At 67.9% G+C, this 57,045-nt stretch carries 54 protein-coding genes (1 of these 54 only partly in view); 24 read left to right on the top strand and 30 right to left on the bottom strand.

The window, feature by feature from the left end:
* From AAF604_08670 to AAF604_08655, 4 genes are all read right to left on the bottom strand, one after another.
* Positions 1-1,745, bottom strand: the 5' portion of a protein-coding gene (locus AAF604_08670) for a valine--tRNA ligase (protein MEM7049719.1). 895 nt of this gene lie to the left of the window's left edge; only the first 1,745 of its 2,640 coding nucleotides appear in the window; the start codon lies at positions 1,743-1,745; its stop codon lies beyond the left edge, outside the window.
* A 170-nt stretch (positions 1,746-1,915) separates the two neighbouring features.
* The gene (locus tag AAF604_08665; protein MEM7049718.1) at positions 1,916-2,971 is read right to left on the bottom strand and encodes a response regulator; all 1,056 of its coding nucleotides are present in this window, start codon (positions 2,969-2,971) and stop codon (positions 1,916-1,918) included.
* A 58-nt stretch (positions 2,972-3,029) separates the two neighbouring features.
* Positions 3,030-3,422: a cobalamin B12-binding domain-containing protein gene (locus AAF604_08660; protein MEM7049717.1), complete on the bottom strand. Its 393-nt coding sequence runs from the start codon at positions 3,420-3,422 to the stop codon at positions 3,030-3,032.
* A 96-nt stretch (positions 3,423-3,518) separates the two neighbouring features.
* The gene (locus tag AAF604_08655) at positions 3,519-5,270 is read right to left on the bottom strand and encodes a methylmalonyl-CoA mutase family protein (protein MEM7049716.1); all 1,752 of its coding nucleotides are present in this window, start codon (positions 5,268-5,270) and stop codon (positions 3,519-3,521) included.
* A 161-nt stretch (positions 5,271-5,431) separates the two neighbouring features.
* Between AAF604_08655 and AAF604_08650 the strand changes: the two genes are divergently transcribed.
* Positions 5,432-6,334: a DMT family transporter gene (locus tag AAF604_08650; protein ID MEM7049715.1), complete on the top strand. Its 903-nt coding sequence runs from the start codon at positions 5,432-5,434 to the stop codon at positions 6,332-6,334.
* 10 nt (positions 6,335-6,344) lie between these two features.
* Positions 6,345-7,289 (top strand): DMT family transporter, encoded by a 945-nt coding sequence (locus AAF604_08645; GenBank protein ID MEM7049714.1) that lies wholly within the window; start codon positions 6,345-6,347, stop codon positions 7,287-7,289.
* On the opposite strand, the gene pruA is transcribed toward AAF604_08645, so the two are convergent.
* Together pruA and AAF604_08635 are read right to left on the bottom strand one after the other, a co-directional pair.
* The gene (gene pruA, locus AAF604_08640; protein MEM7049713.1) at positions 7,273-8,904 is read right to left on the bottom strand and encodes an L-glutamate gamma-semialdehyde dehydrogenase; all 1,632 of its coding nucleotides are present in this window, start codon (positions 8,902-8,904) and stop codon (positions 7,273-7,275) included. The genes AAF604_08645 and pruA overlap by 17 nt on opposite strands.
* A gap of 138 nt (positions 8,905-9,042) precedes the next feature.
* Positions 9,043-9,444 (bottom strand): DUF423 domain-containing protein, encoded by a 402-nt coding sequence (locus tag AAF604_08635; GenBank protein MEM7049712.1) that lies wholly within the window; start codon positions 9,442-9,444, stop codon positions 9,043-9,045.
* Between the two features lie 88 nt (positions 9,445-9,532).
* On the opposite strand from AAF604_08635, the gene AAF604_08630 reads away from it, so the two are divergent.
* The 3 genes from AAF604_08630 to AAF604_08620 are packed head-to-tail and all read left to right on the top strand — an operon-like array spanning position 9,533 to position 11,733.
* Positions 9,533-10,138 (top strand): CDP-alcohol phosphatidyltransferase family protein, encoded by a 606-nt coding sequence (locus AAF604_08630; protein MEM7049711.1) that lies wholly within the window; start codon positions 9,533-9,535, stop codon positions 10,136-10,138.
* Positions 10,135-11,073 (top strand): phosphatidate cytidylyltransferase, encoded by a 939-nt coding sequence (locus AAF604_08625; GenBank protein MEM7049710.1) that lies wholly within the window; start codon positions 10,135-10,137, stop codon positions 11,071-11,073. Before AAF604_08630 ends, AAF604_08625 begins: the two co-directional genes overlap by 4 nt.
* A 24-nt stretch (positions 11,074-11,097) precedes the next feature.
* Positions 11,098-11,733 carry a lysophospholipid acyltransferase family protein gene (locus AAF604_08620; protein ID MEM7049709.1) on the top strand — a complete coding sequence of 212 codons (636 nt, stop codon included), beginning with the start codon at positions 11,098-11,100 and terminating at the stop codon, positions 11,731-11,733.
* 19 nt (positions 11,734-11,752) lie between these two features.
* Here the strand turns inward: AAF604_08620 and AAF604_08615 are convergent, their stop codons facing one another.
* The 4 genes from AAF604_08615 to AAF604_08600 form a co-directional block, all read right to left on the bottom strand.
* Positions 11,753-13,081: a hypothetical protein gene (locus AAF604_08615; protein MEM7049708.1), complete on the bottom strand. Its 1,329-nt coding sequence runs from the start codon at positions 13,079-13,081 to the stop codon at positions 11,753-11,755.
* Positions 13,082-13,278: 197 nt separating this feature from the next.
* The gene (locus AAF604_08610; GenBank protein ID MEM7049707.1) at positions 13,279-13,569 is read right to left on the bottom strand and encodes a hypothetical protein; all 291 of its coding nucleotides are present in this window, start codon (positions 13,567-13,569) and stop codon (positions 13,279-13,281) included.
* A 309-nt stretch (positions 13,570-13,878) separates the two neighbouring features.
* On the bottom strand, positions 13,879-14,151 hold the full coding sequence (locus tag AAF604_08605) for a hypothetical protein (GenBank protein ID MEM7049706.1): 273 nt from the start codon (positions 14,149-14,151) through the stop codon (positions 13,879-13,881).
* A 5-nt stretch (positions 14,152-14,156) separates the two neighbouring features.
* Positions 14,157-14,588, bottom strand: coding sequence for a BrxA/BrxB family bacilliredoxin (locus tag AAF604_08600; GenBank protein MEM7049705.1), 432 nt, complete (start codon positions 14,586-14,588; stop codon positions 14,157-14,159).
* Between the two features lie 251 nt (positions 14,589-14,839).
* On the opposite strand from AAF604_08600, the gene AAF604_08595 reads away from it, so the two are divergent.
* From AAF604_08595 to AAF604_08585, 3 genes are all read left to right on the top strand, one after another.
* Complete coding sequence (locus AAF604_08595; GenBank protein ID MEM7049704.1) at positions 14,840-15,079, top strand: hypothetical protein; 240 nt, start codon at positions 14,840-14,842, stop codon at positions 15,077-15,079.
* Between the two features lie 113 nt (positions 15,080-15,192).
* A complete protein-coding gene (locus tag AAF604_08590; GenBank protein MEM7049703.1) occupies positions 15,193-15,402 on the top strand; it encodes a hypothetical protein in 210 nt (69 codons plus the stop codon).
* A complete protein-coding gene (locus tag AAF604_08585; protein ID MEM7049702.1) occupies positions 15,399-16,736 on the top strand; it encodes a hypothetical protein in 1,338 nt (445 codons plus the stop codon). Before AAF604_08590 ends, AAF604_08585 begins: the two co-directional genes overlap by 4 nt.
* Positions 16,737-16,751: 15 nt before the next feature.
* Here AAF604_08585 and AAF604_08580 read toward each other — a convergent pair whose 3' ends face one another.
* On the bottom strand, positions 16,752-18,095 hold the full coding sequence (locus tag AAF604_08580; protein ID MEM7049701.1) for a PQQ-binding-like beta-propeller repeat protein: 1,344 nt from the start codon (positions 18,093-18,095) through the stop codon (positions 16,752-16,754).
* 158 nt (positions 18,096-18,253) lie between these two features.
* Here AAF604_08580 and AAF604_08575 point away from each other — a divergent pair, with 158 nt between their 5' ends.
* On the top strand, positions 18,254-18,823 hold the full coding sequence (locus AAF604_08575) for a DUF4126 domain-containing protein (protein MEM7049700.1): 570 nt from the start codon (positions 18,254-18,256) through the stop codon (positions 18,821-18,823).
* 103 nt (positions 18,824-18,926) lie between these two features.
* Here the strand turns inward: AAF604_08575 and trxA are convergent, their stop codons facing one another.
* From trxA to rimO, 3 genes are all read right to left on the bottom strand, one after another.
* A complete protein-coding gene (gene trxA, locus AAF604_08570) occupies positions 18,927-19,262 on the bottom strand; it encodes a thioredoxin (protein MEM7049699.1) in 336 nt (111 codons plus the stop codon).
* 123 nt (positions 19,263-19,385) lie between these two features.
* Complete coding sequence (locus AAF604_08565; protein MEM7049698.1) at positions 19,386-20,357, bottom strand: bifunctional riboflavin kinase/FAD synthetase; 972 nt, start codon at positions 20,355-20,357, stop codon at positions 19,386-19,388.
* Between the two features lie 34 nt (positions 20,358-20,391).
* Positions 20,392-21,777: a 30S ribosomal protein S12 methylthiotransferase RimO gene (gene rimO, locus AAF604_08560; GenBank protein MEM7049697.1), complete on the bottom strand. Its 1,386-nt coding sequence runs from the start codon at positions 21,775-21,777 to the stop codon at positions 20,392-20,394.
* An 88-nt stretch (positions 21,778-21,865) separates the two neighbouring features.
* Here rimO and AAF604_08555 point away from each other — a divergent pair, with 88 nt between their 5' ends.
* The 10 genes from AAF604_08555 to AAF604_08510 all read left to right on the top strand — a co-directional run bounded on the left by AAF604_08555 (position 21,866) and on the right by AAF604_08510 (position 32,869).
* The gene (locus AAF604_08555) at positions 21,866-22,105 is read left to right on the top strand and encodes a hypothetical protein (protein MEM7049696.1); all 240 of its coding nucleotides are present in this window, start codon (positions 21,866-21,868) and stop codon (positions 22,103-22,105) included.
* A gap of 174 nt (positions 22,106-22,279) precedes the next feature.
* Positions 22,280-23,359, top strand: coding sequence for a polyprenyl synthetase family protein (locus AAF604_08550; protein MEM7049695.1), 1,080 nt, complete (start codon positions 22,280-22,282; stop codon positions 23,357-23,359).
* A complete protein-coding gene (fni, locus tag AAF604_08545) occupies positions 23,356-24,390 on the top strand; it encodes a type 2 isopentenyl-diphosphate Delta-isomerase (GenBank protein MEM7049694.1) in 1,035 nt (344 codons plus the stop codon). The genes AAF604_08550 and fni overlap by 4 nt, the downstream gene beginning before the upstream one ends.
* Positions 24,391-24,413: 23 nt before the next feature.
* Positions 24,414-25,655, top strand: coding sequence for a hydroxymethylglutaryl-CoA reductase (NADPH) (gene hmgA, locus AAF604_08540; protein ID MEM7049693.1), 1,242 nt, complete (start codon positions 24,414-24,416; stop codon positions 25,653-25,655).
* Between the two features lie 23 nt (positions 25,656-25,678).
* Positions 25,679-26,791, top strand: coding sequence for a hypothetical protein (locus AAF604_08535; GenBank protein MEM7049692.1), 1,113 nt, complete (start codon positions 25,679-25,681; stop codon positions 26,789-26,791).
* Complete coding sequence (gene mvaD, locus AAF604_08530) at positions 26,788-27,804, top strand: diphosphomevalonate decarboxylase (protein ID MEM7049691.1); 1,017 nt, start codon at positions 26,788-26,790, stop codon at positions 27,802-27,804. The genes AAF604_08535 and mvaD overlap by 4 nt, the downstream gene beginning before the upstream one ends.
* Positions 27,801-28,649, top strand: a complete 849-nt coding sequence (locus AAF604_08525) for an isopentenyl phosphate kinase (protein MEM7049690.1) — start codon at positions 27,801-27,803, stop codon at positions 28,647-28,649. Before mvaD ends, AAF604_08525 begins: the two co-directional genes overlap by 4 nt.
* A gap of 37 nt (positions 28,650-28,686) precedes the next feature.
* Positions 28,687-29,616 carry a squalene/phytoene synthase family protein gene (locus AAF604_08520; GenBank protein MEM7049689.1) on the top strand — a complete coding sequence of 310 codons (930 nt, stop codon included), beginning with the start codon at positions 28,687-28,689 and terminating at the stop codon, positions 29,614-29,616.
* Between the two features lie 123 nt (positions 29,617-29,739).
* Positions 29,740-31,587, top strand: a complete 1,848-nt coding sequence (locus AAF604_08515; GenBank protein ID MEM7049688.1) for a M1 family metallopeptidase — start codon at positions 29,740-29,742, stop codon at positions 31,585-31,587.
* Between the two features lie 73 nt (positions 31,588-31,660).
* Positions 31,661-32,869 (top strand): serine hydrolase domain-containing protein, encoded by a 1,209-nt coding sequence (locus AAF604_08510; GenBank protein MEM7049687.1) that lies wholly within the window; start codon positions 31,661-31,663, stop codon positions 32,867-32,869.
* Here the strand turns inward: AAF604_08510 and AAF604_08505 are convergent.
* Positions 32,856-33,314 carry a hypothetical protein gene (locus AAF604_08505; GenBank protein MEM7049686.1) on the bottom strand — a complete coding sequence of 153 codons (459 nt, stop codon included), beginning with the start codon at positions 33,312-33,314 and terminating at the stop codon, positions 32,856-32,858. The two genes, AAF604_08510 and AAF604_08505, sit on opposite strands and share 14 nt — an antisense overlap.
* A gap of 252 nt (positions 33,315-33,566) precedes the next feature.
* On the opposite strand from AAF604_08505, the gene AAF604_08500 reads away from it, so the two are divergent.
* Both AAF604_08500 and AAF604_08495 read left to right on the top strand, forming a co-directional pair.
* Positions 33,567-34,844, top strand: a complete 1,278-nt coding sequence (locus AAF604_08500; protein ID MEM7049685.1) for a DUF418 domain-containing protein — start codon at positions 33,567-33,569, stop codon at positions 34,842-34,844.
* Positions 34,845-34,927: 83 nt separating this feature from the next.
* A complete protein-coding gene (locus tag AAF604_08495; GenBank protein MEM7049684.1) occupies positions 34,928-37,216 on the top strand; it encodes a glutamine--tRNA ligase/YqeY domain fusion protein in 2,289 nt (762 codons plus the stop codon).
* Positions 37,217-37,255: 39 nt separating this feature from the next.
* Here AAF604_08495 and AAF604_08490 read toward each other — a convergent pair whose 3' ends face one another.
* Complete coding sequence (locus AAF604_08490) at positions 37,256-38,620, bottom strand: FAD-dependent monooxygenase (protein MEM7049683.1); 1,365 nt, start codon at positions 38,618-38,620, stop codon at positions 37,256-37,258.
* Positions 38,621-38,847: 227 nt separating this feature from the next.
* Between AAF604_08490 and AAF604_08485 the strand changes: the two genes are divergently transcribed.
* Complete coding sequence (locus AAF604_08485) at positions 38,848-39,030, top strand: hypothetical protein (GenBank protein MEM7049682.1); 183 nt, start codon at positions 38,848-38,850, stop codon at positions 39,028-39,030.
* Between the two features lie 488 nt (positions 39,031-39,518).
* On the opposite strand, the gene era is transcribed toward AAF604_08485, so the two are convergent.
* From era to AAF604_08415, 14 genes are all read right to left on the bottom strand, one after another.
* The gene (gene era / locus AAF604_08480) at positions 39,519-40,430 is read right to left on the bottom strand and encodes a GTPase Era (GenBank protein MEM7049681.1); all 912 of its coding nucleotides are present in this window, start codon (positions 40,428-40,430) and stop codon (positions 39,519-39,521) included.
* Entirely contained in the window at positions 40,423-41,673 is a 1,251-nt protein-coding gene (locus AAF604_08475) for a hemolysin family protein (protein ID MEM7049680.1), read from the bottom strand. The genes era and AAF604_08475 overlap by 8 nt, the downstream gene beginning before the upstream one ends.
* A gap of 5 nt (positions 41,674-41,678) precedes the next feature.
* Complete coding sequence (gene ybeY, locus AAF604_08470; protein ID MEM7049679.1) at positions 41,679-42,122, bottom strand: rRNA maturation RNase YbeY; 444 nt, start codon at positions 42,120-42,122, stop codon at positions 41,679-41,681.
* Positions 42,119-44,482: an HDIG domain-containing metalloprotein gene (locus tag AAF604_08465; protein ID MEM7049678.1), complete on the bottom strand. Its 2,364-nt coding sequence runs from the start codon at positions 44,480-44,482 to the stop codon at positions 42,119-42,121. The genes ybeY and AAF604_08465 overlap by 4 nt, the downstream gene beginning before the upstream one ends.
* A gap of 86 nt (positions 44,483-44,568) precedes the next feature.
* On the bottom strand, positions 44,569-45,558 hold the full coding sequence (locus AAF604_08460) for a PhoH family protein (GenBank protein ID MEM7049677.1): 990 nt from the start codon (positions 45,556-45,558) through the stop codon (positions 44,569-44,571).
* Positions 45,559-45,669: 111 nt separating this feature from the next.
* Positions 45,670-46,521, bottom strand: coding sequence for a 3-hydroxybutyryl-CoA dehydrogenase (locus AAF604_08455; GenBank protein MEM7049676.1), 852 nt, complete (start codon positions 46,519-46,521; stop codon positions 45,670-45,672).
* 57 nt (positions 46,522-46,578) lie between these two features.
* Complete coding sequence (gene tsaE, locus AAF604_08450) at positions 46,579-46,992, bottom strand: tRNA (adenosine(37)-N6)-threonylcarbamoyltransferase complex ATPase subunit type 1 TsaE (GenBank protein MEM7049675.1); 414 nt, start codon at positions 46,990-46,992, stop codon at positions 46,579-46,581.
* A complete protein-coding gene (locus tag AAF604_08445) occupies positions 46,992-48,530 on the bottom strand; it encodes an NAD(P)H-hydrate dehydratase (GenBank protein MEM7049674.1) in 1,539 nt (512 codons plus the stop codon). Before AAF604_08445 ends, tsaE begins: the two co-directional genes overlap by 1 nt.
* Complete coding sequence (locus AAF604_08440) at positions 48,527-49,228, bottom strand: TIGR04282 family arsenosugar biosynthesis glycosyltransferase (protein MEM7049673.1); 702 nt, start codon at positions 49,226-49,228, stop codon at positions 48,527-48,529. The genes AAF604_08445 and AAF604_08440 overlap by 4 nt, the downstream gene beginning before the upstream one ends.
* A 271-nt stretch (positions 49,229-49,499) precedes the next feature.
* Positions 49,500-50,900, bottom strand: coding sequence for an amidase family protein (locus AAF604_08435; GenBank protein ID MEM7049672.1), 1,401 nt, complete (start codon positions 50,898-50,900; stop codon positions 49,500-49,502).
* 17 nt (positions 50,901-50,917) lie between these two features.
* Positions 50,918-51,703 (bottom strand): cyclase family protein, encoded by a 786-nt coding sequence (locus AAF604_08430; GenBank protein ID MEM7049671.1) that lies wholly within the window; start codon positions 51,701-51,703, stop codon positions 50,918-50,920.
* Between the two features lie 73 nt (positions 51,704-51,776).
* Complete coding sequence (locus AAF604_08425; protein MEM7049670.1) at positions 51,777-52,667, bottom strand: xanthine dehydrogenase family protein subunit M; 891 nt, start codon at positions 52,665-52,667, stop codon at positions 51,777-51,779.
* A complete protein-coding gene (locus tag AAF604_08420) occupies positions 52,664-55,003 on the bottom strand; it encodes a xanthine dehydrogenase family protein molybdopterin-binding subunit (protein MEM7049669.1) in 2,340 nt (779 codons plus the stop codon). The genes AAF604_08425 and AAF604_08420 overlap by 4 nt, the downstream gene beginning before the upstream one ends.
* A complete protein-coding gene (locus AAF604_08415; GenBank protein MEM7049668.1) occupies positions 55,000-55,491 on the bottom strand; it encodes a (2Fe-2S)-binding protein in 492 nt (163 codons plus the stop codon). Before AAF604_08415 ends, AAF604_08420 begins: the two co-directional genes overlap by 4 nt.
* A 170-nt stretch (positions 55,492-55,661) precedes the next feature.
* Here AAF604_08415 and AAF604_08410 point away from each other — a divergent pair, with 170 nt between their 5' ends.
* A complete protein-coding gene (locus AAF604_08410; GenBank protein MEM7049667.1) occupies positions 55,662-56,477 on the top strand; it encodes an SAM-dependent chlorinase/fluorinase in 816 nt (271 codons plus the stop codon).
* Positions 56,478-56,635: 158 nt separating this feature from the next.
* Positions 56,636-56,821 (top strand): DUF4177 domain-containing protein, encoded by a 186-nt coding sequence (locus tag AAF604_08405; GenBank protein MEM7049666.1) that lies wholly within the window; start codon positions 56,636-56,638, stop codon positions 56,819-56,821.
* The last annotated feature ends 224 nt before the right edge of the window (positions 56,822-57,045 follow it).

Genomic DNA, 57,045 nt, shown 5'->3' with positions numbered 1-57,045 from the left:
TTGTTGCCGAAGGCGCGGTAACCGGCCATGCGCTCGAGGTCGAGGGGAATGTCGTTGCCGGGCGTGTCGAGAATCGCCAGGGTGAAGCGTAGGGCGTCGGCGCCGTAGTCCTCGACCAGCTCGGCGGGATCGAGGACGTTGCCCTTGGTCTTCGACATCTTGACGCCCTCGGCATCGCGCACCAATCCGGTGAGGTGCACCTGGCGGAAGGGCACTTGGTCGGTGAAGTGCAGACCGAACATCGCCATGCGGGCGACCCAGAAGAACAGGATGTCGAAGCCGGTGACCAGCACATCGGTGGGATAGAAGGTCTCGAGATCGGCCGTCTCCTCGGGCCAGCCGAGGGTCGACATCGGCCACAGGCCGGACGAAAACCAGGTATCCAAGACATCCGGATCCTGCTCCAGCTCGCTGGTTCCGGCCTGCTCCTCGGCTTCTTCCCGGCTGCGCGCCACGAAGCAGCGGCCCTCGCCGTCGTACCAGGCCGGCACCCGATGGCCCCACCACAGCTGACGCGAGATGCACCACGGCCGGATGTTCTCGAGCCAGTGGCTCCAGGTCTTGCCCCAGGTCGCCGGCACCAGCTCGATGTCGCCGCCGTCGACCGCCACCAGGGCGCGCGCCGCCATCGACGACACGTCACAAAACCACTGCGTCGAGATCAGCGGCTCGATGGGCTCACCGCTGCGCTGACTGTGGCCGACGTTGTGGAGGTGCTTTTCGACCTTGACCAGCAGGCCTTCGGCCTCGAGAGCCGCCACCACCCGGGCGCGCGCCTCGAAGCGGTCGAGGCCGGCGAAGTCCTCGCCGGCCGCCGCGGTCATCCGGCCGCGCCGGTCGATGACCTGAATCTGCTCGAGGCCGTGGCGCTGCCCCATTTCGAAATCGTTGGGATCGTGGGCCGGCGTCACCTTCACCAAGCCGGTGCCGAAGTCGCGGTCGACCAGCTCGTCTTCGATGAAGGGAATGATCCGGCCGACCAGCGGCAGGTCGACGCTCTGCCCGCGGAGGTGGGCATAGCGTTCGTCCTCCGGATGCATCGCAACGCCGCTGTCGCCGAGCATGGTCTCGGGACGGGTCGTCGCCACCACGATGCGCTCGTCGCCACCGGCCACCGGGTAGGCGATGTGGTAGAGCTTGCCCTCGACGGTCTTCATTTCGACCTCGAGGTCCGAGATCGCCGTATCGAGCACCGGCGACCAGTTGACCATGTACTCGCCGCGGGTGATCAGGCCCTCCTCGTAGAGGCGCACGAAGGCCTCGCCGACCGCCTGCGACAGCCCCTCGTCGAGGGTGAAACGCTCCCGGCTCCAGTCGCAGCTCGCCCCCAGGATCTCGAGCTGCCGCCGGATGTTGTCGTGATACTCGGCCTTCCATTCCCACATGCGCTCGAGGAAGGCCTCGCGGCCGAGCTCCTCACGCTTCACGCCTTCCTCGGCGAGCTGGCGCTCGACCATCAGTTGGGTGGCGATGCCGGCGTGGTCGGTCCCCGGCAGCCACAGGGCGTTGCGACCCTTCATCCGCATCCAACGGGTCAACAGGTCCTGCAGCGTCGACTGCAGGGCATGTCCCATATGCAGCTTGCCGGTCACATTGGGGGGCGGAATCATGATGCAGTAGCCGGGCCGCTCGGACGGCACCGGCACCTCGAAGACTCCTTGCTCGGCCCAATAGCGCTGCCAGCGCCGCTCGTAGCTGGCGGGATCGAATCGCTTGTCCATCGGTTGCGGGCTCGCCGTGGTCACGGGACAGTCATCCTTTCAGGCTTCGATACGGAGGGAGGCTTGCAATGGAGTGCTCCGGGCACAGATCACGGAGCGGAGTCCGGCAGGCGGTCGCGAACGGATCGCCGCGGGCCCGGGTACCGAGGACGGCACCCCACCCGCGGTCGTACCGAGCGGCGGGAACCGTCAGCTCAGTCGAGCTGGCCTTCGAGCTCGCGCAGGCGGTCCTTGATCACGACCTCGGCGAGATCGGGAATGACCTCCCAGGCGACCTCACGGGCCATGCGGTCGCCGACCAGCTCGGCCACCCGCCGCGCGATCCGGTCGACATCGGCATCGGAAAGACTGCCGGCATCACCGGCCGTGGCCGCGACCTCCGGCTCCTCGACGGCGGGTGCCGCGAAGACCGTTTCGGCGGCGACATCTGCGGCCTCTTCGGCCGGTTCCTCGACGACCGCCGACTCGACCGGGGTGACCTCGATGGCCGGCTCCTCGGCGGCAGGCTCCCCGGCGGCTGGCTCGTCAGCGACCGGCTCCTCGATGGCCGCCGGCGGCTCGGCGCTCGCCTCGGCCTCGACCTCGGTCGCTTCGTTCACCGGCGGCTGCACCTGGGTCTCGCCGCTCGCCGCCCAGGGGTCCTCCTCCCCGCCGAGGGAGAAGGGCTGTGCCTCCGAACCGAAGCCCCAATCCGCTGCCGGCGTCGCCGCCTCGCTGGGCAGGGCGAAGACATCCTCGCTCTGATCGTCGACGGCGACCTCTTCCTGGGCCTGAGGATCCGGCGCCGGCTCTTCGACCTGGCCCGTCGCCTCGGCGGTCACCGCCTCGACCGGCGGAGCGGCGTCCTCTTCGGTCACCGCCTCTTCCGTCGTTTCGACGGCCTCGCCGCCACCGGCGAGCATTTCGCCGACGACGTGCAGCAGCTCCTGCGAATCGAAGGGCTTCTTGAGATGGGAATCGGCTCCGGCCTCCTGGGCTTCGCTGTCGTCGAAGGCCTCGAAGGTACCGACCAGCAGCAACACCGGAACCTCGGGAAGCTTCGCTTTCGACTGCCGGCAGACCTCCAGACCATTGGCACCCGGCATGTGGACATCGGCGATCACGATGTCCGGCGTCATCTCGTCGAGACGACTCAGGGCCTCGTCCCCGTTGCTGACGGCCGTCACCTCGTAGTCTTCGTCCATGAAGGTCAGCTCGATGACCTTCTGGATCGTGACACTGTCGTCGGCCAGCAAAATCTTCTTGCTCATCACACCCTCCGTCCCGGCGCCATCCTGGGCTCGAGGCCGTCCCCGCGGGGAGGCGAGCCTAGAGCCGGGCTCTCAAATATTCGACGATCTTGCCGGTCGGCGTCCCCGGTAGAAAGATCTCGTCGATGCCCGCCTCCTTGAGGCCGGCGATGTCCTTGTCGGGGATAATCCCGCCCGCAAAAACCAGCATGTCGTCGGCACCTTCACCGCGCAGCAGCCGCACCACCTCCGGCAGCAGAGCATTGTGGGCACCGGAGAGAATCGACAGCCCGACGCCGTCGACGTCCTCTTGCAGGGCGGCGGTGGCGATCTGCTCCGGAGTCTGCCGCAAGCCGCTGTAGATCACCTCGTAGCCGGCGTCGCGCAAGGCCCGCGCCACCACCTTGGCTCCCCGGTCATGGCCATCGAGGCCCGGCTTGGCGATCAGGATACGGTGCTTTCGCTCACTCATGGCCGGGGATTGTAGCAGAGGTCGGCGGACGTAAATACCCTATTTCCCAAGCGAAAGCGGGAATTCGCAAGGTCCTGCCAGGGGCTGGCGCGGGCCTCAGAAAACGGCCGGTTCCTCGTAGGTGCCGAAGACGTCCCGTAGGGCGTCGCTGATCTCTCCGACAGAGCAATAGGCGCGCACGCAGTCGAGCAGCAGCGGCATGGTGTTGGCGCTGCCGGCGGCCCCCGCCTTGAGGGCGTCGAGGGTGCGCTCGACGGCCCCCCGGTCACGTCCCTGGCGCACGCCGTCGAGACTCGCCACCTGGGTCGTCGCCAGGTCGTCGCCGATGTAGAGAATGTCGATCGGATCTTCGTCCTCGACCTCGAAGGAGTTGACCCCGACCACCAGCTTTTCGGCCTTCTCAACCGCCATCTGGAAGCGGAAGGAGGCCTCCATCAGCTCCTTCTGGGGGAAACCCGCCTCGATCGCTTCGACCATGCCACCGAAGCCGTCGATCTCGCGGAAGTAGTCGAAGGCACCGTCGACCATGCGCCGGGTCATCTCTTCGACGAAGAAGCTGCCGCCGAGGGGATCGACGGAGTTGATCACCCCCGACTCGTGGGCCAGGATCTGCTGCGTGCGAAGCGCCGTGCGGGCATTCTCCTCGGTCGGCAGGGCGAGGGTCTCGTCGAGGGAGTTGGTGTGCAGCGACTGGGTGCCGCCGAGCACCGCCGCCAGCGCCTGGACGGTGGTTCGCACGACGTTGTTGACCGGCTGCTGGGCGGTCAGCGAGCAACCCGCCGTCTGGGTGTGGAAGCGCAGCATCAGGGAGCGCGGATTCTGAGCGCCATAGCGCTCCTTCATCACCGTCGCCCAGATCTGTCGCGCCGCCCGGAACTTGGCAATCTCTTCGAAGAAATCGTTGTGGCTGTTGAAGAAGAAGGACAGGCGCGGCGCGAAGGCGTCGACGTCGAGGCCGGCATCGATGCCGTATTGCACGTACTCCATGCCATCGCGCAGGGTGAAGGCGAGCTCCTGGAGGGCCGTCGAGCCGGCCTCCCGGATGTGATAGCCGGAAACCGAAACGGTGTTCCAGCGCGGCACCTTCTCGGCCGCGAAGGCGAACTGATCGGTGATCAGGCGCATCGACGGACGCGGCGGAAAGATGTACTCCTTCTGCGCGATGTACTCCTTGAGGATGTCGTTCTGCAGCGTGCCGGTGACCTTCTTGGCGATGTCCACGCCCTGCTTCTCGGCCACCGCCAAGTACATCGCAAACAGGATCGGCGCCGTCGAGTTGATGGTCATCGAAGTGGAGACACGATCGAGGGGAATACCCTCGAAGAGCACCTCCATGTCGGCCAAGGTGTCGATCGCGACGCCGCACTTGCCGACCTCGCCGAGGGACATCTCGTGATCCGAGTCGTAGCCGTAGAGGGTCGGCAGATCGAAGGCCACGGAGAGGCCGTCCTGGCCGTTGGCGAGCAGGTACTTGAAGCGCTCATTGGTGTCGGCGGCGGTGCCGAAGCCGGCGAACTGGCGCATCGTCCAGAGCTTGCCGCGGTAGCCGGTGGGATGAATCCCGCGGGTGTACGGAAACTCTCCGGGCACCGTGTTGACCTGCTCGGGTCCGAGGTCGCCGACATCCGAGGCGGTCACCAGGTGCGGCACCTCCATGCTCGACACGGTAGTGAAGTCTTCCTTCCAGAAGGGGCGCTTGGCCTCGCTGGCGGCCTTCTGCTGGCGCCAGCGCTCGGCCGCCTGGCGCGAGGCCTCGAGGGCGCGCGAACGATAGATACCCGGATTTTCCCGCTTACCACCGTCGCCGGGCTTCACCGCACTCGACTGCTCGACATCCTTGACCGCCATCGCAGGCTCCTTTCGCACCCCTTCGCTCGGCCGACGGCACTCCCCTCAGGAGGCCCGCTCCGCCCGCCGAAGGCGAGGTTTTTCTCTTTTCCAGTATAGCCGAAGGGCGCCGGCCGAAAGCTTCGCAGGGCCGTCGAAAACGCGCTACAGTGCGCGGCGCCATGGTCGCTCCCCCGCCTCGCCTTCGCCTGCTCGCCGTCGTCGGCGTGGTCGGCATCTCCTTCTCCGCCATCTTCGTGCGGTTGGCCGACGAGTCCTTCTCCACCACCGCCTTCTTCCGCGTCGCCTACGCCCTGCCGGTCCTCGGCCTGCTCGCCTGGCGACGCCGTCGCGACGACCAGCGCAGCCGCCGCGAGCGCGCCCTCGCCCTCCTCGCCGGCGTTTTCCTCGGCATCGACTTCGCCTTTTGGCACCGCGCCATCGCCCAGATCGGCGCCGGCCTCGCCACCGTCCTCGGCAACACCCAGGTCGTCTTCGTCGCCCTCGCCGCCTGGTGGCTGCTCGGCGAACGACCGGCCCGCCGCGCTCTCATCGCCCTGCCTCTGGTGCTCGGCGGCGTCGTCCTGATCTCGGGCCTCGGGGATCGCCGCGCTTACGGCTCGGACCCCTGGTCCGGGGTCGTCTACGGCATTCTCACGGGCGTCACCTATGCCGCCTTCCTGCTGCTTTTCCGACGCTCGAACCGCCGCGCCGCACCGGCCGTCGGACCGCTCTTCGAAGCCACCTTCGCCGCCGCCGTCACCAGCCTGCTGATCGGCTTCGCCGACGGCGGCCTCGAGCTCGTGCCGAGCTGGCCGAGCCACGGCTGGCTGGTGACCTTCGCGCTGGTCTCGCAGTGCGTCGGCTGGCTCCTGATCTCGCGCGCCCTGCCGCGCCTGCCGGCCCTCGAGACCTCGATTCTCCTGCTCCTCCAACCGCTCTTGACGGTCCTCTGGGGGCGTTTGCTCTTCGCCGAGCAGCTCGCCGCCGTGCAGTGGCTGGGGGTGGCGACGGTGATTGCCGGCATCGGCTGGATTTCCCTCGGCGGCGCGGTCGAGAAACCCGCCCTGAAGGTGAAGTCGTGAAGGCGGACTCGTGAAGACCCTGCCGGGTTGGGCCGCGATCGTCATCGCCCTCGGCCTGTTCGCCATCTGGAGCAATACCTTCATCGCCATCGGCTACCTGCTCGGCGCCGAGCTGTCGGCGGCGCGCTTCGACGCCGTCGGTTTGACCGTCGCCCGCGCCCTGCCGTCGGGCCTGGTGTGCTCGCTCTACTGCTTCGGGTTTCGGCCCCGCGAATCGATCGCTCTGCTGCGCCGTCACGGCTTTCGGCTAGCCCTTTGCGGCCTGTTGGTGGTGCCGATCTACAACCTCTGCCTGTTTCTCGGCCAGGAGCATGGCGTCGCCGCCCCCATCGCCTCGATCACCACCGCCCTGGCGCCGCTCTTCATCCTGGTCTTGTCGGTGATCTTCCTCGGCGAGAGCAAGACGCCGCAGAAGCTCGCCGGCCTGGCCCTCTCCTTGCTCGGCATGGCGACCATCGCCGCCGCCCACCCGACCGGCGGCAACTACGGTCTGATGGTCGCCGTCACCGCTCTGGCACCGCTGTCCTGGTCGATCTACTCAGTGATCTGCAAACCGCTGACCCGAGAGGTCTCACCGCTGTTGCTGACCTACCTGCCGATCAGCCTCGGCACCCTCCCCCTGCTGGCCATCGCGCCGTTCAAGGGGCTGCCCGAGATGGTCGCCCTCGACAGCACCGGCTGGGCCGCCGTCCTCTACCTGTCGCTGCTCGCCACGGTTCTGGGATTCGCCCTCTGGACCTACCTGCTGCGCTCCCTGCCGGCCTCCACGGTGGGCCTGACGGTGTTTCTCAATCCGCCGATGACGCTGCTCTCGAAGGCCGCCCTGGCGAGCCTTCTGCCGGCCGTCTTCACCTTCCGCATCCTGCCCCTGGAATGGCTGGGAGGAGGCCTCGCCCTCGCCGGCCTGGCGGTGGCGACGGTCCTCCCCCGGCGCCCTTCTACTCCTCCGCCATAAAGGGATAGCGGAAGTCAGTCGCCGGTACGAAGGTCTCCTTGATGGTGCGCTGCGAGACCCAGCGCAGCAGGTTGAGCATCGAGCCCGCCTTGTCGTTGGTGCCCGAAGCGCGGCCGCCGCCGAAGGGCTGCTGGCCGACCACTGCACCGGTCGGCTTGTCGTTGATGTAGAAGTTGCCGGCGGCGTGACGCAGGGCCGCCGCCAGCCGCTGGATGACCCGCCGATCGCGCGCGAAGATGGCACCGGTGAGGGCGTAGGGGCTGCCCTGATCGCAGTCGCGCAGGGCCTGCTCGATGTCGTCGTCCTCGTAAACGTAGATCGTCAACACCGGGCCGAAGATCTCCTCGCACATCAGCTTGAAGGAGGGATCCCGAGCGACCACCACCGTCGGCTCGATGAAGTAGCCCTGCGAGTCGTCGCCGTTGCCACCGAGGATGACGTCGGCCTCCGGCGCATCCTTGGCGTAGTCGATATAGCCCATGATGTCGCGGTAGGCGGAAGCGTCGATGACCGCCCCCATGAAGTTGCGGAAGTCGAGCGGCGAGCCGACCGAGATCTGACCGACGAGGTCCGCCAGCCGAGCCTCCAGGCGCGGCCACAGGGAGCGCGGAACGAAGGCCCGGGAAGCCGCCGAGCACTTCTGCCCCTGAAACTCGAAGGCGCCGCGGACGAGCGCCACGGCGAGGCTCTCGACGTCCGCCGAGGGATGGGCGAAGACGAAGTCCTTGCCGCCGGTCTCGCCGACCAGACGAGGGTACGAGCGGTAGCTGGCGACGTTGTCGCCGATGGTCTTCCACATCGACTGGAAGACCGCCGTCGAGCCGGTGAAGTGAACTCCCGACATCTCCGGCCGAGCCATCACCGGATCGCCGACGGCGCGCCCGCGACCGGGCAGGAAGTTGATCACGCCAGGCGGCAGACCGGCCTCCTCGAGGAGGCGCATGATGTAGTAGTTCGAGACCACCGCGGTGGTCGCCGGCTTCCACAGCACGGCGTTGCCCATCAGCGCCGGCGCCGTCGGCAAGTTGCCGCCGATAGCGGTGAAGTTGAAGGGCGTCACGGCGAACACGAAGCCCTCCAGGGGTCGATGCTCGAGGCGGTTCCACATGCCCGGCGAGGAGGCCGGCTGCTCGGTGTAGATCTGGCGCATGAAGGCGGCGTTGAAGCGCCAGAAATCGATCAGCTCGCAGGCCGAGTCGATCTCCGCCTGGTGGGCGGTCTTCGACTGATTGAGCATGGTGGCGCCGTTGAGGGTGTCGCGCCAAGGACCGGCGAGCAGATCGGCCGCCTTGAGGAGGACCGCGGCGCGCCCTTCCCAGGGCATTTCGGACCATTCCCGCCAGGCTTCACCGGCCGCTTCGACGGCCTGCGCCACGTGCTCCGGCGCCGCCTGGTGAACGGTCGCCAGGACGTGACCGTGATCATGCGGACAGACCGCCTCGACGGTATCGCCGCTGCGCACCTCTTGGCCGCCGATGATCAGCGGAATCTCGATTTTCTCGCCCCGCATCTCGCCGACCCGGGCCTTCAAGGAAGCCCGTTCCGGAGAGCCCGGGGCGTAGCTTCGGACCGGCTCGTTGCGCGGCGGCGGCGTCTGAAAGATGGCGTTCGACATGGCGGAGACCTCCCTCGAGGAAAATCAGGTACCGAAGCCCGGCAGATGCCGGAGAAGGCTGCGATGATGGTTGTCCGAGAGCTTCGGACGGAAACGCGCCCATGGTAGCCAAAGGCCCCCGCCGGGGCAATGGCGAAATCAGCTCGCCGGCGGACTGATCCGAGACCGGCCCCGCCAGCCGGCCCAGGCGAGGCCGAGAAAGCCGATGATCAGCCCCGTCCCGCCGATCGGCGTGATGGCGCCCAGCCAGCGCGGTCCGCCCAGGGCGAGGGCTGCGACGGTGCCCGCGAAGATCAGGCCGCCGCCGGCGAGACAGGCGCTCCCCCACGCCGTCGCCAGACCGAGGCGCGCCATCACGCCGCCGGCCAAAGTCCCGAGGGCGCTCACCATCAGGTAATGGAAGGCCGTGTTCCAGAGCTCCAGGGCCGCCGGCTCCAGGCGCTCCTCGAGGCCATGGGCCCCGAAAGCGCCACCGGCCACCGCCAAAGCCGCCATCAAACCCCCGGCCGTCAGACTCTTGCTCCCTGCCACCTGGCTCATCGCTCGATCTCCTCCGTCGCGCCGCCGAAAACCCACTCCTTCGTCGGCGGCATAGTATCGTCGGCGAATCGGGAAAGGGGTGCATTCGATGGCGAGCGTGTACGATCTGAAGCCAGCCTTTCAGCGGCTCCTGCGGCCTTTGGTGCGGGGGCTCGCCAGGCTCGGCGTCAGCCCCAACCAGATCACCGTCGGCGCTCTTCTCTTGTCGCTCCTCTGGGGTATCGCCATCACCCTGCGCCCGACCTCGAAGGGCCTGTTGCTGGCGCTGCCGGCCCTCCTCCTGCTGCGCATGGCGCTCAACGCCGCCGACGGCATGCTGGCCCGTGAGCACGACTTGCGCAGCCCCCTCGGCGCCCTCCTCAACGAGCTCGGCGACGTCCTCTCGGACAGCACCCTCTACCTTCCCCTCGCCCTGGTCCCCGGCTTCGAGCCGCGACTGGCGGTGCTCACGGCGCTGGCGGCCGCGATCACCGAGGTCGCCGGATTGGCGGCCCTCGCCGTCGGCGCCGAACGGCGCTACGACGGCCCGATGGGCAAGAGCGACCGAGCCCTCGTTTTCGGCCTCGTCGGCCTGCTTCTCGGCCTCGGCCTGGCGCCACACCCCTGGCTCCTCTGGGTGCAGGGTGCTGTCCTCGCCCTGCTGGCGATCACCATCCTGCGCCGCGTGCAGGGCGCCTTGCGAGCGGCGCCATGACCCTCGACCTACCTCGCGCCGTGCTGATCAGCCTGGGCGGGATCTTCGCCCTGCTGGTCGTCGCCTCGCTGATCGTCGTCGTGCTCGGCCGGCTGAAGCCCAATCTGGCCTTGAACGAGGTGCGCCTACGAATCAAGAGCTGGTGGATCATGGCGGTGGTCTTCGCCCTCGCCCTGGTGGCCAATCGCACCGTCACCCTGGTGTTCTTCGCCTTCGTCTCCTTTCTCGCCCTGAAGGAGTTCCTTTCCCTGGTGCCCACCCGCCGGGCGGACCGCCGGGTGCTGTTCTGGGCCTACCTGTCGATCCCCTTTCAGTTCTTCTGGATCGCGCGCGCCTGGTACGGCATGTTCATCATCTTCGTGCCGGTCTACATGTTCCTGCTGATCCCGACTCGCATGGTGCTGATCGGCGAGACCCGTGGCTTCCTGCGGGCCGCCGGCATCCTCCACTGGGGCATGATGACCACCGTCTTCAGCCTCAGCCACATCGCCTATTTGCTGGTGCTGCCGGCCCGCGGCAATCCCGCCGGCGGCGGCCCCGGCCTGCTGCTCTTTCTGGTCTTCCTGACCCAGTTCAACGATGTCGCCCAGTTCCTTTGGGGCCGCCTCTTCGGACGCCGGCCGGCGCTGCCCTCGGTGAGCCCCGGCAAGACCTTGGAAGGGCTCCTCGGCGGCGTTGCGACGACCGTTCTCGTGGCCTACCTGGCGGCTCCCTACCTCACTCCCCTGGTGCCGCGCGATGCCCTCGCCGCGGGCTTGATCATCGGTCTCGGCGGCTTCCTCGGCGACGTCGTCATCTCGGCCCTCAAGCGCGACCTTCGGCTCAAGGACTCGGGCTCCCTGATTCCCGGCCACGGCGGCATCCTCGATCGCATCGACAGCTTGACCTACACCGCCCCGCTGTTCTTCCACTTCGTCTACTACCTCTACTACTAGGCCGCGCCCTCGGACCCAACTCCCGTGCTCAAGCACCTCTTCGTCGCTCTCGTCCTGCGCCCGGTGGTGCTGATCGTCCTCGGCCTCAACGTCCGCCATCGCGAGCGCCTGCCGACCTCCGGCCCGGCGATCCTGGCGGCGAATCACAACAGCCATCTCGACACCGCCGTGCTCCTGTCGCTGCTCCCTCAGCGCCTCGCCGGCCGCATCCGGCCGGTCGCCGCCGCCGACTATTTCCTGAGCAATCCCTTGCTGGCGTGGTTTTCCCGTCACCTCCTCGGGATCCTGCCGATCGAGCGCCGAGGAAGCCGCAGCGGCGATCCCCTCGCCGCTCTCGAGGACGCCCTCGATCGCAACGAGCTACTGATCCTGTTTCCGGAAGGCACCCGCGGCGAGCCGGAGCGCATGGCAGAGTTCAAGAGTGGGCTGGGCAGGCTCGCCGAGCGCCGCCCCGAGGTGCCGGTGATCCCGATCTTCCTCCACGGCCTGGGCAAAGCCCTGCCCAAAGGCAGCCTGCTGCCGGTGCCCTTCTTCTGCGACGTGTTCGTGGGGCCCGCCCTACAGGGCCGGGACCACCAGAACCCGCGCCAATTCCTGGAGAGCTACGGCACCGCCATCGCAGACCTCGAGAAGGCCTGCCCCGCCGCCGAGTGGGAGTAACGGCAGTCCGCCGACCGGCTCAGGTGCGGATCGAGAGCGAGGGGTCGGTCTTGGCCAGCCGCAGGAAGCGGGCGACGCCGCGAATGACCTCTTCCGAGACTTTTTCCTGGTGGGCCGCCTGGTGGAAGAAGGCGAGAGCCGTCGCCGCTTCCTTGAAGACGCCAGCCGGCACCAGGGCAGCCAGCGACTGTCGCGCCAGGTCGCGGACCTCCGAAAAGCGCCCCTGGCGATTGAGAACCAGGGCCAGATCGAGGGCGACGAGGGCGGCATCGAAGAGCTTCTCTTCCTGCTGGTAGGCCTCGAAGGCCTCCTTGAGACGGGATTCCGCCATCTCGACCTCGCCGAAGCCGGAGGCGATGACGCCTTCCAGCCAGCAGGCGCGGATGACGGTGTAGCTGTCCGCGAACCGCGAGAAGCCTTCGCGGCACTGCTCGAAGAGGTTGCGCGCCTCGGCGAACTCGCCGAGATCGGCGAAGCAAATCGCCAGGTTGGCGCGCGAATAGAGGACGGCGCGAGGATCGGCCCCTTCGTCGGAGCGGGCCAGCGACTCGAGAAGCGGCGCCAGCGCGTCCTCCGGACAGGCGCGATCGAGGTGCAGATTGCCGATCGAGGTCAGAACGCGTGCCACCTTGAGCTCGTCGCCGGCCTCCTCGAAGAGCTGCACCGCCTGTTCGAAGCCCGCCAGGGCGACATCGAGGTTCCCGCGATCCTTGTCGAGAATCGCCCGCAGGTAGAGGAAGTTGCCCTCCTCGATCGGATCCGCCGCCTGGCTCAGCAGCTCGCCGGCCTGCGCGAAGCAACCTTCCGCTTGCTGAAATTCGCCACGCAGGCGGTGACAGTTGCCGAGCACACTCAGCCCGCGTCCTCGGGTCTCGGCGAGGAGCACCTCCCCGTAGTGCCGGGACTCGAGGGTGCCGAGCACCTGGAGGCCGGCCTCAGCGAGAGCCAAGGCCCGCCGCAGCTCACCGTAGCCCTCTTCCAGGCCCTCCTGGATCAAGCGCTGGGCGAAACCCAGGTTCTGATACTTGGCCTGATTGCGAATCAGCATCGGCCAGCAGTCGCAGGAGTAGGCGAGGAGATCGTCGAGCAGCGGCGAGCTTCCCTGCACCTCCTGGAAAGCGACATGCAGCCGCGACTTGAGGTCGCCGCCGACGGGCGCCGCCGGTTTCTCGACGGCGCGCCCGTAGGGCAGAACTTTGGCGAGCACGGACCGCTCTCCGCCGCCCGCGCCAAGGGCCTCGACGGCCGCCTTGCGACACTGCTCACACTCCAAGAGATGGAGTGCCGCGGCGCGATTCTGGAGAGCGGTCTCGGCCGCCAGGAAGCGACGGATCTCAGCGGCTGTCAAGTGGTTATTCATCGGCTTCGGGGAGTACCCTCATGGGACCTCGAAATAGTCAAAATCACTATATTTCAAGGGGATCCGAAGGCGTCCGGTGAAGTACCCCATGGTGTGCCTCGCGAGCTCCCTAATACGGTAGTTTCATCAGCGTCTGAAAAGGGGACAACGGAAATCGCCGAAATCACCTTTCGATACGCCGATGATCACTCCTCTTCGGCGCTTCCGAACTCGAAGTTCGAGGTCGGCTCCTCGCCCTCACCGCTGTGTGCCGCGGCGGAAATACCGAAGGGATCGAAGCCACCCCCCTCGTTCCCGCCCCACATGCTCTCGACCTTCTCGGCCCACTCGACGAGCTGCTGGTACCACTGTTGGAAGAATGTCGTCTCGCCTTCGGCCGAATCCCACGGGCCAGCCCACAGGGTGCCTGCCGGCAGCATCATCAGAGCCACCGACAGAAGGATCGCGACGCGGCGAATTCTCGAAAAACGGGTCATTGTCTCGCCTCCTAGTTTTCCAAGGGACCGGGGTCTCCCACCGCGGGAGCCGAGAATCCCTCCTCCACTAGTTCTGTGAGTCGGCCACCCCGTCAGGGGGACAGTCAACCCTCCAGAGCGCCCTGATCCAGCGAATTATCGAAATATTAACACGTAAATAAGCGCGATCAAAGGAACCCCTTTCGACTCACCCGGGAGTGAGCCGAAAAAGACTGTCAATACTTATCTTTTCGGTACTTCGCGGAGGCCGTCGAGGGGCCGATTCGAGGCGGCAGACGGCGCGAAAAGGGCGCGCAGGCCCCGAAAAGGTCAGAATTCGCCGAGACGCGCGATCGCTTCGACCTTCTGCCGCGGCAACACCAGGCGGTCGTGCTTCTTCCAAACCCCGAAGCGTGCTGCCCGGGAGAGGTACTCCGCTTTCGTAGGCCCGCCCTCTTCGGGTCGATGGACATCGACATCGCGCAGGATCACCTGCTCCTCGGTGATGTCGTCACAACGGCCGACGAAGGTCTCTCCGCCGGCCGTCTCGACCACCACCGTGATGCCGTGGAGGGCGTGCTTGTTCTGATGGAAGGTACCCATCGCGCTCAGGCGGTCGCCGGCGAAGCGTTCTCCTGCAACGCCGCCACCAGATCCTGGGCCACTTCCTGCGCCGATCGCCCTTCGATGCGATGCCGTGGGAGAAAGAACACCAGCTCACCATCGTGGAAGATCGCCATGCACGGGCTGCTCGGAGGAATCTCCGGAAAATACGCCCGCGCCCGCGCCGTCGCTTCGACATCCTGGCCGGCGAATACCGAGCCGACACGGGCCGGCGCCGGTCCCGCTTCCAGCGCCAGGCGAACCCCCGGACGCGCCATGCCGGCGGCACAACCGCAGACGGAATTGACCACCAGCAGGCTGGAGCCGGTCTTCTGGCTCATGAATTGATCGACCTCCTCGGCGCTGCGCAGCTCGGCGACGCCGATCGCCGTGAGCTCCTCGCGCATCGGCTTGACCAGCAGTGGGCTGTAGGGCATTGCTTCACTCCTCCTCGGAAAGATAGGTCTCGGACTCTGCGGGAATACGCAACCGGGCAACGCCCGTGGGGATTCCAATTCTATGCCAAGGAAGCGCTCAGGCCACCCCGCTCCGAAGGAGCTGGGGGTTAGTTTGAAAATTTCTTATTTCGATAATTTTTTGTCCCGAATATCATTCCTGGAATCACCTCTTGATTAGCGAACCGTAGCCCAGCCAGGGCAACATCCGCCAATCCACCAACGGAGGCACCATGCGTCGACAGAAAACCCACCCTCGCCCCCTCATCGCCTGGACCTTGATCCTCGGCCTCGCCCTCTCCGGCGCCGCCTTTGGCGCCCAAGAAGCGGAGCGTGAGAGCCTTTGGAATAGGATCTTCAGCGTCATCGAGCGCGTCGTCGGCAGCGAGGCTCCGCCGCCGGAGGAAGGCAACGAAGCCGGCTCCGACATGGACCCCAACGGCCTGCGAGCGATCGAAGACGAGGAATTCTGAGGCCCTCGGCGCCGGCGTGATCGTCACCGAATTCGCGATGACGCCGGCGCCCTCGCGTGTCGAAATGAGGTATACTCTCCAGAAATTAATTATTTGAACCGAGTATCGAGCGCATGCCGGAATATCTGGAAGAGATCTTCGACCGCCTTTCCCCGGCCCTCGAGCTCTTGTTCCTGCGTCACGAAGTCCCACCGCAGCAGGCCGGCCGCATCGTCGAAGACGTGCTCGCGATCTACGCTCGCAAGCATCGCGACATCGAGAGCCCCGAGGCCTGGATCCTCGAAATGGTCACCCAGAAAGTGCTGCGGGAGAGCCGGCCGTGAAGCTCCATCCCAACCGCACGACCCTAGGCTCCCTGCTCGACCGGATCGAGAGCAAGCTACAGCGCCAGTGCCTGAAACACCTGCTCGACTGCGAGCGCTGTCGCGGCGAAATGAAGCGGCTGATCGACCAGGAGGATGGTCCCCTGGCACGGGTGATCGCCTGGCCGACGGCCAGCTATCAGGGCATCCTGGACCGGGTGGTGGAAAGGGCCCAGCAAGCGGGCTTGAGCCTGAGCCGCGAAGAGGCCGAAGCGCCGGTGCTGCTCGCCGAGTTGCTGCTGCAACCGGCTGCCGAACGCCGGCGCTCCATCGAGCAGGACCCGCGGCTGCGCAGCTGGCCGCTGGCCGAGCTGCTCCTCGACCGCTCCCGCGCTCGCAGCTTCGACGACCCGGTGCGGGCCGAAATTCTCGCCCGCTTGGGGCTGCAGGTGATCGAGGTCCTCGAGGGTGACTCGCAGGAGCTCGCCCTCAAGGAGGACTTGCGCGCCCGCGGTCTGGCCTATCTCGCCAACAGCCTGCGCATGCGCTCGGACCTGGAGGCCGCCGAAGCTCTCCTCGTCCAGGCCGACGAGGCCCTGCGCTTCGGCACCGGTGACCCCCTCGAGAAGGCCCGCATCCTGGAGTTGACGGCCACCTTGCGCAAGGACCAGCGCCGCTTCGACGAAGCCACCCATCTGCTACAGCGGGCCATTCGCCGTTACCGGTCGGCGGACGAGACCCACCGCGCCGGCCGCGCCCTGATCTCGAAAGCCTCCCTCCATCGCGCCATCGGCGCCCCCGAAAAGGCCACCGAGGTGCTGCGCGAAGCGGTCGAGTACCTCGATGCCGCCCGTGAGCCGCGCCTGCGGCTGTGCGCCCGCCACAACCTCGCCGACTATCTCAGCGACCTCGAGAAGCACCTCGAGGCGCGAGCCGTGCTGCGCGAGGCGAGGCCCCTCTACGAACAATTCCCGGACGCCTGGACTCAGCGCCGGCGCCTGTGGGTCGAAGGCAAGATCCTCCGCGGCCTGGGCCAGCTCGACGAAGCCGAAGGACGGCTGCTCGAGGCTCGACGCGGCTTTCTCGACCAGGAGATCGTCTACGACGCCGCCTTGGTGTCCCTCGACCTCGCCTCGATCTATGCCCAGCAGGGGCGGGAGGCCGACCTTCGACGGCTCGCCCGCGAGATGCTCCCGATCTTCCAGGACCGCCAAATCCACCGCGAGGCGAGGATCGCCCTGAGCTACTTCCGCCAGGCGGCGGAAGTCGACCTGGTCTCACCGCAGCTAGTGCGTCGCGTCCACCTCTACCTGCGCCAGTCGCGCGACAACCCGGAGTTGCGTTTCGAACAGTAGGTGGCCAGCCGTGGTTCAGCGACTGGCTTGATTCGCGGGCTGAGGCGGATCGTCGCCGCCCGGTTCCGACGCCGCGGCGATGCAGTACAGAAAGCCCTCGGAGCGCAAGAACAGCTCCCCACCGCTGGCCGCCGGGGTTGCGCTGAAGGCCGTCTCATCGCCCTCGAAGGCAGCATTGTGGCCGGCCAAACGAAGCTCTTTGCCGGGCTCGATGACATAGCTCTCACCGCTTCGCGTGAGTTGGATGATCTTGCCCGCGACCACGATCGGCGAGGAGTAGTCGACATTCGGAAAGCGCCCCGTCGGAGCGCCGATGCGCGGCAGTCGAGCGCGAAAGATGGGCTCGCCGGTCGCCAGGTCATGGGCCATGAAAATGCCGTTCGAGGCCCAATAGATGGCATCGTCGACGATCACCGGCGTGGTGATTCCGGCGCGCAACTTGCGCTGCCAGAGAACATGGGTGCCGGAGACATCGCCGCTGCCCCCAAGGCGAACCGCCATGCCGTGACCGGCCCGACTCCCCATCAGGAAGGCGACGTCATCGCGAATCACGATGCTCGGCACCGCGGAATCGTCGAGCGGCGTGCGGGCGGACCAGAGAACTTTCCCGGTCTGCGGCTCGAGGGCAATGACCTTGAAGGGAAAGTGCAGCAGCACCTGGGTTCCTTCGCTCCCGCGGTAGACCGCCGGCGTCGCCCAGGAGTTGGTGAAGGCCGGGTTCTCCAGCGCCCAGAGCTGACGCCCGGTGCGCTTGTCGAGGCCGAGAACGTGGTGCCCCAGGATTCCGGCATTGACCACCAGCACGTCGCCGACCAGGATCGGGCTGGCGGCACTGCCCCAGCGGGCGGGATCGGACTTCGTCCCGACCTCCTGGCGCCACAGCTCTTTGCCCTCCCAATCGAAGGCGTAGAGTCCCGACCTGCCGAGCAGGGCATAGACCCGCTCGCCATCGGTCACCGGGGTACTGCTGGCATATCCGTGCTGGGTCAAGAAGCCCTCGTAGGGATCTTCCCCACCGGGTGTCTTCACCGAAGCCCGCCAAACCTCCTCGCCGGTGGCGCGGTCGAAGGCGAGCAGGTGGCGGACCAGGTCGGCCACCTCCCCCGGCTTCCGCCGATCCATGCCGTAGCCGGTGTAGGCGGTCACGAAGACCCGCTCCCCATGCACGATCGGCGACGACAGGCCTTTGCCGACCAAGGCCGTTCGCCACTTCAAATTGTTCTCGAGGGACCACTCCGAGGGCACCGCCGGACCGGACACCGATCCGGAGCCGTCGGGGCCGCGAAAGCGGCTCCAGTCGGCGGCGACCTGTGAGGCAGAGAGAACGAGCAGAACAGCGCAGAGAGTGGATCGACCCATGGATTTCCTCATCGGTTCTGAAAGGGAGTGCACGCGGTGGCACCTGATTCGGTCACCAGCGATTTCGCCAACGGCCAGCCGCTGGATGCAGTCGACCCACCCGAGTCGCGGAATATTTCGTATCCTGAGGACGTACAAGGAGAAGAGGAGGAACCGCCATGGAGATCGTTCTGAGCATTCTGATCGGCACCGGATTGAGCGCCGCCGCCGGCTTTCGCATCTTCGTCCCTTTCCTGATCGTCGGATTGGCGCAGCGCACGGGGCACCTGAATCTCGCCGAGGGCTTCGACTGGATGGGGTCGACGCCGGCCCTGATCGCCTTCGGAGTCGCCACCGTGCTCGAGGTCCTGGCCTACTACGTGCCCTGGCTGGACAATGCCCTCGATCTGCTGGCCAGCCCCAGCGCGGTGGTGGCCGGCGTCGTGCTGACGGCCTCGGTGGTCACCGACCTCGATCCATTCCTGCAGTGGACGCTGGCCGCGGTGGCCGGCGGCAGCGCGGCGACCGTGGTCCAGGGTTTGACCACCAGCACTCGCCAGCTCTCCACCCTCACCACGGCGGGCTTCGGGAACCCTCTGGTCTCGACCAGCGAGGTCGCCGCCTCGGCCGGCCTCTCGGTCCTCGCCCTGGCCGTCCCGGTGGTCGCCTTCCTGGTGGTCCTGGGGCTGATGCTGTTCGTCGGTCGGCGCTTCCTCTTCGCCCGCCCGCCGAAGGGCCAGACCGCCTGACGGCGACCGCCGCTCCCGCCTCGAAACGCCAAACGGCCGAGCCCTCGCCCACCGCGGGCTCGGGTCTCGGCCGCTGAAGTCGACGGACCTCGTCCGTCGTCGGTCAGGCGCTCAGGTTGCGATCGAGGAAGGACTCGAAGGCCGACTTGGGCATCGCGCCCATCATGCGATCGGCGATCTGGCCATCCTTGAAGAGGATGAAGGTCGGAATGCTCTGCACCTGGAACTGCACCGCCAGCTCCTGATTCTGGTCGATGTTGAGCTTGGCGATGCGAACCTTGCCGTCCATCTCGTCGGCGAGGGCGTCGAGGTGCGGCGCCACCATGCGACAAGGACCACACCACTCGGCCCAGAAGTCCACCAGCACGGGCACGTCCGAGCTCAGGACGGAGGATTGGAAGTTCTCTTGATCGACGGTGAGGATCTTGTCTGAAGCCATGGGGGGTCCTTTACCAATTGGATGGGCTCGCGGCCTAGGCGCGAGCGGAAGAAACGAAGAAATTCGGGTTTCTCGATAATCTGCCGATGGAAGGCCGCCCGTCGTCGACGGGCTGTCGGGCCGTCATCCGGCACCGCCCTCCTGCTCCCCTTCTAACCTGCGAAGGGCGGCGAAAAATTCTCGCGTCGTCTCGACATCACGTCCGATCTGAGCCGAGAGATCCATGATGGTCGGAAAGATCCGCTCCTCGCGCAGCCGCTGGAAGAACTGCACCTCCACCGACTCACCATAGACGTCGTTGTCGAAGCCGAGAATGTGGCTCTCCAGGACCCGCTGATAGTTCTCGTAAACGGTCGGTCGGGTTCCGATGTTGGTGACGCTGTCGAAGGTCGCCGGATAGCTCGGCAGATGGATGCGGGTGGCATAGACCCCATCCGCCGGCAGGATCTCGCTCTCCGGCGCCAGGTTGGCGGTCGGCCAGCCGAGGCGCTGCCCCATGCGGTCTCCCCGCACCACCTGGCCGGTGACCTCGTAAGCGCGCCCGAGCATCTCCCGGGCATCGGCGACTCGGCCCTCGGCGATGGCGGCGCGCAACCGGGTGCTCGAGATGCGCTCGCCGCCCTGGGCCACCTTTTCGACGCCGTGGGCGCTGAAGCCGAGCTCCGCCCCCAGCGACTGCAGCAGCTCGAGGTTGCCGTCGCGCTCGTGGCCGAAGACGAAGCCGGCCCCGACATAGATCTCTTCGAGGCCCAGGCGACCGTGCAGGAACTCCTCGACGAAGCGCCGCGCCGGCGTCTGGGAGAACTCGCGGGTGAAGGACACCATCAGGACGAACTCGATACCGGCGGCCTCGAGGAGGCGGGCCTTCTGATCCCGTGAGGTCAGGCGCTGGAGCGCTCGCTCCGGGCGCAGGACGCTCAGCGGATGCGGCTCGAAGGTCACCACCAGGGCCGGCCGGGAGGTGCCCCGGGTGCGCGCCGTGACGCGCTCGAGGAGGGCCTGGTGGCCGCGGTGGACGCCGTCGAAGTTGCCGATCGCGGCCACCCCTCCGGTGGGCAGATCGGTGGCGTGGAAGGCGTCGACGACGACCGGCATGTTCGGACTCTAACGGATCGACCGCAGACTGCGGTCAGGCAATGGAAACCGCTCCGGCGAGCTCGATTCCCTCGACCCCGACCGGTCCGACGATGTGCCCCACCAGATCGTCGGCGAAAGCCTCCGAGATCTCGACTTCCACCAGGCGACCGGCAGCGGCCAAGCCATCGTTGATCAGCACTCGGCCATCGATCTCCGGCGCCTGCCCGTGGTGTCGCCCGACCAGCAGGTGGTCGGTCTCCTCGTGGACGCCCTCGACCAGCACCTCGAGACGCCGGCCGACCAGGCGCCGCCGGCTTTCGAGGGCGATGGGCTGCTGCGCCTCGAGCAGTCGCTCGTAGCGACGGCGCGCCACCTGGCCGGGCACCCGCCCGCCGAGCTCCGCCGAGGGCGTTCCCGGCTCTGGGCTGTAGGCGAAGGCTCCCAGATGATCGAAGCGCGCTTCCCGAACGAAATCCACCAGATCTTCGAAGTGCGCTTCCGTCTCTCCCGGAAAGCCGACGATGAAGGTGGTGCGCAGGAAGATGTCCGGGGCCAGCTCCCGAGCCTTCTCGAGCTGCCGCAGGTAGCGCCGAGCCGAGCCGCCACGCCGCATGGCGCGGAGGATCTCGGGATGGCTGTGCTGCAGCGGCATGTCGACATAGGAAGCGAAGCGCGGCTCACTTCCCATCAGCTTGAGGAGCTCGACATCGAGGGTCGTCGGATAGGCGTAGAGGAAGCGGATCCAGGGAATGCTGGTCTCGGCCAGCAGGGCCTCGACCAGCCGTGCCAGGCCATGGCGCCCGAGATCGAGATCCTCGCCGTAGCGAGTGGTGTCCTGGGCGATCAAGCAGAGCTCGCTCAGGCCGCCCTCCTCGAGCTGCCGGGCTTCACTCACCAGGCTCTCGATGGTGCGGCTGCGAAAGCGTCCACGCCACGACGGGATGGCGCAAAAGGTACAAGGGTTGTTGCAGCCCTCGGCGACCTTCAGATAGGCATAGCCGCGGGTGGTGAGCAGACGCGGCGCGGTGTGGTCGAAAACCTGATGGGAGGGCGTTGGCGGCGGTGCTGCACCGCCGATCTGAACCACCCGGCCGACCTCGCGGATCTGGTCGAGGCTGATGAAGCCATCGATCTCGGGCACCGAGCTCGACAGCTCCTCGCCGTAGCGATTGACCATGCAGCCGGCCACCAGGAGGCGTTGGGTCGCACCGTCTTTCTTGGCTTCGGCCATCTCGAGGATGGCCTCGACGCTCTCCTGCTTGGCCTCTTCGATGAAGCCGCAGGTGTTGACGATGACGGTTTCGGCCTGTTCCGCGTCGGCGACCACTTCATAGCCGGCCTTGCTGAGCTCACCGAGCATCACCTCGCTGTCCACCAAGTTCTTGGGGCAGCCCAAACTGATCATGCCCACGCGGGGGCGGCGTTCGGCGTCGCTCATAGCGCGCGGAGTGTAGCAGAGCTTCCTGTGCTACACTCGCGCCGATCGGGATTGCTTTTCGAAAGCCAGCACCCGCTCTCTAATAGCCGTGATTCTGTTCGCCCGCAATTTCGCCAAGACCTTTGTCTTGACCCGGCTGCCGGAGTTCTTGCAGCCGGCCGTCGCCATGGCGGACAGACTCCTGCAGAGATTTCAGAAGGTCAAGCTGTTCCAGACGGTGTCGAGAATCGCTCTCCACCGTCCCCTCTTGGCGGTTCGGGTGTCGAATCCCCACCACACCGGCCGCACCCACCAGCAGCTCCCCCGCTCGAAGACACCGCTTTCCTGAAACAGCGGCGATTCTCAGCCCGTAGCTTGGGCTGACACCACTTCCCTCGGCGTTACGTCGAGACGGGAGTTTTCACTCGCGCGGCGATGCGCCGACGCGATTCAGAGTAGCAGTGCGACGAAGGGAGCAACCTTCTTGTCTACGATGGCTCCTCGTGGAGCAACGGAGGCCGGCGTGAGCGGCTTCTCCGAGCTCCTAGCAGGTTTCCGCGAATTGCTGGAAGCCGAGATGAACGCCTGGCTCGGCGCACGCCGGCAGCAGGCCCGGATCGAGCTGCCGGAAGCCGGAGACCTCGCCGACACCGTCGCCGATCTCGTCCTCGCCGGCGGCAAACGCCTGCGACCGGCCCTGGTCTATTTCACCTTTCGGGCCTGTGGCGGAAGTGATCGCAGCGCCGTCCTCCCGGCGGCGATGGCGACCGAGCTGCTCCACGCCTACCTGCTGATCCACGACGATTTGATGGACCATTCGGCGCTGCGCCGCGGCCAGCCGACACCCCACGTGCGCTACGCCGAGCTCCACCGCAGCCAGGAGTGGTCCGGTGATTCGGCCGAGTTCGGCCGCGCCGCCGCCATCCTCCTCGGCGACCTGGCTCACAGTTGGGCCGTGGAACGCTTCTCCGAGTCTCTCCTCCACCCGGCCGCGGCGCGCCGCGCCGGCGACCTCGACCGCTGCTTCGGCGAGATGTGCCGCGAGGTGATCGGAGGCCAGTACCTCGAAATGCTGCTGGCGGTGCGGCGCACGGCCAGTGAGAAAGACCTCCTCGACGTGCTGCGCCTCAAGTCCGGCCGCTACTCGGTAGAGCGGCCGATGCAGCTCGGCGCCCTGCTCGCCGGCGCCGGCGATGATGTCGTCACCACCCTCTCCGGCTACGGCCAAGCGGTGGGCGAGGCCTTTCAGCTACAGGACGATGTCCTCGGCCTGTTCGGCGATCCCGAGACCGTCGGCAAGCCGGTCGGCTCGGACCTCGCCGAGGGCAAGTACACCTATCTCATCCACCACACCCTGGAGGCGGTCGATGACGCCGAAGGGGAGCGTGTTCGGCGCGCTCTGGGGCGTCCCGACCTGGCCGCAGACGAGGTCGAGGCAGTGCTCGCCATCATTCGCCGTAGCGGCGCCCTCGAGCAGGTGCGCTCGATGATCGCCGAACGCCTCGACGAGGCGCGCCGAGTGCTCGCCGGGATGGCCTTTGGCGGCCCCGAGAACGCCTTCTTCGCGGGCCTCGTCGACCGCATGGCGGAGCGTGAGCGATGAGCCACCGAGCCCCCTCCAGCGCCGCCACCGAGGACCGCAAGGCGGATCACATCCGCCTCGCCCTCGAGGAGCGCATGCAGGAGCGCCACTCCTTCTTCGAGGACTACGTTCTCGAGCACGCCGCCCTGCCGGAGCTCGACCTCGCCGCCATCGACACCTCGGTGACCTTCCTCGGCAAGAAGCTGCGGGCACCGCTGCTGATCTCCTGCATGACCGGCGGCACCGAGGTGGCTTCGAAGATCAACCACAATCTCGCCATCGCCGCCGAGCGCTGCCAGATCGCGGTCGGCGTGGGCTCGCAGCGCAAGGCCCTCGAGGAGCCCGCCACCAGCGCCAGCTTCCTGGTCCGCGAGGCGGCTCCCAGCGTGCCCCTGCTGGCCAACCTCGGCGCCGTTCAGCTCAACTACGGCTTCGGCATCGACGAATGTCGTCAGGCGGTGGAGATGATCGCCGCCGACGCCCTGGTGCTGCATCTCAACCCGCTGCAGGAAGCGATTCAGCCCGAGGGCCAGTGCAACTTCCGGGGCCTCCTCGACAAGGTCGAAGCGGTCGCCCGGGAGCTCGAGGTGCCGGTGATCGCGAAAGAAGTGGGCAGCGGAATTTCCGAGGACCTCGCCCGCAAGCTGGTGGCCCGCGGTGTCCGAATCCTCGACACCGCCGGCGTTGGCGGGACCAGTTGGGCCCGCATCGAAGCGGCGCGGGCCGACGATCTCGACCTCGGCCAGCTCTTCGGCGACTGGGGGCTGAGCACGCCGCAGTCGATTCTCGCCTGCCAGCGGGTGCCCGGGGCCACCGTGATCGGCAGCGGCGGTCTGCGCAACGGCATCGATATCGCAAAGGCCCTCGCCCTCGGCGCGGACCTGGCAGGCATGGCATATCCCTTCCTCGCGGCGGCCATGGAGTCGCCAGAAAAAGTCATTGAAATGATCGAGCGCACTCTCCGGGAGCTCGAGATCGCGATGTTCTGCGTAGGTGCCCAGAAGATCGCCGAGCTCCGTCAGGTCAGGATTACCAAGAGGTCCGAGTCATGAACAAGACCCAGGCGACAGCGCGAATGCAAGAAATCACTGATGATCTCGCGGATGAGCTGGCGCGGGGCCAGCGTCGTTTCCACCAAATGCCCGAGGGGCTGTCCGCCGACGAAGAGGCGCGCCTCCGTCGCGAAGCCCTGAGTCGCCTGACCGGTGCCTCCCTCGAGCACCTCGGTCGCTACAGCCTCGATGCCGAGCGCGCGGCGCGACGCAACTGCGAGAACTTCATCGGAGCGGCCCAGATCCCGGTCGGCGTGATCGGCCCGCTGCGGCTCAAGGGTGAGCACGTCGACGGCGATGTCTTCGCTCCCCTGGCGACCACCGAGGCCGCCCTGGTGGCGAGCACCAACCGCGGCTGCGCCGCCATCCGAGAGGCCGGCGGCGCCACCGTGCGGGTCGACCATGTCGGCATGACCCGGGCCCCCGCCTTCCGCACCTCCGGCATCGACCAGAGCCGCGAGTTCGTCGCCTGGGTCGAGGAGCACGAGGAAGAGATTCGCACCTTCACCGAAGGCACCAGCCGCTTCCTGCGACTGCTCGACATCCGACCCTCCTATTTCGGCACCTCGGTCTTCTTGCGCTTCCGCTTCGACACCGGCGACGCCATGGGCATGAACATGGCCACCATCGCCTGCGACCGGGTCGTCCGCGAGCTCATCGAGCCCGGCACCGGAGTCGAGTGCATCGCCCTGTCCGGCAATGTCTGCGTCGACAAGAAGCCCGCCGGCATCAACTTCCTCGAAGGGCGGGGACGGCGCCTGTTCGCCGAGGTGGTGATCGAAGGGCCGGTGCTCAAGCGTTATCTCAAGACCACCGCCCGCGATCTGGTGGAGGCGCAGTATCGCAAGAATCTGCTGGGCTCCATCGCCGCCGCTTCGAAGGGCTTCAACGCCCACTACGCCAACGTCATCGCGGCCTTCTTCCTCGCCACCGGCCAGGATCCGGCCCATGTCGTCGAAGGCTCCCTGGGGGTGACCTGCATCGAGCCGCGCGGGCCGGAGGCGGTCTACGCCTCGGTCTACATGCCCGACCTGCCCCTCGGCGCCGTCGGCGGCGGCACGCCATTGGCGACTCAGAGTGAAGGCCTGGCGCTGCTCGGCGTCGAGGCCGATGCGGAGCGCCCCGGCACCGCCGCCGGTCGCCTGGCGGAGATTCTCGCCGGGGCCGTTCTCGCCGGCGAGCTGTCGCTGATGGCGGCTTTCACGTCCCAGGACCTGGCCCGCGCCCACGAGCGCCTCGGCCGGGGCGAAGAAGGCGCTCGCTGACGGCGCCACGAGAGCCTCGAGTCATGCCGGAGACCACTCCGGCGGCCTGGCGCGCGACGGCGTCCGTCCCCGGGAAACTCATCCTGATGGGCGAGCATGCCGCGGTCTACGGCTACCCTGCGCTGGTAGCCGCCATCGATCTGCGTCTGACGGCCGCCCTGCGCGGCCCCGAGCCGGAACGACCGGAGCGGGTCCACCTCGCGGTGCCGGCCTTGACCGTCGACTCGCGCGTTCCCTGGCAGGAGATCGTCGCCTACACGCAGGCCGCCCGGGAGCGTTGGGAAAGCTGGTTTTCGGCCCCCCGGCGCACCCCTTTCGTCAGCCCGCAGCAGGACAGCGCCGGACACCTGGCGCGCATCGCCCTCGGCGAGGCGGCGGCTTTCCTGGGCGAGAGCCACGGCCCGTCGATCTCCGCTCGAGTCGAGACTCGCCTGCCGGTGGGTGCCGGCTTCGGCAGCTCCGCCGCCGCCGCCGTCGCCTTGGTCGCCGGCTACCTGGCGCTGCGCAGCGCCCCCGCGGGGCTGGCGGAGATCGAGCGCATCGCCCTCGAGGTCGAACGGCGCCAGCACGGCACTCCCTCGGGAATCGATGGCGCCACGGTGATTCACGGTGGCATCCTGTGGACCGAGCCGGCGGAGGGCCGCCGGGCTGCCTGTGAGCTGCGCTCGCCGGCTCTCGAGCACCTGCGGATCTTCCAGACCGGCGCCCCGGCGGAATCCACCGGCACCGTCGTGGCGGCGGTGCGCGAGCACGTCGCCGCCGCTCCGCAAGCCAGCCATCGAGTCTTCGAGATCATTCGGGAGGCCACCGAGGGGTTGCGCCGAGAGCTCGCCAGCAACAGCGAGGACGGCGCCCTCCTTTGCCAGCTGATCACCGCCTGCCAGCGCGCCCTCGAAGAGCTCGGGGTGGTGCCGGCACCGGTGCGCGCCCTGGTGCGAGCGATCGAGGCCCAAGGCGGCGCCGCCAAGATCTCCGGTGCCGGTGCCCTCAGCGGCACCGCCGCCGGCTGTTTGCTGGTCTATCACCCCGATCCAGCCCGCCTCGCCGGCTGGGACGGTCTGTCTCACCTCACTCCCTACCCGGTCGCCCTGGGGGCGCCGGGCCTCGAAGTGCAGCGCCAGGAGATCGCTCCATGACCACCGGCCGGGCCACCGCCAGCGCGCCCTCGAACATCGCCTTGATCAAGTATTGGGGTGCCCGCGATCTCGAGCGGGTTCTGCCCAGCAATCGCTCCTTGTCGATGACCCTCGAGCGCTGCCGCTCGACCACCACCGTGTGCTTCGACGAGGACCATCCCGGCGCCGACGAGGTCTGGCTGGTGGACGATCACGGCCAGAGCCGGCCGGCGAGCGCCGCCTTCGCCGAGCGCGCCGTCCAGCACCTCGAACGGCTGCGCCGCTGGGCCGACCGCCGCGGCCGCCTGCGGGTCGCCACCCGCAACAGCTTTCCGAGTGCCGCCGGCATCGCTTCTTCGGCCTCCGGCTTCGCCGCCCTCACCCTGGCGACGGTTCGCGCCCTGGGTCGCGAGGCGGAAACGCACCAGCTCTCCCTGCTGGCTCGCGCCAGCGGCTCCGGCTCGGCCTCCCGCTCCCTCGAAGGCGGCTTCGTCGAGTGGCCAGGGCCCGCGGCGCCGGAAGACGATCCCTGGGCCGAGCAGATCCTGCCCTCCGACCACTGGCCGCTGCACGACCTGGTGGCGATCGTCGAAACCGGTCCGAAGGCGGTGTCTTCCCTCGACGGTCACCGGGCCTGCCATAGCAGCCCGCACTTCGCGCGCCGACTGACGGAGCTGCCGCGGCGCCTCGAAGAGGTCCGCCGCGGCCTGCGCGAACGCGACATCGAGCGCCTCGGGCCGGTGATCGAAGAGGAGGCCATCGAGCTCCACCTGATCGCCATGTCGTCGCGCCCGGCGATCTTCTATTGGACGCCGGCGACCCTCGAAGTGCTGGCGGCGGTGCGTAATCTGCGGCACGATGCCGGCCTGCCGGTCTACGCCACCATGGACGCCGGAGCCAACGTCCACGTGCTCTGTCCGCCGGGCCATGACGAGGAAGCCGACGCCCGGCTCGAGGCCCTGCCGGGGGTTCGAAACGTGCTGCGCGACCACTGTGGATCGGGCCCCCGGTTCAACCAGGACCACCTGCTGTGACGGACGCTTCGCCAGCCCCCCTCCCGGGCCACCCCGCCGGTCTCGACGAGGAAGTGATCTTCGTCAAGCTGGGAGGCAGCCTGATCACCGACAAGGGGCAGGCCGAGACCGCCCGCCCGGAGGTCATCGCCGGCCTCGCCGAAGAGCTCGCCGCAGCCCTTTCGGAAAGACCTGCCCACGTCGTCCTGGGCCACGGCAGCGGCTCCTTCGGTCATGTCGCGGCGCACCGCCACGGTCTGCGTGACGGCCTCCGCCGGGACGAGCAGAGGAGCGGTGTCTCCGAGACCCAGGGCTTGGCCGCCGCCCTCCATCGCCGGGTGGTCGGCGCCCTCGAGACCGCCGGGGCCCATCCCTTCTCCCTCGCCCCGTCGAGCTTCATGGTGTGCGAAGAACGCTCCGTGGTCGAAGTCTTCACCGAGCCGCTGGTGCACAGCCTCGACCATGGGCTCCTGCCGACGGTCTACGGCGACGTCGTCCTCGACCGCCGTCAAGGCATCGCCATCTGCTCCACCGAGACCATCTTCATGGCCCTCGCCACCACCCTGCCGCGCTGGGGAAAGACGCCGGTTCGGGCCCTCTGGTTGGGCGAGACCGCGGGCGTCCTCGACCACGCCGACCGGCTCCTGCCGGAGCTCACCCCGGGAACCCTGCCGTCCTCCCTCGCCGGGGCCTCCGGTACCGACGTCACCGGCGGCATGGAACACCGCGTGCGCTCCGCCTTCGAGCTCGCCCGCCGGGGGGTCGAGTCGCTCATCTTCGACGGCCGCGTCGCCGGTCACCTGACCCGCGCCCTGCGCGGCGAGCCCATCCCCGGCACCCGCATCCCGGCCCTCGACTTGAGCTAGCAGGTTGCTGAAAAAAGTCTGATACCCTGCGGTGCCGGTGACCTCCCTACCCGATCTCGATCTCCTGCTGGAAAAAACCAGCCGCACCTTCGCGCTGTCGATTCCCCTGCTGCCGGAACCGACGCGCCGCGAAGTCACCATCGCCTACCTGCTGTTCCGCATCGCCGACACCTTCGAAGACGCCGCCGTCTGGACCCGCGAACGCCGGCGCTCGGCCCTCGCCGAGTTCGACCAGCTACTCGCCGCTCCGGACGCCGGCCTGGCGCGCCGGCTGGCCCAGGAGTGGCGCCGCGAGCTACCCAGCGCCCACGCCGGCTACCTCGAGCTCGTCGCCGAGGTGCCGGCGGTGCTCGACGCCTTCCTCGAGCTTTCGCCGCAAGCCCGCCGCATCATCGGCCACCACACCCGGCGGACCACTCGCGGAATGGCCGACTTCGTCCAGCGCGCCAACGACGTGGGCGACCTCGAGCTGCGCGACATGGACGATCTGGTGGAGTACTGCTACATCGTCGCCGGCATCGTCGGCGAGCTGTTGACCGACCTCTTCCTGCTCGACCGATCCGCCCTCACCGCCGCCGGGCCGGCCCTCGCCGCCCGCGCCCGGTCCTTCGGCGAAGGCCTCCAGCTGACCAACATCCTCAAGGACGCCGCCGACGATGCCGTCGAGGGGCGACGCTTTCTCCCCCCGGGTGTGCAGCTCGAGCAGGTCTTCGAGCGGGCGCGGCAGGACTTGGTGGCAGCCACGGAGTACGTCCAGACTCTGCAGCGGTCCGGCGCCGAGCACGGCCTGGTGGCGTTCACGGCGCTGCCGGTGCGCCTCGCCTGGGCCACTCTCGACCGGGTCGAGGCGCGCGGTGCTGGCGCCAAGCTGACCCGTGAAGAGGTCTTCGCCATCGTCGCCGCGATGGAAGAGGCGATCGGTGCCGAGCGTCCGGCGGTCGAAGTGCCGGCCGCCCTCAGCTCCTGATCGCGCCTCTGCCCCGCCAACCTCGATCGCCTAGTAGGATTCCGCTGGATCGGGACCAAACCCCGATCGCGCCCAAACTTCGGACGACGCCGAAGCCGTCGGTCCGAGTCGGAGGATGACCCCATGTTCAAGACATCGATTGCGCTCCTTTCTCTCGGACTCTTCGCCTTCGGCTGTGCCCCCGCGGAGGTGATCACCGAAGTCCCCGAGGACACCACCCTGCACTCTTTCTCGCGCCCGGACGAAGTCGCCGTCGAGCATCTCGCCCTCGATCTCGAGGTCGACTTCGAGGCTCGCCGGCTGAAGGGACGCGCCTCCCTCTCGCTGACTCCCGGACACCAGGCCGCGGAGGTCGTCCTGGATACCCGCGACCTCACCATCGAGGCCGTCGAAGACGACGCCGGCAATCCCCTGAGCTTCACCCTCGGCGACGAGATCGGCACCCTCGGACAGGCCCTCACCGTCGGCCTGCCACCGTCCACGGAGCGCATTCACGTCGACTACCAGACCTCGCCCGAGGCGGCGGCCGTGCAGTGGCTCGAGCCGCGCCAGACGGCCGGCGGCGAGCACCCCTTCTTGTTCACCCAGTCGCAGGCCATCCTGGCCCGCACCTGGGTCCCCTGCCAGGACACACCGGCGGTTCGCATGACCTACGAGGCGCGGCTCCAGGTGCCACCCCAGCTCCTCGCCCTGATGAGCGCCGAGAATCCGGTCGAGCGCAACGCCGAAGGGATCTACGAGTTCGAGATGCCGCAGGCGATCCCGTCCTACCTCCTCGCCCTGGCGGTCGGAGACCTCGCCTTCGAGGCCCTCGACGAGCGCAATGGCGTCTATGCCGAGCCCCAGACCCTGGCAGCCGCGGCCTGGGAGTTCGCCGATACGCCGCGCATGATGGAGAGCGCCGAGGCCCTCTATGGCCCCTATCGCTGGGGCCGATACGACATTCTCGTCCTGCCGCCCAGCTTCCCCTTCGGCGGAATGGAGAATCCCCGCCTGACCTTCGCCACCCCCACCATTCTGGCCGGCGATCGCTCGCTGGTGTCGCTGATCGCCCACGAGCTCGCCCACTCATGGTCCGGCAACCTCGCCACCAATGCCTCGTGGAACGACTTTTGGCTCAATGAGGGCTTCACCACCTATTTCGAAGGCCGTCTGATGGAGGCCATCGAGGGCCCCGAAGTGTCGGACATGCTGGTTTCCCTCGGTTACCAGGATCTCGAGGCGGAGGTCGAAGACCTCGGCAGCGACGCGGCGGACACCCATCTTCGCCTCGACCTCGCAGGCCGTGATCCGGACGACGGGATGACCAACATCGCCTATGAGAAGGGCCGTTTCCTGCTGCGCTACCTCGAGCAGTCGGTGGGCCGCGAAGCCTGGGACGAGTTTCTGCGGGCTTACTTCGATCGTCACGCCTTTCGGCCGGTCACCACCGAAGTCTTCCTCGCCGACCTCGAGCAGTACCTGATACCAGCTGCAGAGCTCGAGAGCCTGGGAGTGCGCGAGTGGATCTTCGGTGCCGGCATTCCCGCCAGTCTGCAGGTCCCCACCTCGGAGCGTTTCGCGGCCGTCGACGCCCAGGGGGAGGCCTGGCTGGCCGGCGGCGAGCTCGACCCGGAGGGCTGGACCGCCCACGAGTGGCTGCGCTTCCTGCGCGCCCTGCCGGAGGACTTGCCGGCGGAGCGCTTCGCCGAGCTCGACCGGCGCTTCGACCTCACCTCGACCGGCAACTCGGAGATCGCGGCCCTCTGGTTCGAGCGCGCCGTCGGGGCCGGCTACGGCGCCGTCGACGAGGCCCTCGAGGAGTTCCTCACCACCGTCGGGCGGCGCAAGTTCCTGGTCCCTCTCTACCGCGCCCTGATCGCCAGCCCGGAAGGTCGCCAGCGCGCCAACGCGATCTACCAACAGGCCCGTCCGGGCTATCACGCCGTGTCCCAGCGCACCCTCGACGACCTCCTCGGCGCGGCGACGTGACGCCGGCATCGAGCACCGGGCGCTGAATGCCCGCATCGCGAGCGACTCCGCAACCAGCCCAGGAGATCGAGGGTTGAACAAGGGACGGATCTTCGGTTGCCTGACCGGCTGTGCCGGCCTCGCCGTCGCCGTCGTGGTGGTCGGCGCTTACGGCTGGCAGCGCACCGTCGAGCGCATCGGTGATCCCGCTTCCGAGCGTCGCCCGCCGCCGGCCGAGGCCATGGCCCTGCCTCTCGGCCTCGACTCCCTCGATGGCTATCTCGAAGAGGTGCGCCAGCGCCACGCTCTGCCGGCGCTGGCGGCCGCCTTCGGTCGCTCCGACGGCCCCCTCGCAGCCGGCGCCGTGGGGGTGCGCCGGGCGGGCAGCCATCAGGCCATCGAGCTCGACGACCGCTTTCACCTCGGTTCCTGCACCAAGGCGATGACCGCCACCCTGCTGGCGCTGTCGGTCGAGGCCGGCGACCTGGCCTGGAGCTCCACCCTCGGCGAGGTCTTCCCGGACCTCGCCGCCGGCTTCGCTCCGGCCTACCGCGAGGTCACCGTCGAGCAACTCCTCCTCCACCGTTCCGGCCTCGGCGACGATCGACGCCCGGACCGCCAGCAGATGGCGATGCTGCGAGGCCTCACCGGCCCCCTCGACGAGCAGCGCCGGGAAGCTCTGACCAACATCCTGGCCATCCCTCCGAAGCACCCTCCGGGCCGCCGCATGGAGTACTCCAACGAGGGCTACATCATCGCCGGGGCCGTCGCCGAGGCGATCACCGGCCGACCGTGGGAGGAGCTCCTCCAAGAGCGCCTGTTCGCCCCCCTCGGCATGACCTCGGCGGGGTTCGGCCCGCCAGGAACGGTGGGCGCCGTCGACCAACCCTGGGGGCACCGCGAGCTCTTCGGCATTCCCTTGCCGGTCGGCCCCGGGCCGTTCGCCGACAACCCGCCGGTCCTCGGCCCGGCGGGCACGGTGCACGCCACGATTCTCGACTTTCTCACCTGGGGGACGTTCCACCTGAGGGGTGCCCGCGGCGAGGGCACTCTGCTCGCCAAGACCACCTTCGCGCGCCTGCACGAGGACTCCCGAAACCAGGAATACGCTCTCGGATGGGGCGTCAAGCGGGACTCCAAGGGCCACCGTACCTTGGCCCACGCCGGAAGCAACACGGCCTTTCTCGCCGCTGTCCGGGTTCTGCCGGAGCGCGATCTGGTGGCGGTGGTGGCCACCAACTCCGGCGCTCCTCGGGGTCAGGATGCGGTGCGTGAGGTCCTCGAGCACCTCACTCGGGAGTGACCTCGCTGGCCTTGCCGGGACGTAGGCGCAGCCCGCCACCGAGGTAGACCCCGACCACCCCGACCAGCGCCACGACGACCGCGTACCACCCCGGCTGCTGGGCATAGCTGGCGGCCTCGAGGGAGCTCAGATCGAGATCCGCCGGGACCTCCGGCTTGCTGCCCTGCACCAACATCGAGAGCACGCTGACCACCACGATCACCACCATCAGAGCCTTGACCGGCCCCCAGGAACGGCCCACCCAGGCGGTGATGAAGCCGCCGAAGATGGCTCCCACCAATCCCAGGGGCAGGTTGATTGCCAACCAGCCGGCGGTGACGTTGACCGTGCCATCCTGGAAAGCGAAGCTGGGACCCACCGCCACCCAGGCGATGGTCAGGGTCACCATCACCCAGACCACCATGGTGATGTAGCCGGCGACGACGGCGGCGGTCGCTCGAAGCATCGCGTTCTTCCCCTTCCTCGGCCGGCGACGCCGACCGTCCGGTGCCCCGCAGGGCCGTTCATGTCAGGATGGGCCCATCCTATGGCATGGCCGTGATCGACCTCGCAACCTCGGAAGACAGACGTCCAAGGCGAGGGCCCGCGGGGCCGGCGCGAGGCGCGACCGCCGCGACCCCGAACCTCGCCGCTTCGTCTGCGTAACAACTTCCGACCGCTGGCGTCCGCGGCGGATCCACAATGGGGAGGGACCCGAATGTCTGAAGCGACACTACCGGTCGGCGAGAACCCGACCGTTCCGGAAAAGCTCAGCCCGGTCAGCAGCCCGGAGAGGATCGAGGTCCTCGACATGCTGCGCGGCCTGGCGATCCTCGGCATCTTGATGGTCAACATGGCGCTCTTCTTCGCGCCCTTCGCCACCATGTTCACCAACTCGCACTGGTGGGACGGCCCGTCCAACGTGGTGGCCCGGGTGATCATCCAGTTCTTCGCCCAGGGCAAGTTCTACACCCTGTTCTCTTTTCTCTTCGGCATGGGCCTGGCGATCCAGATGGAGCGGGCCGAGGCCAAGGGCCGCAAGATCGGTGGCTTCTTTGCCCGCCGCATGTTCTTCCTCCTGCTCATCGCCCTCTGCCACGGCTACCTGCTGTGGTTCGGGGACATCCTCTTCCTCTACTCGATGCTCGGCTTTCTGCTGATCGCATTCCGCAACTGCAAGCCGAAGACGCTCAAGATCTGGGCCGTCGTGCTGCTCTTGATCTTTCCGGTGCTGCAGCTCGTCGGCGGCATCATCCAGGTAGCCGTCGCCGGAATTCCGGAGATGGCAGAACAGATCGCCGAGCAGAACGCCGAGCGTCAGCGCTCGATGGACGAGGCCATCGCCAGCTCCCAGGCGGCCTACTCCCAAGGCACCGTCGGTGAGGTGTTCCTGGCCCGCGCCAAGGAGACTTCGTTCCAGTACCTCATCGCGCTGGTCGCCGCACCCAGCGTGCTCGCGATGTTCCTTCTCGGCTTACTGTTCGGAAAAATCGGCTTCTTTCGCCGACCGGAGGAGTTTCTGCCCATGGTCCGACGTTGGATCTGGCCCCTCCTGGTGGTCGGCGTCCTGACCAACGGGTTGTTCGTCTTCGCCGGCATGCAGGGCTCGCCGATGGAGCCGTCCTGGTGGAACATGGCCTCCGTCGTCGGCCTCGGCCTCGGTAGCCCGGTGATGTGCTTCTTCTACATCTTCGCGGTGGTCTTGGCGGTCCAGACGCCCCGTGGAGCGAAGCTCCTGTCGCCTCTGATACCGGTCGGTCGCATGGCCCTGACCAACTATCTCAGCCATTCGCTGGTCTTCACGACCCTCTCCTACAGCTACGGCGGCGCCCTCTACGGGCGCGTGCCGACGGTCGTCGGCCTGGGGTTGACCTTCGTCATGTTCGGCCTTCAGATCCTGTTCAGCCACTGGTGGCTCGGCCGCTTCCGTTTCGGACCCGTGGAGTGGCTGTGGCGCTCCATGACCTACGGCAAGCTGCAACCAATGCGGCGCTGAAGGAGCCCTCCGGAGTCGGCGTTGGCCGGCTCCGGAGCTTTGCTATAGGGTAAGCGGTCCGTTGCTGCAACCAGGAGACCTCCGTGACTGACCGCCCACTCGATTTCATCCGCTCCGGCATCACCAGCGACCTCGCCGCCGACAAGAACGACGGCCGGGTCGTCACTCGCTTTCCACCGGAGCCGAACGGCTACCTCCACATCGGCCACGCCAAGTCGATCTGCCTCAATTTCGGCATCGCCGAGGAGTTCCCGGGAGCCGTCTGCCACCTGCGGTTCGACGACACCAATCCCAGTACTGAAGATCCCGAGTACGTCGAGTCGATCCAGCGCGACATCCGCTGGCTGGGCTTCGACTGGCACGACAAGCTGTTCTTCGCCTCGGACTACTTCGAGCTCCTCTACCGGCACGCGGTCCACCTGATCGAGGCGGGCCTCGCCTACGTCGACGGTCTCTCCGAGGACGAGATCCGCGACTACCGCGGCACCGTCACCGAGCCCGGCCGGCCGAGCCCGGACCGCGATCGCCCGATCGCCGAGAACCTCGATCTCTTCGCCCGCATGCGCGCCGGCGAGTTCGCCGACGGCACTTACACGTTGCGAGCCAAGATCGACATGGCGGCGGCCAACATGAAGATGCGCGACCCGCTCCTCTACCGCATCCGCCATCACCACCACTACCGCACCGGCTCCGAGTGGTGCATCTACCCGATGTACGACTTCGCTCACTGCCTTTCCGATGAGCAGGAGGGCATCACCCACTCCCTCTGCACCCTCGAGTTCGAAAACAACCGCGATATCTACGATTGGGTGCTCGACCACAGCCGCACCCGCTACCGCCCGGTGCAGATCGAGTTCGCCCGCCTGTTCATGAACTACACCGTGCTCAGCAAGCGCAAGCTGCTGCAGCTCGTCCAGGACGGCCATGTCTCGGGCTGGGACGACCCCCGCATGCCGACCCTCTCGGGCTACCGGCGCCGCGGCTACACGGCGTCGGCGATTCGCGCCTTCTGCGACCGCATCGGCGTCGCCAAGAGCAACAGTGTGGTCGACGTCGCCCAGCTCGAGCACGCCATCCGCGACGACCTCAACCCCACGGCACCGCGAGTGATGGCGGTCCTCGATCCGCTCAAAGTGGTGATCACCAACTTCCCGGAAGGCGAGGTCGACGAGCTCGACGCCCCGTCCTTTCCCCACGATGTCGCCGCCGAAGGCAGCCGGCCGGTGCCCTTCTCGCGCCAGCTCTTCATCGAGCGGGCGGACTTCGCCGAGGATCCTCCCAAGGGGTTTCACCGCCTCGCCCCGGGACGGGAAGTGCGACTGCGCTACGCCTATCTGGTGCGCTGCGACGAAGTCATCAAAGATCCCGACAGCGGCGAGGTGATCGAGCTGCGCTGCTCCTACGATCCCGCCAGCCGCGGCGGCACGGCACCGGACGGTCGCAAGGTGCGGGGCACCATCCACTGGGTGTCGGCGCCCCACTCCCTTCCGGCCGAGATCCGGGTCTACGACCGCCTGTTCAAGGTCGAGCAGCCGGGCAGCGGCGGGGTCGACTTCAAGCAGCACCTCAACCCCGACTCCCTCGAGATCGTGAGCGCGGCTCGCATCGAGCCCAGCCTGGCCACCGCCGCGGCCGGCGATCGCTTTCAGTTCGAGCGCCACGGTTACTTCTATCTCGAGCCGGAGAGCAGCCGGCCCGGTGCCCCGGTGTTCAACCGCATCGTGCCGCTGCGCGACTCCTGGGCCAAGGCCAAGGGGCAGGCGCCGGCCAAGGCGAAGTCCCGTCCGAAGAAGCCGTTTCCGGCACCGGCCGCAGCGGCTAGCGAGAAGACCTGGACAGCAGCCGAGCAGGCGGCGATCACCGCCTACCGAGAGCAGCACGGCCTCGCCACCGCCAGCGCCGAGGTGCTGGTCGCGGAGCCGAGCGCGGCGCGCCTGTTCGCCGATGCCCTGGCGGTGGCGAACTTCCCTCAGCCGGTCGCCAACTGGGTGATCAACGAGGCTCTGGCAGCGGTCAAGGAGAGCGACTCCTCTCTCGATGGTCGCGACGTCGGTGAGATCGTGGCGATGCTGGAAAAGGGCACCATCACCGGCCGTGCCGCCAAGCAGGTCTTCGCGGCGGTAGTCGCCGGGAAGGGTCGGCCGGCGGAGATCGTGGCCCGCGAGGGACTGGCCCAGATCGACGATCGCGAGGCCCTCGCCGAGGTCGTCGCCGAGATCTTGGCAGGCCGCCCGGCGGAGGTCGAAGCCTTCCGCGGCGGCAAGCAGGCGCTGTTCGGTTTCTTCGTCGGCCAGGTGATGCAAGCGACCAAGGGCGCCGCCAATCCCGGCCTGGTCCGTGAGCTGCTCACCGAGTCCTTGAGCCGGCCATAGGGCCTTAACGCCGACGGCCGAGGCCCAGAGCCCGCGCGGTCAGCCGCGAGCGGCCTCCAAGAGGGAGCCGTAGAGTGCCGGTAGGAGCAGTCCCGCGGGCCGATCGACCAGCTGCCAGACCCGGAAGACCCGCGCCCCCAAGGCCGGCCGGCGCACCGCCTGAGCGAGGGCTCGGCGCAGCAGCCGTTGCCCCTGCCCCTCGGCTGGATCGAGATCGCGGATGGCGGCAGCGCGAGTGGCGCGACGAATCGCCGGCTGCGCTCGCCGCCACCAGCGGGCCGGCCGGAGCAGCCGGTAGTCCTCTCCGGTGTGCCGGCGCAGAGCCAGCGCGGTGGCGACGGAAACGCTGAAACCGGGATCGAACAGGGGATCGAAGGCCGCCAGTGAAGCTCCCAGTGCCACGAATCCAGCGGGGCCGCTGGCGGCGCGGCCCATGCCGCCCCCGAAGTCCAACCTCGACGGCCGAACGCTGCGCCAGGATCTCGCCGCGCCCAACGCCTCGCCATGACGTAAGGACTGAGCCAACGCCCCCTGCTCGATGGCGAGGCCGGGGTCGAAGCGCGAATCGAAGCCCGAGCGCGCCCCGACCATGGCGACCCATCGCCCCTCCTCGATCGGATAGAGGGCCGACGAGCCTCCCGGGGCATCGACCAACAACGCCGCCGAGGGAGCCTGCTCCGGCCGGCGCCAGCGGAACACCTGAATGGTCACGGCGATCTGCCGCCCGAGGACTCTCTCCTCGGGCATCGGCAAACCGAGGTGCCGCAACCACTCCGGCGACTGCCCACGGTGACCGCCAGCATCGACCACCAGATCGGCACCGATCCAGGTCTCGTCGCTGCCGCTATTGCGCGCCCCGTAGCTGTCCAGAGGGCGCAGGAAGACGCCGCGAATACAGTCTCGGCAGTCATCCAGGTCGAGGCCGACGACCTCGGAGCCGCGATGGAACTCCACCGCCGGCTGCCCGTCCAGTCGCCGACGCAGAACCTGCGACAGCAGCCGCCGGCTCACCGCCAAGACCTCGATGCCCGTGCGATAGCCACCGGCCGTTCGGCCTCGCTGAGTCCAGCGGAAGTCACCGCTGGCATCGAAAGGCACCGCACCGGCAGCGACCAGCTCCGCCGGCAGACCGGGACAGAGATCTTCGAGCGGCGCCATACAGCCCGCGAACAGCAACGCCGGCGCCTCTGCGGCGCAGGACGGCTGTCCCCGCTCGATCACGATGCGGCGCTCGAAGCGGCCCTCGAGGGCGAGAGCCGCGAGCAAGCCGGCCGGTCCACCGCCAACGATGACCGCCGTCGAAGCCCCTGCGCCAGATCCCTGGAGCCCGCGACGCCGGGCGGTGGCCGGCCACTTCGAGGTCGCACCGCGAATCACCTTGGCAGTGGGATCGGCTAGCAGCACGCGGCGGTCCCCGGACCCGGTATCTGCCAAAAAATCTGCGATCGCGCTTCGATCATCTCAATCTCCTCTTGCCGTGGCCCCGGAAAAGGAAGACACTCCCCTCTAACGAAGGAAAGCGAGATTCATGCGGCAATCGAATAATCGCCAGATTAGAAGGTCTTGAGCCGCGTCTTTCGACGCACTTTGAAACTTAGAATCGAGGGATCAGAACCCCAAGGAGATATGCCATGAGTGCCAAGCAGACCGTCGAGATCGAACTCCACCTGGGCCAGGTCGACTGGCTCGAGAAGATGGTCGAAGAACACGGCCTGCCGGACACCGGCAAGGCGATCCGAGCCCTGATCGATTTCGCAATGGCGGATGGAGACCAGGAGCAGATCTTCCAGGAAATCCGCTGCCTGCACTGCTAGCAGGCGGCTGAGCAAGTCGTGCGGCGACTTGCTCAGCGCCTGCTGGCTGTCTGTTTCAGGGGGGCTAAAGGCGCCCCCCTCGGCCGCACGCACATGTCGTGCGGCTTCACCCCCATCCTCGGCGCCAAAGGCGCCGCCTCGCCCTCATCGGGCTTGAGAGCCGTCTGCTTGATAGCAGACGGCTTCGCTCTCTTGAGGCGTTCTTGCGCTCAAGGGCCACCGCACGATTGCGCGACTGTCGAGCGCCTTCACCCCCATCCAGGGCGGCCCCGACCTCGGCGCCAAAGGCGCCGCCTCGCCCTCATCGGGCTCGGGAGCCGACTGCTGGGTAGCAGACGGCTTCGATTTCTTGAGGCATTCTTGGGCTAAAGGCCTTCCGCGGGCGCGCGCGCATGTCGCGCGCCTTCACCCCTATCCAGGGCAGCCCGTCCTCGGCGCCGAAGGCGCCGCCTTGCGCTCAAGGCTCCCGCCGGCGGCCCCCTGAATCCCTAACCCAGGTCGGCCCAAAGGTCGCGCTCTAGGTCGCCGAGGATGCGGCGGTTTTCGCGCCAGTCGGGCTCGTGCTTGACCTGGAGGTCGAGGTAGACCCGCCGCCCGAGGAGCTCTTCGAGGTCTTTGCGGGCGGCGGTACCGACCTTTTTGATCATGCTGCCCTGGCGACCGATCAGGATCTTTTTCTGCCCTGGCCTCTCGACCAGAATGGAGGCGAAGATCCGCACCAGGCCGGCGCCCTCCTCTTGCCAGGCATCGAGCAAGACCGCGGTGGTGAAGGGCAGCTCGTCGCGGGTGTGCTCGAGGACCTTTTCGCGGATGCGCTCGGCCACCAGGAAGCGGTCCGGATGGACCGTCAAGAGCTCGGGATCGTAGAGCGGCTCGCCAGGCGGTAGCAGGTCGAACAGCAGATCGAGCAGCACCTCCCGGCCATCGCCGGTGAGGGCGCTGATCGGAACGATCTCCTGGAAGTCGCCGGCCTCGGCATAGAGCTCCATGCGCGGCAACAGGCGCCCCTTGTTGACCAGATCGATCTTGTTGAGGATCACCAGCTTGGGGCTTTCGGCCCGCAGCACCGTCTCCAGGAGCTGCTGCTCGCCGGAGCCGTGGGAGGTGCTGGCATCGACCAGCAGGCAGACGATGTCGGCGCCGTTGAGGGCATCCATGGCAACGCTCACCATCTGACGATTCATGCGGTGCAGCGGCTTGTGCACGCCGGGCGTGTCGTGAAACACGATCTGACCGCGCTCGTCGTTGAGGATCCCGACCAGGCGATGGCGCGTCGTCTGAGGCTTGTCCGAAACGATCGCCACCTTCTCCCGAATGAGTTGATTCATCAGCGTCGACTTGCCGGCGTTGGGCCGCCCCACCAACGCTACCGTCCCCGCTTTCTTGACGCCCTCAGTCATCTTCCGCTTCCTCTTCGTCGTCCACCGGCTCGACTCGCACCGTCTGAATCCGGCGGTTCTCGACCGCCTCGACGGTCAGTCGCAGCCCCTGTGCCACCAGCTCTTGGCCCTGTTCCGGCACCGCGCCGAGGGCCGACAGAATCAATCCTCCGAGGGTCTCGAAGGGTCCCTCCTCGATCTCGCGATCGAGCAGCTCGGCGAGCTCCTCGACATGGGTGCGGCCGTCCAGCCGCCAGCTACCGTCGGCGAGGATCTCGTTCTCCGGCTCTTCCACCTCGTGCTCGTCGGAGATCTCGCCGACGATCTCTTCGAGGAGATCCTCCACCGTCACCAATCCCGCGGTGCCGCCGTACTCGTCGACCACGATGGCCACCTGTTGGGCCTCCGCCTGCATTTCCTTGAGGAGCTCGTCGAGGCGTTTGGTCTCGGGGATGATGAAGGGCGCCTTGGCCAAGCTACTCGGCGTCACCGCCTGTTCAGCGCGCAGCCCGCGCAGCGCATCGCGCAGATGGAGGATCCCGACGATTTGGTCGATCGAGTCTTCGTACAGCGGAATCCGCGAGTGGCCGGAGGACAGGAAGAGCTCGGCGAGCTCCCCGAGATCGGCATCGGCCGGCGAGCAGGTGATGTCGATGCGAGGCGTCATCACGCTCTTCACCTGGGTCTCCCCCAGGTCGACGATGCCCCACACCATCTTCTCTTCTTCGGGCTCGAGAATGCCCTCGCGCTTGCCGAAATCGATGAAGGCCTCGATCTCCTCGCTCGAAGCATCGTCTTCGTCTTCGTCGCCGCCATTGGCAGTGCTCTCCGGCAACCAGGGTGCGACCATCAGCACCAGCGGCCAGCCCAGCCAGTAAAGGGCCCGGTAGAGCAAGGTGGCGCGCCGCAGGGCGGTCTCCGCGAAGCGGTCCACCAGCAGCCGGTTGAGCAGCTCCGAGAGGGTGAGCCAGAGCAGGGTCAAGGCCGCCGCCACCAGCACTACGTCGTCCTGACCATGGCCGGCGACGAGGCCGAGGGCGACGAGGGCCGCCATCAACACCAGCGGGGCGACCTTGGCGAGCAGGCTGAGCACCATGCGAAAGGCATTGAAGCGTTCGCGCTGGCCGTGGAGGCGCAGCAGTCGGCCTTCGGCCTCCTCCGCCCACAGGCGAAGGCGAACCGGACCGCTGCGCTCGAGGAGCGCCGAGACCGCCGAGGCGGCAACCACCAGCAAGGCCGCCGCGACCGCCGCCAGCACCAGCATCGGATTCACGGAGCCGCCTCCAGCCAGCGGCGGCGCAACGCCGCCTCGAGGCGCTCCATGGTGCCGTCGTCGGCCTCGTGGTCGTGCCCCTGGCAGTGCAGCAGGCCGTGGATCAACAGCACCCTGAGCTCGCGAGCGATCGAGTGTCCATGAGCCGTGGCCTGACGCCGGGCGGTCGGCAGCGAAATCAAGATATCTCCCAGATGACGGCCTTCGGGCGTCTCTTCGCCGGGAAAGGACAGCACATCGGTGGTCTTGTCGCGGCCGCGAAAGCGGCGGTTGGCCTGCCGCATCAGGCGATCGCCGGAAAACCTCACGCCGAGGCTCGCCGCCGCGGGCTCGACCTCCCCCACCAGGCGACTCAGCCAGCGGCGCAGCTCCGCCACCGAAATTTCTGGATAGCGGTTGGGATTGTGGACCACCAGGTCCAGTGCGTGATCGGGCCTCAAGAAGCGCGCACCTCGGCCGCCTTGCGTTCGCGCTTGGGCGGAGCGTTGAAATCGAAGCCCGGGTAGTCGATGCGGCGATGGAAGATGTTGGTCAACACCCGCTGGAAGGCTTCGGCGACCTGACGCAGATCGGCCAGGGTGAGGTCGGTGCAGTCGAGCTGGCCGTCGCTCAAGACGTCTTCGATCAGGGTCCGGATCAGGCCGCGGACCTTCGCCGGGCTGGGATCCACCAGGGTTCGACTGGCGGCCTCGACGGCGTCCGCCAGCATCAGCACTCCCATCACCTTGTCCTGAGGTTTGGGCCCCGGATAGCGGTACTTCTCCTCGCGCACCGATCCCGTCGTCGGATCGCAGCGCTCGAGGGCACGGTTGAAGAAGAACTTGATCAGGCGGGTGCCGTGATGCTGCTCGATGGCGTCGATGATGACCTGCGGCAGGTGGTGCTCGCGGGCCAGCTCGACCCCTTCCTTGACGTGGTTGATCAGGATCAAGGCACTCATCGACGGCGCCAGCTTGTCGTGCCGGTTGTGGCCGGGCCGCTGGTTCTCGACGAAGTACTCGGGGCGAAAGACCTTGCCGACGTCGTGGTAGAGACCGGCGGCGTAGGCGAGGTTGGCATCGGCGCCGACGGCCTCGCAACCGACCTTGGCGAGATTGGCCACCATCAGCGAATGCTGGAAGCTCCCCGGGGCCTCGAAGGCCAGGCGCCGGAGCAACGGCAGGTTGGTGTTCGACAGCTCGATCAGCTTGATATCGGTGGTGATCCCGAGCAGCGACTCGAGGATCGGAATGGCGAAGCTCGCCACCGCCGTCACCAGCAGACCGCCGGCGAAGGCACAGAGCAGCCGGAAGGCGAGATCGGCGGCACCGAGGGGACTGTCCGACAGGGCACGCAGCAACAGCACGGCGCCGACGTTGACCACACCCACCAGAAGCCCGATCCGCACCATGATCAGGCGCTGCTTGATCTGCACCTGCTCGAGACCGAAGACCGCCGCCAGGGAGCCCGCCAGGCTGAAGATCACCACCGCCAAGGGCTCGCCGACGGCGAGACGACTGACCAGGATCGAGAACACCAACGACGACAGCAGCGCCACCGGCCGGCCGAACAACAACCCTGCGATCAGGGCGGCGGCGGCGAAGGGCACGGCGAAGACATAGGACTCGATCGAGTCGAAGGGTGCCCGCTCGATAGAGCTGCCGAGGGCGGCGGCGACGACGAAAGCGAGCTTGGCACCGAGCAACGACAACAGCAGCGTCAGCAGGACCTCACCGAAGGCCCGGCTGCGGCTGTGGCTCGCCACCCGCTCGCGTCCCATGCCGAGCCACAGCACCAGCGCCGCCAGGGTGAGCAGGAAGACCGTGCCGAAGACCGGCAGCAGCTTCTCGCCCAGCGAGCGTCGTCCGGAGAAGCTGGCGATGGCGGCGGCCTGGGATTCGTCCACGGCATCGCCCTTGCGAACGATCACCTGGCCCTTGCGCACGCGCGTGAAGAGCGGCTCGACCTGCTCCCGGGCGGCGCGCTGGCGGCTCTCCGTCTCGACCCGGTTGCTCGCCAGGTTGGACGACAAATTGTCGGCCAGCAGCTCCCCCAGGTCGCGCCGCTGGGAGGCCGTCAAGCCGGGCCAGTTGCGGACTTCGGCGGCGAGGAAATCGCGCAGCTCGTCGCCGGAGCCGAGGGTCTCGAAAAGGTTGCGCTCGGTGACTTCGAGACTCGACTCGAGGTTGCGCACGGTGACGCCGCGGGCGGTGTTGCCGAGCAGCCGGGCGCGGTTGTTGACCACCTTCCGCCGGTGCACCTCTCCCAGCAGACTCCGCACCCGATCTTCGAGATCCTCCGAGAATCCTTCGTCGATCAACAGCCGGCGCTGCGCCGGCCCGACCTCGAGGCCGCTGGCCTCGGCGAGGATCTCCCGGCTCGGCGGCTCGACGCCTTCGATCCGACCCTCGGCGAAGAGGCGCCCGAACTGGGCGTCGACCTCGCCCCGCAGACGGGGGTCGAAGTCGTAGACCGGCAGCACCTCTTCCTGGGCCCGCAGGCGCTTCTCCTCGGTGGCCTGGGAGTCGAGGATCTCGAGATCCTGAGGGGCGACGTAGTCGCGACCGGCGAGGGAGCCGGCGGCGATGCGAGGATTGAAGAACAAACCCTCCGGTAGCAGCACGAGGGTGCCCAAGGCGAGAGTCAGGACGACCCAGACGGCGGGCATCTCGAGGAGCGCCGCCCAGCCGTCGCGGGCGCGCGAGGTCCAGCGCCGCAGGCCGGACGGTCGCTGGCCGCGGCCGGTGCCGACCCGCTGGGTGCGCGCACCGCTAGCCCGCGTCGTGGTGGTGGCGCTCGCTGACGGAGGTTTCGAGGTCACCGCGACCTACCTTCGCCTCGTCGAGGGTCGGCCGCCTCGCGGCGGCAGCATTTTCTCGGGATCTTGGGCGGTCGCCATCGGTCCGATCAGGCCGGCGCCGGCTCGACGGCGGCGGCTTCCTGCTCCTCCTCCACGGCACGGTCGAGACGGTCGTAGGCGGTGACGATTTTCTGAACCAGCGGGTGACGCACCACGTCGCGCTGATCGAAGCGGAAGAACTCGATCCCCGGAATCCCGCTCAGCACCCGCTCGGCGTCGCGCAGGCCGGACATACGCCCAGCCGGCAGGTCGACCTGGGTGACGTCGCCGTTGATCACCGCCTTGGAGTTGAAGCCGATGCGAGTCAAGAACATCTTCATCTGCTCGGTGGTGGTGTTCTGCGCTTCGTCCAGGATGATGAAGCTGTCGTTCAAGGTGCGTCCGCGCATGAAGGCGATGGGCGCCACCTCGATGACGTTGCGCTCCAGCATGCGGCCGACCTTGTCATAGCCGATGATGTCGTAGAGGGCATCGTAGAGAGGCCGCAGGTAGGGATTGACCTTGTCCGCCAGGTCGCCGGGCAGGAAGCCCAGCTTCTCCCCCGCCTCCACCGCCGGCCGCGCCAGGATGATGCGCCGCACCTTCTTCTCGAGCAGCGCCGAGGCCGCCATCGCCACCGCCAGATAGGTCTTGCCGGTACCGGCGGGACCGATGGTGATCACCAGGTCGTGGTCGCTCATCGCCTGCAGATAGCGCTGCTGGCGCAGACTGCGCGGCACCACCATTCGGCGCACCGACGCCATCGCGCCCTCCGGCATGAAGAACTCCACCAGCGAGGCGGTGGAATCCTCGCCGATCACCCGAATGGCGGTCTGGACATCCACCGTGCGCAACCGGTAGCCGCGCTCGGCCAGGGTCGAAAGTCCCTGCAGCAGATGCTCGACGGCGGTGACACCGGCGGGGTCGCCATCGATGTGAATCGCCGCTCCGCGCGCCGCCAGCCGAACCTTGAAGGCTCGCTCGATGCGCCGCAGGTTGTCGTCGCGGGTTCCGAAAACGGCGTCCAAGCCCTCTTCGGAGAGCGTCGCCTGAATCATGATGGGGAGTCGAATCTCAAGGGTCGGTTCATTCTCGGGTTCCGGGAGCCCGCTCCCGGAACCCGAGATTCTACCACCGGAGAGCAAAAAACGCCGCGCCCGGCGACGGTCCTAGCCGTAGTCGTAGAAGCCGCGACCGCTCTTCCGGCCATAGCGCCCCGCCTGCACCATCTGCTTGAGCAGCGGCGGCGGCGCGAACCGCTTCTCGCGGTACTCCTCGAACATGATGTTGGCGATGAAGTAAGTGGTGTCGAGACCGACGAAGTCGAGCAAGGTGAAGGGCCCCATCGGGTAGCCGGTACCGAGCTGCATCCCCTTGTCGATGTCCTCGACGCTGCCGACGCCTTCCTCGAGGGCCCGAATGGCGTCGAGCAGATACGGCACCAGCAGCCGGTTGACGATGAATCCCGAGTTGTCCTTGCAGGCGATCGGCTCCTTGCGCAGGGAGCGGATGTACTCGAAGGCGCCGTCGTAGGCGTCGTCCGAAGTCAGCAGGGTCCGCACCACCTCGCAGAGCTTCATCACCGGCACCGGATTGAAGAAGTGGAGCCCCACCACCCGGTCCGGTCGCTGGGTCGCCATGGCGAGCTGGGTGATGGTGAGGGACGAGGTGTTGCTGCCCACGATCGCCGACTCTTTGACCTCACGATCCACCGCCGCCAGGGTCTTCTTCTTCTCTTCGAGGTTCTCGACGATGGCCTCGACCACGACATCGCAATCGGCCAGGTCGGAGAGCTCGACGGTACCGCTCAGGCGGGCCAGCGTCGCTTCGCGCTCGGCATCTTCGAGGCGGCCCTTCGAGACCGCCTTGTCGAGGCTCTTGTGGATCCGGCCGAGGCCCTTGTCGAGGACGTTCTCGCTGAGCTCTCGAACGATGGTCTCGTAGCCGGCACGGGCGCTCACCTCGGCGATGCCGGCCCCCATCAGGCCACAACCGAGCACTCCTACCTTCTTGATCTTCATGGTCAAAAATTCTCCTTCGAACAGCGCCCCTGGCGGACCTCGGCGGCTCGCGGCGTCCTACTCCGTGACGCTGGCGATGCGCCGTGCCGTCGGGGCGAGTTTCTCAATCATCAGATGCCGAGCTCCCGAGACGGGAAATGGGAGTCGGTCCGGCCACTCGACCACCTTGACGGCCGGGCCGGCGAGGATCTCTTCGATCCCCAGGTCGGCGACTTCCGCGGCTTCCAGGCGGTAGAGGTCGAGATGGACCAGTCCGCCGCGGCTGCCGCGGTGCTCGCGAACGAGAGTATACGTGGGGGACTGAATTTCCGCCGGATCGATACCCAGACCGCGACCGATTCCCTGAGCCAACACCGTCTTGCCGGCACCGAGATCGCCGGTCAGCAGGAGGATCCCCGCCGGCGACAGCTCTGGCGCCAGCAGCTCGCCGACCCGCCGAGTCTCCTCTTCCGACTGGCAGAGCCACTCCATCAGCGTGCCTCCAACTGCCGGAAAGCGGCGCCGAGGGCAGCGACCAGATCACCCGCCGCCAGGCTCTCCTGGCCCGTGTCGGCCGCCGCCAAATCGCCCGCCAGGGCATGCAGAAAGACCGCCGAGCAGACTCCCGGCCAAAGGTCTCCTTGAGCCCAGCGGGCGGCGAGCAGACCGGTCAACACATCGCCGCTACCGCCGGTCGCCATGCCGGGATTGCCGCGGTCGATCAGGGCGAGGCGTCCGGCGGGATCGGCGATCAGGCTCTGGTGGCCCTTCAGCACCACCACGGCACCGCTGTCGGCGGCGGCTTGGCGGGCCGCCCCGGGCCGATCCGCCTGCACCTGTGACGAGCTGATGCCGAGCAGGCGGCCGAGCTCGCCGGGATGGGGCGTCAGGACGGTGCTGTCGGAGGGCCGCGAGCGCAGCTCGCCGAGGCGCCCGGCGAAGGCGTTGAGGCCCTCCGCATCGAGCACCAAGGGCAGCGGTGCGGCCAGGGCGACGTCGCGAATCAAGGCTTCGTCGGCGGCGAATCCGGGCCCCATGGCGAGCACCGCCTTGCCGTCGCAGAGGGCGAGCAGCGCCGCTCCGGCGGTCACCGGCACTCGGCCGCGCCCATCCACCGGCAAGGGCTCCGCCATCGCCTCCAAGCAGCCGCCATCGACCACCACCAGGGCCGGCTCCGGTACCGCCAGAGTCACCAGCCCGGCGCCACCGCCGACCGCGCCGCGGCCGGCCAGCACCGCCGCCCCGCCCCGTCCGAGGCCACCGGCAGCGATCAGCACGTGGCCGAAGGAGCCCTTGTGAGCCGCCCTGGGGCGGGGTCCCAGCCAGGGCGCCACCTCCTCCGGCAGCAGCAGCTCGAGGGCCGCCGGCGCCTCCTCCAGCAGAAAGCGCGGCATGCCGAGGTCGGCCACCACCAGCTCGCCCACCCGGTCCGCCGCCGGTGACAGCACATGGGCCACCTTGGGGGCAGCGAAGGTCACCGTCGCCTCGGCGGCGACGGCCGGCCCGTCGAGCTGCCAGCGGCCGCCCTGGAGACCGCTCGGAAGATCCACCGCCAAACGCGGTGCCGGCAGATGATTGAGGCCGTGGACCAGCTCTCCGAGCACCCCCTCGAGGGGCCGCCCGAGGCCGGTTCCGAAGAGGGCATCGATCAGCAGGTCCGTCGTCGCCGCCTCCTCGAGAGCCGCGGCAACCGCCGCGGCATCGTCGAGGGGGGCGATCTCGAGGCCCTGGCGCCGACAGATATCGTGCTGCAGGCGTGCATCACCCTGCGGCCCGCGTCGGCCCGACCACAGGAACAGCTCGACCCGGTAGCCGCGCAGGGCGAGATGGCGCCCCACCGCGAAGCCATCGCCGCCGTTGTTGCCCGGTCCACAGAAGATCGCCACCGATTCGGCCTCGGGAAAGAGCTGCGCCACCGCGTCCACCACCCCCAAGGCGGCGTTCTCCATCAGAACCGGCCCGGGGATGCCGATCTCCTCGATGGCGCGACGATCGATCGCCGCCATGGTCTCGGGAGTCAGCACCTTCATCGCCGATCTCCCCGACCCCAGCTCTGCAGCAGGGCCTCGATTCGCGGCCCGACGATGCGGCCGGCGGCGATCGCCGCCACCAGGCGATCGAGGTCTTCCGGCGTGTCGACGTCGCTCCCCGGCGGCAGGATCGCGACCTCCAGGCCGGCGGCACGGCAGCGCTCCAGGGTGAGCGCGAAGACCTCCCCGGTGCTCCAGGGAATGTCGCCGAAGAGCCGCGGCGAGACCACCTCCGGCCGCAGGGCGATCAAGTAGTAGCCACCGTCCGCCACCGGGCCGAGGGCGACGTCAGCAGACTCGAGGGCGGCAAAGGCGGCTTCGACGTCACCCCGGCCGAGGCCCGGATGGTCGCTACCGATGGCCGCCACCGGCCGACCCTCGGCGGCGCCGCGAGAAAGAGCCCGAAACAACCGCTCACCGAGATCGGCACCTTCCTGACGCTCACCGGGCGCCGGCGAGGCGGGAACCACCTCGTCTCCTTCGAGCGCCCAGGCGATGCGCAGCTCGAAGGCACCGCCGGCGAGGCGCTCCAGCAGGTCGTCGAGAAAGGCCTGGTGCAGGGCCGCCGTTTGGCGGGCGTCGAGAGCGCCGATCAGGCGGGTCTTGACCCGCCCCGGCACCGCCGGTTTGGTGAACAGGATCAGGCGCGGCAGAGTGGGGGCCTCGGCGCCGGGGGATTCAGGGGATCGAGCTTCCATGGCGGATGATTCTAGCCCGGTCTTCTCACGAGGTTTCCTGGCGAGAGGCCGTAGGTTCTTGAAGATGCAAGGCATCCGTCGCTGCCACGACGCAGCCGTACTCGACGTACTGCGAGGAGAGCAAGCGACGGAGAACGCAGCAGATTCGGGGACATACGGACGCGCAGCGGAAAGCTCGTGAGAAGGGCGGGCGAGTCCGATCTCGCCACCGGCGCCGGTGGCGAGAGTCCGATTCCGGAAGCTGTCGCCCGGCCTCCTCGAAGGCCGCCCGTCAATCCAAGGGCGGAGTCCCCAGCGGCACCACCTGCTGCACCCAGCGCGCCACCGCCAGGGCCGCCTCCTCGCCCTGGGGCGGGGTGACGATCTGCAGGCCGACGGGCAGTCCATCGTCGTCGACTCCGGCGGGCACCGACGCCGCCGGCAAACCGGTCATGGTGAGGACGAAGGTCGGCGCGACCCAGTCGATATAGGTCTCCATCTCGCGACCGCCAACGGTGGTGGGATAGTTCTCCTCCACCGGAAAGGGCGCCACCGGCAGGGTCGGCGTGAGCAGGCCGTCGTAGTCCTCGAAGAGCTCCCCGAAGAGCCGCCAGAGACGGCTGCGCGTGCGCTCCGCTTCGGCGAGATCGCGGGCCGACACATCGAGGCCGGCGCGCACGTTGCCGGCCAGGTTGTCGCCGAAGCGCTCGAGGTGGTGCAGGCGGCCGAGCTGCTGGGTCACCATCCAGAGCCCCCGCAGGGCCAGGAACGGCTGCCGGGCGAAGGCCAGATCGAGCTCGATCTCGCGCACCTCGGCGCCGGCGCCGCGCAGCGCCTCGACGGCCTGGCCGCAGACCTCGAGAACCGCGCCGTCGACTCCGATGCCGGCGATGTCCGGACAGTAGGCATAGCGCCCTCGGGGCCTACCCTCCGCTTGCACCGACTCGAGAAAGGCGCGACCGGCGACCGGCTGGCAGAGGGGCGATCGCCGACTCGGCCCGGCCACCGCGTCGAGGGCCAGGGCGACGTCCTCGGCGTCCCGCGCCATGAACCCGGAAACCTGATAGCTGTCCCACAGAAAATCGCTCGGCACCGTCGGCACCAGGCCCGGCGAGGGCCGCAGACCGACGATGCCGCAGAAGGCGGCGGGAATGCGCAACGATCCGCCGAGATCGGTGCCCTGGGCGAGGGCGATCATGCCGCTCGCCAAGGCCGCGGCGCCACCGCCCGTCGAGCCCCCGGCGCTGCGCTCCGGATTCCACGGGTTGCGGGTGCGACCGAAGACCTCGTTGAAGGTGTTGCCACCGGTGGCGAACTCCGGGGTGTTGGTCTTGCCCAGGATGACGGCCCCGACGCGGCGCAGGCGCTCGACCACCACGGCATCCTCTTTCGGTACGTGATCGGCGTAGAGGAGAGAGCCATAGGTGGTGCGCAGGCCGGCCGTCTCGGTGACGTCCTTGATCCCCACCGGCAGCCCATGGAGGAGGCCCTGGGGCTCCCCCGCCGCGCTCCGGCGGTCGAGCTCGCGGGCTTCTTCGAGGGCGTCCGGAGAGGGGGTGCAGATCGCCCCCAGCAGGGAATCGAAGCGCTCGACCCGGTCGAGACAGGCGGCGGTCAAGGCCTCGGCGGTGAGCTCCCGCCGCGCCAGCCGTCGCCGCATCTCCACCGCCGTCAGCAGGGCGATCTGCCTCATCTCGCGACAGCTCCAGGCTAGGCGTCGAGAAACGCGACGGTGCGACAGAAGGCCGCCTCACCGCCCTTGAACTTCCAGGGGAAGCAACCGATGGTCAGGCGCCGGTTCTGCAGCTCGGCGGCATCGATGTCGCCACCGAGATTCTCGATGTGCATGCAGTTGTGCGGGAAGAGGGCGTTGTGGGTGAGCTGATAGGCCTCGTCCGGGAACAGCTCCGCCATCTCCTCTTTGCCGAACTTGGCTTCGCACTGCGCCCGCACCCGATCGCAGTGGCCGTGCATGCCCTTGCCGAGGAAGCGACCGATAGGCAGGTTCATCGGGTGATCCGTCGAAATACAGTCGACCCCCCAGATGCGGATCTTCTTCTCCAGCAGCCAGTCGACCATCCGCGGGTGAGCGCCCGGATGACGGTGGATATAGCGCTCTTCATCGGGCTCGGCCCCGAACTGGGCGTAGCGATGCCAACCGGTGTGCAGCAGCAGGATGTCCCCTTCCCGCACCTCGACGCGCGCTTCGATCATCTCCGGCGTATAGGCGGCGAGCTCGTCCATCTCGTCCCGCAGATCGACGATCACGCCGGTGTTGCAGAGCCAATCGAGGGGAATCTCGTCGATGGTCATGCCGCCGGTGACGAAGTGCCGCGGCGCATCGAGATGGGTTCCCATGTGATTTGAGGTCTGGATGTACTGGGCGTTGACCCCGTGCTCCGCCTTGCGCTTGATGTACTTGACCTCGAAGGGTGGATAGTAGGGCCAGGAGGGGCAATCCTGGTTGAGCGGTTGGGAAAGGTCGATCAGCCTCATGGCAGCTCCTCGAGATGGGTTGCGATGGTCGGTTTCATTCCTGCCGGACGCGCGCACTCGAGCCGGCGGCGCTTCACAGGCTCCGGCCGGCGCGTTCCGCCGCGCGACGCAGCGTTCGGCCGGTCAACACCTCGGCGAGGTGACGGCGGTAGTCGGCAGAGGCGTGAATATCTCCCGGCGGTTCGATGTCTTCCTGCGCCGCCGTCGACGCCGCCCGCTGCAGCGTCGCCGTGGCGGCGTCCGCGTCTTCCCAAGACCCCGCCTGCAAGAGCTCCTCGGCGCGGCGCGCCCGCACCGGACCCTCGCCGACGGAGAACAGGGCGATACGGGCATGGCGACAGCGCGCGCCGGCGAAACCCAGCACCACCGCTACGCCGACCAGGGCGTAGTCGCCGTGGCGCCGCGAGAACTCTTCGAAGGCCCATCCCGAAGCGGCCTCCTGAAAGGGCACTTCGACCTCGAGCAGCAGGCCGTCGCTGCCCAGGGCGGTGGTGAACAGGGAAACGAAGAAATCGTCCACCGCGACCCACTCCTCGGCGCTCTGCCGTCGCACCCGCAGGCGCCCACCGAGGGCGGCGAGCACCGCCGGTAGCTCGGAAGCGGGATCGGCGTGGGCGAGGGAGCCACCGAAGGTGCCGCGGTTGCGGATCTGGGGATGGGCGATGGACGGCATGGCGGCGGCCAGCAGTGGCGTCCGCTCCGCGACCAGCGGACTGCGCTCGACCTGGCGCTGACGACACATCGCCCCAATCCGCAAAGCGCCCGCCGATTCCTCCAGGTGATCGAGGCCGGCGACGTCCTGCAGGTCGATCAGAATCCGCGGCTGGGCGAGGCGAAAGTTCATCGCTGGCACCAGACTCTGTCCGCCGGCGAGAACCTTGGCTTCGTCGCCGTGCTCGGCGAGAAGCGCCACCACCTCGTCGACGGTGGCGGGCCGGCGGTAGTCGAAGGCCGCCGGCTTCACGGTTGCGACTCCCGGCGCTGCTGCATGAGCTCGAACAGGCGATGCGGGCTGAGGGGGATGTCAAGGATCTCGACGCCGGTGTGGCGCAGCGCATCTTCCACCGCCTGGGCGAACAGCGCCCCCACCGGAATCGCGCCGGCTTCGCCGGCTCCCTTGATGCCGAGGGGATTGAGCGGTGACGGCGTCTCGAGATGGGCCCCTTCGATCGTCGGCACACAGTCCGCCGTCGGCAACAGGTAATCCATCAGGGAGGCGTTGAGGAGCTGCCCTTCGTCGTCGTAGATCAGTTGCTCATAGAAGGCATTGCCGATGCCCTGGGCCACGCCGCCCTCAATCTGCCCCTCGAGGATCAGGGGGTTGATCACCCGGCCGCAGTCGTGGACCACCACATAGCGCTGGATGTCGACGTCGTAGGTGGCGAGATCGACCTCCACCACCATGGCGTGCACGCCGCTCGCCGTCGTACTGCTCTCGGGACCGAAATAGGTGGTCGCCTCGAGGCCGGGCTCGGTGCCCGGGGCGACGGCACCGCGCAGCGGGTTGGCCTGCACCGCCAGGGCTCCCAGGGAGATGGTCTTGCCCGGAACCCCCGGAATCCGCACCTCGCCATCGACCAGCTCGAGATCCTCCGGCGCCACTTCGAAGTGCCGGCTCGCCGCCTCCAGCACCTTGCGACGCACCTCGAGCCCGGCGGCGTGGCAGGCGTTGCCGGCGACCACCGCGCCGCGGCTGGCGAAGGTACCGGTCCCCCAGTGGAAGGCGGCGGTATCGCCGGTGGTCACCCGCACATCCTCCACGCCGACGCCGAGCTGCTCCGCCACCAGCTGGGCGAAGGCGGTGAAATGGCCTTGCCCTTGAGTCCCCACGCCGGTGGCGAGGTTGACCTTGCCGCTCGCTTCGATGGTCACCCGGGCACCTTCGTAGGGACCGATTCCGGTGCCTTCGACATAGGTCACCAGGCCGATGCCGAGGGCCTTGTCGCCGTGCCGCCGGGGGCGCTCCCGAAACTCCCGCCAGCCGATCATCGCGGCGGCCTTTTCGAGTGCCGGGAGGTAGTCGCCGCTGTCGTAGACCAGCGGCGCGAAGTCCTGGTAGATGACCTCCTGGTTGTAGGGAAACTCATCCTTCTGGAGGAGATTCCGGCGCCGGATCTCGAGGCCGTCGAGGCCCGCCTCGCGGGCCGCCAGGTCGAGCAGCCGCTCCATCACGAAAACGCCGTGTTGCCGGCCGGCCCCGCGGTAGGGCGTCACCAGGGTCTTGTTGGTGAACACCGATTTGAACTCGCTGCGATAGGACGGCACGCGATAGCAGCCGAGGAGGGTGCACTGGCTGTTGATCGGCACGGTCAGGCCATAGGTGTCATAGGCCCCGGTGTCGTGCAGGAAGACGTCCTTCACCCCCAGGATGCGGCCGTCGCCGTCGATCACCATCTCGGCATCGTGCACCTGGCTGCGCTCGTGGGTGGTGGCGAAGAAGTTCTCCTGCCGGTCCTCGATCCACTTCACCGGCCGGTCGAGCTGCATGGAGATCCAGGGGAGGAGCACCTCCTCGGGATAGAACATCATGATCTTGGGACCGAAGCCGCCACCGATGAAGGGCGCCACCACCCGCACCTGGGACTCCGACAGGCCGAGCATGGCGGCGAGGCCGTTGCGGATCGGAATCGGCGCCTGGGTGGTGTCCCAGAGGCGCATGGTTTGGTCGCGGCGATCCCAGTCGGCCACGATGCCGCGATTCTCCATCGCCGCCGCGATCCCATGGTCGTAGGTCAGGCGCCGCTTCACCCGGTGCGCCGCCTGCTCGCGAGCGGCGTCGAAGTCGCCCTTCTCCTGCAGCACCCGTGCCGCCAAGTTCGAGGCCAGGTCCTCGTGCACCCGTGGCGCCTCGGAGGCGAGGGCCGCCTCCAGGTCGACCACCGCCGGCAGGGGCTCGATGTCGGGATAGAGGTCGGCCACGGCATCCTCGGCGAGGTAGCGACTCTCCGCCACCACCGCCGCCACCGGCTCGCCGACGTGGCGCACTTTGTCGCGCGCCAGCGGCACCTGGGTGCGCTCGTGGAACTCGATGCCGGGTATCGGCGGCGGCGGCACCAGCAACGGTCCCGGACGCCAGTAATCGCCCAAGGACTCGGCGGTGTAGACGGCGACCACGCCGGGACGCTGGCGCGCCGCTTCGACGTCGACCCCGCGCAAATGGCCGTGGGCGAAATCGCTGCGCAGAAAGGCCACGTGCAGCATCCCCGGGAGGTCGATGTCATCGACGAAGCGCGCCTGACCGGTGAGCAGCTGCGAATCTTCCTGGCGCCGCAAACGGCGTCCCACCAGACGAGAGCTCACGGAGATTCCTCGCCCCGCCGCGTCGCCTTCTGCACCGCCGCGACAATCTTCTGGTAGCCGGTGCAGCGGCAGAGATTTCCGCCCATGGCGTCGCGAATCTCGGCTTCCGAGGGATCCTCATGGGCCTCGACGAAAGGCAACAGACTCATCAGAAAACCGGCGGTGCAGAAACCGCACTGCAGGCCATGGGTGTCGCGAAAGGCCTCCTGCAGGGGGTGCAGAGTACCGTCGCTGGCGGCCAGGCCTTCGACGGTGCGTAGCTCGTGACCGTCGACCTGGACCGCGAACAGCAGGCAGGAGCGCACGGCGGTGCCGTCGAGGTGGATGGTGCAGGCGCCGCAGACGCCGTGCTCACAACCGACGCGGGTTCCGGTGAGGCCGAGATGATGGCGTAGAAAGTCGCTCAGCAGCAGGCGAGGCTCCACCCGGCAGCGATGGGACACCCCATTGACGACCACCGAGATGGCTCGTAGATCACTCTGCTCCATGCTCCTCCACGGCGGTGCACCACGGCACCGCACCCAAGTCACCACGGCCAAGGTCATGACCGCTGATCAGCCGCCATTCTTCCACAGGCGCCATCCATCCTCCGGCGAGCCGTACCCCTGGCCCCCTCGCGAGCTCGGCCACGGCCCGCCCCTCGATAGGATGCCATCCGATGACCGCGATCACCTTGCTGACCGACTTCGGCGAAACCGACTACTACGTGGCCGCCGTCAAGGGAGTCCTGCTGCAGCGGGCACCGACGGCACGCCAGATCGACCTCGGCCACCGGCTCGCACCGGGCGACGTCGCCGGCGCGAGCTGGATGCTGTCCGCCGCCAGCCGCTGGTACCCGGCGGGCACCGTGCACCTGGCGGTGGTCGATCCCGGCGTCGGCTCGACGCGACGCATGCTGGCGGCGCGCTGCGACGAGCAACTCTACGTCGCCCCCGACAATGGCCTGCTCAGCGACGTCCTGGCGCGTAGCGGCCGGACCACCCTGGTGGCCGCCGATCGTCCCGATCTCTATCTCGATGGCGCCGCCGAAGGCGGCTTTTCCTCGGCCGGCCGCACCTTCGCTGGTCGTGACCGCTTCGCGCCGCTGGCGGCGGCCCTGGCCGGTGGCGAGCCGCTCACGGCCCTCGGCCCGGAGATCGACGATCCGATCCACCTCGAGCGACCGGCACCGTGGCACGAGGGCGAGATCGGCGCCGCCGGGACCAGTCTTCACGGGTACATCGTCCACTGCGACCGCTTCGGCAACCTGGTGAGCGACATTCCCACCGCCTGGGCCGGTCAGCGGGCCTGCGAAAGCCTGGTCGAGGGGCACCGGACCGAGGTTCGGGCCGACCACTACGCCGCCCTCGCCGCGGACCAACCGGCCCTCCTGCCGGGCTCCCTCGGAACCCTCGAGCTCGCCCTGCGAGACCGCTCCCTCGCCGCCTCCTGGGGCGTCCCTCGCGGCGTTCCGCTGCTCATTCACCTGCGCTGACGCGGTAGGACATCACGCGACGGTCCAGGCCTCGGGCTGCGCTGATAGGTGGCGGTGAACCACAGGCCGAATGGTCTCGCCGGCGGGCTCCTTGCCCGGGGACGTTTCGGGGCCACGCGATAGAATCGTGGCTATCTCACTTTGGGAAGGAGCGGCCGATGCAGAAGTGGGAATACAAAATCATCAACATCCGCAGCGAGCGCTATCGGCTCGATCCGGAAGCAGCCCCGGAGCTCAACGCCCTCGGCGTCGAGGGCTGGGAGCTGGTCTCGATCACCTCGGTGAACTTCAAGACCGGCGCCACCGACAACATCGCGATGGTCTTCAAGCGCCCGGTAGGCTAGCAGGCTGCTGAAAAAGTCCGCTTCGCGACTTTTCCAGCGCTGCTAGCTGTTTGTTTCAGGGGGCTGAGCGCCCCCTCGCCCGAAAAAGTGCGATTTTTCGGGCTCACCCCGACTCACGGCTTCGCCGCCGGGCCCTCTCGGGCCCGGAAGCAGGTGGCCGATGAGTTTTTCAGCAACCTGCTAGCAGGCTGCTGGAAAAGTTTGAGATTCGAGGGCTTCAGGTC

It is taken from the genome of Acidobacteriota bacterium, from assembly GCA_039028635.1.
GTDB lineage: Bacteria > Acidobacteriota > Thermoanaerobaculia > Multivoradales > JBCCEF01 > JBCCEF01.
The sequence above is the reverse complement of the archived record's forward strand: the minus strand, read 5'-3'. Positions and strand labels throughout refer to the sequence as shown.

Coding starts and splice junctions, on each gene's coding strand:
- AAF604_08665 (MEM7049718.1), bottom strand. CDS start 2,971: ATGAGCAAGAAGATTTTGCTGGCCGACGACAGTGTCACGATCCAGAAG.
- AAF604_08660 (MEM7049717.1), bottom strand. CDS start 3,422: ATGAGTGAGCGAAAGCACCGTATCCTGATCGCCAAGCCGGGCCTCGAT.
- AAF604_08655 (MEM7049716.1), bottom strand. CDS start 5,270: ATGGCGGTCAAGGATGTCGAGCAGTCGAGTGCGGTGAAGCCCGGCGAC.
- AAF604_08650 (MEM7049715.1), top strand. CDS start 5,432: ATGGTCGCTCCCCCGCCTCGCCTTCGCCTGCTCGCCGTCGTCGGCGTG.
- pruA (MEM7049713.1), bottom strand. CDS start 8,904: ATGTCGAACGCCATCTTTCAGACGCCGCCGCCGCGCAACGAGCCGGTC.
- AAF604_08635 (MEM7049712.1), bottom strand. CDS start 9,444: ATGAGCCAGGTGGCAGGGAGCAAGAGTCTGACGGCCGGGGGTTTGATG.
- AAF604_08630 (MEM7049711.1), top strand. CDS start 9,533: ATGGCGAGCGTGTACGATCTGAAGCCAGCCTTTCAGCGGCTCCTGCGG.
- AAF604_08625 (MEM7049710.1), top strand. CDS start 10,135: ATGACCCTCGACCTACCTCGCGCCGTGCTGATCAGCCTGGGCGGGATC.
- AAF604_08610 (MEM7049707.1), bottom strand. CDS start 13,569: ATGACCCGTTTTTCGAGAATTCGCCGCGTCGCGATCCTTCTGTCGGTG.
- AAF604_08605 (MEM7049706.1), bottom strand. CDS start 14,151: ATGGGTACCTTCCATCAGAACAAGCACGCCCTCCACGGCATCACGGTG.
- AAF604_08600 (MEM7049705.1), bottom strand. CDS start 14,588: ATGCCCTACAGCCCACTGCTGGTCAAGCCGATGCGCGAGGAGCTCACG.
- AAF604_08595 (MEM7049704.1), top strand. CDS start 14,840: ATGCGTCGACAGAAAACCCACCCTCGCCCCCTCATCGCCTGGACCTTG.
- AAF604_08590 (MEM7049703.1), top strand. CDS start 15,193: ATGCCGGAATATCTGGAAGAGATCTTCGACCGCCTTTCCCCGGCCCTC.
- AAF604_08580 (MEM7049701.1), bottom strand. CDS start 18,095: ATGGGTCGATCCACTCTCTGCGCTGTTCTGCTCGTTCTCTCTGCCTCA.
- AAF604_08575 (MEM7049700.1), top strand. CDS start 18,254: ATGGAGATCGTTCTGAGCATTCTGATCGGCACCGGATTGAGCGCCGCC.
- trxA (MEM7049699.1), bottom strand. CDS start 19,262: ATGGCTTCAGACAAGATCCTCACCGTCGATCAAGAGAACTTCCAATCC.
- AAF604_08565 (MEM7049698.1), bottom strand. CDS start 20,357: ATGCCGGTCGTCGTCGACGCCTTCCACGCCACCGATCTGCCCACCGGA.
- rimO (MEM7049697.1), bottom strand. CDS start 21,777: ATGAGCGACGCCGAACGCCGCCCCCGCGTGGGCATGATCAGTTTGGGC.
- fni (MEM7049694.1), top strand. CDS start 23,356: ATGAGCCACCGAGCCCCCTCCAGCGCCGCCACCGAGGACCGCAAGGCG.
- hmgA (MEM7049693.1), top strand. CDS start 24,414: ATGCAAGAAATCACTGATGATCTCGCGGATGAGCTGGCGCGGGGCCAG.
- AAF604_08535 (MEM7049692.1), top strand. CDS start 25,679: ATGCCGGAGACCACTCCGGCGGCCTGGCGCGCGACGGCGTCCGTCCCC.
- mvaD (MEM7049691.1), top strand. CDS start 26,788: ATGACCACCGGCCGGGCCACCGCCAGCGCGCCCTCGAACATCGCCTTG.
- AAF604_08515 (MEM7049688.1), top strand. CDS start 29,740: ATGTTCAAGACATCGATTGCGCTCCTTTCTCTCGGACTCTTCGCCTTC.
- AAF604_08505 (MEM7049686.1), bottom strand. CDS start 33,314: ATGCTTCGAGCGACCGCCGCCGTCGTCGCCGGCTACATCACCATGGTG.
- AAF604_08500 (MEM7049685.1), top strand. CDS start 33,567: ATGTCTGAAGCGACACTACCGGTCGGCGAGAACCCGACCGTTCCGGAA.
- AAF604_08485 (MEM7049682.1), top strand. CDS start 38,848: ATGAGTGCCAAGCAGACCGTCGAGATCGAACTCCACCTGGGCCAGGTC.
- era (MEM7049681.1), bottom strand. CDS start 40,430: ATGACTGAGGGCGTCAAGAAAGCGGGGACGGTAGCGTTGGTGGGGCGG.
- AAF604_08475 (MEM7049680.1), bottom strand. CDS start 41,673: ATGCTGGTGCTGGCGGCGGTCGCGGCGGCCTTGCTGGTGGTTGCCGCC.
- AAF604_08460 (MEM7049677.1), bottom strand. CDS start 45,558: ATGATTCAGGCGACGCTCTCCGAAGAGGGCTTGGACGCCGTTTTCGGA.
- AAF604_08455 (MEM7049676.1), bottom strand. CDS start 46,521: ATGAAGATCAAGAAGGTAGGAGTGCTCGGTTGTGGCCTGATGGGGGCC.
- tsaE (MEM7049675.1), bottom strand. CDS start 46,992: ATGGAGTGGCTCTGCCAGTCGGAAGAGGAGACTCGGCGGGTCGGCGAG.
- AAF604_08445 (MEM7049674.1), bottom strand. CDS start 48,530: ATGAAGGTGCTGACTCCCGAGACCATGGCGGCGATCGATCGTCGCGCC.
- AAF604_08440 (MEM7049673.1), bottom strand. CDS start 49,228: ATGGAAGCTCGATCCCCTGAATCCCCCGGCGCCGAGGCCCCCACTCTG.
- AAF604_08435 (MEM7049672.1), bottom strand. CDS start 50,900: ATGAGGCAGATCGCCCTGCTGACGGCGGTGGAGATGCGGCGACGGCTG.
- AAF604_08430 (MEM7049671.1), bottom strand. CDS start 51,703: ATGAGGCTGATCGACCTTTCCCAACCGCTCAACCAGGATTGCCCCTCC.
- AAF604_08415 (MEM7049668.1), bottom strand. CDS start 55,491: ATGGAGCAGAGTGATCTACGAGCCATCTCGGTGGTCGTCAATGGGGTG.
- AAF604_08410 (MEM7049667.1), top strand. CDS start 55,662: ATGACCGCGATCACCTTGCTGACCGACTTCGGCGAAACCGACTACTAC.
- AAF604_08405 (MEM7049666.1), top strand. CDS start 56,636: ATGCAGAAGTGGGAATACAAAATCATCAACATCCGCAGCGAGCGCTAT.